This is a genomic window from Clostridium magnum DSM 2767, assembly GCF_001623875.1.
GTDB classification, from domain to species: Bacteria; Bacillota; Clostridia; order Clostridiales; family Clostridiaceae; genus Clostridium_AM; species Clostridium_AM magnum.
The window spans coordinates 57672-101226 of record NZ_LWAE01000014.1 but is presented as its reverse complement, the minus strand read 5'-3'; the positions used below and the strand labels follow the sequence as shown (position 1 = coordinate 101226).

Sequence of the window (43555 nt, the reverse complement as noted above, 5' to 3'; positions counted from 1 at the left end):
ATGTTGAGGTGTGATGGGGAGCCCTTATGGGCGAAGTATCTGATTCCACGCTGCCAAGAAAAGTCTCTATGGAGGATGTTGGCGCCCGTACCGCAAACCGACACAGGTAGGTGAGGAGAGAATCCTAAGACCAGCGGAAGAATTGTTGTCAAGGAACTCGGCAAATTGACCCCGTAACTTCGGGAGAAGGGGTGCCTACGCAAGTAGGTCGCAGAGAATAGGCCCAAGCAACTGTTTAGCAAAAACACAGGTCTCTGCTAAAGCGAAAGCTGAAGTATAGGGGCTGACGCCTGCCCGGTGCTGGAAGGTTAAGGGGAATACTTAGCGCAAGCGAAGGTATGAACTTAAGCCCAGTAAACGGCGGCCGTAACTATAACGGTCCTAAGGTAGCGAAATTCCTTGTCGGGTAAGTTCCGACCCGCACGAATGGCGTAATGATTTGGGCACTGTCTCGACAACAAATCCGGCGAAATTGTATTGCGAGTGAAGATGCTCGCTACCCGCGATTGGACGGAAAGACCCCGTAGAGCTTTACTGTAGCTTAGCATTGAATTTCGGTATTGTCTGTACAGGATAGGTGGGAGACTTGGAAGCAAGGGCGTCAGCCTTTGTGGAGTCAACCTTGGGATACCACCCTGACAGTACTGGGATTCTAACCGGCGGCCATGAAACTGGTCACGGGACATTGTTAGGTGGGCAGTTTGACTGGGGCGGTCGCCTCCAAAAAAGTAACGGAGGCGCCCAAAGGTTCCCTCAGAACGGTTGGAAATCGTTCGAAGAGTGCAAAGGCAGAAGGGAGCCTGACTGCGACACAAACAAGTGGAGCAGGGACGAAAGTCGGGCTTAGTGATCCGGTGGTTCCTCGTGGGAGGCCATCGCTCAACGGATAAAAGCTACCTCGGGATAACAGGCTGATCTCCCCCAAGAGTCCACATCGACGGGGAGGTTTGGCACCTCGATGTCGGCTCGTCGCATCCTGGGGCTGAAGTAGGTCCCAAGGGTTGGGCTGTTCGCCCATTAAAGCGGCACGCGAGCTGGGTTCAGAACGTCGTGAGACAGTTCGGTCCCTATCCGTCGCGGGCGTAGGAAATTTGAGAGGAGCTGTCCTTAGTACGAGAGGACCGGGATGGACTGACCTCTGGTGCACCAGTTGTTCCGCCAGGAGCACAGCTGGGTAGCTATGTCAGGACGGGATAAACGCTGAAAGCATCTAAGCGTGAAGCCCACCTCAAGATAAGATTTCCCATAGCATAAGCTAGTAAGACCCCTTGAAGAACACAAGGTTGATAGGTTAGAGGTGTAAGCATGGTAACATGTTCAGCTGACTAATACTAATAGGTCGAGGGCTTGACCAAAAAATAGTTAAGAGTGTAGAGTTGAGAATTAAGAGTTAATGATGATTTTCACTAGCGTGAAAATCTAAAATTTAAATTAATTAAGCTCTACATAAAAAAGCTATACTTATCACTGTGCAATTTTCAGAGAATAATATTCTCATAAGAGTTAATAATTTATTGTGTATAAAGTTATTAGTTAGTATAATTATCGTTTTTTCGACGTTAGGAGAAAAAACAACCATAACTCTTAACTATTAATTCTTAACTCTCAACTAAATAAATCTGGTGATTATGACGTAAAGGTAACACCCGTACCCATTCCGAACACGAAGGTTAAGCTTTACAGTGCTGATGGTACTGCATGGGAGACTGTGTGGAAGAGTAAGTCGTCGCCAGGTAAATATGGATCTTTAGCTCAGTTGGTTAGAGCAACCGGCTCATAACCGGTAGGTCCGGGGTTCGAGTCCCTGAAGGTCCACCATAAGTAGAAGTAGTATTATACTACTTCTATTTTTTTATCTCATAGTTATCGTATATAATATTCCTTCTTTAAAAAGACTGGGTATATTGGGCAGAAAATTGCATGATAGAGTATTGAATCAATAATAAAAAACATGGTGGATATAAAAATATCAACCATGTTTTTTATTATTGATCAGCTTGAAGTTTTTCAATACCAATCTTTATTCTTTTTAAGGTTTCATCCTTACCTAATATCTCAGCTATTTCGAAAGCACCACCTGGTGAAGTTGGTTTTCCAGAAACAGCGGTTCTTATAGGCCATAGGACAATACCGTTTTTAACCTCTAATTCTTTTACTAGATCCATACAAGTGTCTTGTATAACACTCAAATTCCAGTCAGTTATAGCGTCAAATTTAGGTAATATTTTTTCAAGAACTTCTAATGAATTTTGAAGATTAGTTTTCATTTTTTTGTGTACATATATTTCAGTAGAATAGTCAGGTAAAGTTTCGAATAAATCAATGATATCAGGAATTTGACTTAGTATTTCAAGTCTTGAGTGCATTAATTCACTGATTTTCATAAAATCAAGATCTTTAGTAATTACCTGTTTGTAGTATGGAGTAGCAAGTTCATTAAATTCTTCAAGTGGAAGCATTTTTATATACTCACTGTTCATCCATCTTAGCTTAACATCATCGAATATTGCAGGTGATTTATTTATATTTCTATAGTTGAAGATTTCAATTAATTCGTTTAAATTGAAAATCTCTTTTTCCATTCCAGAACTCCAACCTAGCAGCGCAATATAGTTAAGAACAGCATCCTTTAGATAACCTTTGTTTACTAGGTCTTCGAAAGAAGCATCACCATTTCTTTTACTTAACTTATGCTGAGCATCTTTCATTATTGGAGGGCAATGGACATATACAGGAACTTCCCATCCAAAAGCTTCATATAATCTATTATATTTTGGTGAAGAGGATAAATACTCACTTCCACGTACAACATGAGTTATTCCCATTAAGTGATCATCAACAACATTTGCAAAGTTATATGTAGGGAATCCGTCTGATTTTATTAATATCATATCATCTAGTTCTGAATTATCAACAGATATTGAACCATAAATTTCGTCATTAAAAGTTGTTGTTCCTGTAGTAGGGTTATTTTGTCTTATAACATAAGGAATACCTGCTGCTAAATTACTTTCTACCTCTTCCTTAGAAAGATAAAGACAATGCTTATCATATTTTGGTGTTTGTTTTAAATCTTCAGCATTTGATCTTATTTCTTCCATTCTTTCTTTTGTGCAGAAGCAATAATATGCTTCGCCTTTTTCAATTAAGCCTTTGGCATATTCTAAATATATGCTTGTTCTTTCACTTTGAACATATGGACCTACAGGTCCGCCTATATCAGGACCTTCATTGTGTTTTAAACCTGTAACCTTCAATGTATTATAAATAATATCCAAGGCGCCTTCTACAAATCGCTCTTGGTCAGTATCCTCTATTCTTAATATAAAGTCACCATTTTCATGTTTTGCTATTAAATAGGCATATAATGCTGTTCTTAGGTTACCAACATGCATATATCCAGTTGGACTTGGGGCAAACCTTGTTCTAATTTTAGCCATTTTTTTCACTCCTATTACTTTAAAATAAAAACCTCTCATCACCTGGACGAAAGGTTTATCAGTACAATATTACTCATATTAAATAATATACCAATGAGCATTTAGTGTCAAGTTAGATCTACCTTTTACTGCTATAATTAACTACATATATTATAATACAAATTGTTAATTTAGTGTAGAAATCAGTAGAGATTTTGTCTATATAAAAAAATGTAAAAATTAAGATTACTAAAAGTCTCTAGTATGTAAAATATTCAATTATATTTTTAATACTTTAAAATTTTATTAAAATTTAGTATAATTTTAATAAAGATAGTTTAAAATTTATCAATGGAGGTAGAAATGGAAAATAAAAATAAGTTCGTACTGATATTAGCAAGCTTTGCAGTAATACCTTTAGTAATATTGGTTAGTGGAATTTATCTACTATGTGATGGTGAAAGTATTTCAAAGAGCCAGTTAATAGGAATAGCTTCTATGACAATATGTATTATAGCAATTTTTTTAACTAGTATAGCTCTATTAATGCATAGAAAGTTATTTCAAACTGCAGTAAAGTTGTCTAACATAGAAGATAACTCGATGAGTCAAAATGAAAAATCCTTAGAAGAAGTAAATATTGCTTCTACAGAATTAAGTGATTCGGTAAATACGCTTTCTTCAATATCTCATAACATGGTTGCATCAGCTGATGAAGTTTCCCATGCTATTAATGAGATTGCTTCGGGAGCCAATTTACAGGCAACTGAAATAGCAAGTATTGTTAATTTATTAACTAATTTGGTTAGTGAAGTTAACTCAATTGAAGAAAAGTTGTATGTTGTTCGTGGAAATGCTAAAGAAGCTGGAGACAAAGCTCAGGAAGGCGAAAATAATATTTATGAGTTAATAAACTTTATAGTTAAAATAAAGCAGTCTTTCGATACTGTTATGAAAAAAATCAATGAACTATCTGTCACTGTATCTGAGATAGGAAAGATTACGGATATAATTAATAATATCTCAGAACAAACAAATCTATTAGCCCTAAATGCATCTATAGAAGCTGCAAGAGCAGGGGAAAATGGTAGAGGCTTTACAGTTGTTGCCAATGAAGTAAGAAAGCTTGCAGAGGAATCAAAGGGGTCTTCAGAAAAGATTATAAATTTAGTGAAATCTATTACATTAGAAACTAAGGAAGTTACGGAGAAGTCTAGTGAGGTTAGTTCACTTCTTGAGGAACAAGCTGTAGTAGCGAATGATACTATAATGTCTTTTGAAGATATTATAGGGTCTGTTAATAGTGTTCCTGGATTAATAGAAGAAACTGAAGGGCTATTGAAAAAAACTGTAGAGGAAAATATGATAGTTTTAGAAAAGGTTCAAAATGTATCAGAAGCAGCTCACGAAGTTTCAGCTGCTTCTGAAGAGATATTTTCTTCCTCAGAAGAACTTGTAATATCTTCAGAAGAAATTTCTAATTTATCTATTAAAATTAATAATCAATTAGAAGAGCTTAAAAAGGAATAAATATTGTTAAAAATAATATAAAGTCAAATAAAAAACCTGTCATATTAAAGCTATGGCAGGTTTTTTATTTGACTTGATAAATTTTAGTTTGAGGCTACCTTATGAAATATAAACAAATTAAACTGTATTGTTGTACTTTTGTGAACTTTTATAATATTGTAGCAGAGATACTATACTTGTTAAACAAGTAACGCATATAAAATTTAAAATATAAGTATACAGAATATAGAAAATGTGAGTTATATTGAGCAAATTAAAGATATTATAGAATAATAATATAAAAAATGAAATTGACATAAGTGCGTATTACTGTTATAAATAATATAGCACATATCACTAAAAGAGTGCATAAAATAATATCAAATAAACAATTGTGATATAGTAATGTTTTTAAATAATATATCATATATTTTCTGGGGGGTAAGTAAAATGTCTATTAAAGTTGCTATTAATGGTTTCGGAAGAATTGGAAGAGCAGTTATTAGAATAGCTCAAGAAAGATTAGATGATAATATTGAGATCGTAGCTATCAATGCTAGAGCAGATAGTAAAACTTTAGCTCATCTTTTTAAATATGATTCTCTTTATGGAAGGTTTAGAGGCACTGTAAAAACAAATGAGAATTCAATTATAATTAATGGATCAGAAATCAAAATATGCAATGAAAATGATCCAGAGAGCCTACCATGGAAAGAACTTGGTATTGATATAGTTATAGAGTCTACAGGAATATTTACAGATAAAGAAAAACTTAGTAAGCACATAAAAGCTGGTGCTAAAAAGGTTATACTGACTGCACCTGGCAAAAATGAGGATATTACTGTAGTAATGGGAGTAAATGAGAAGTCTTTAGATATTGAAAAACATAGTATAATTTCAAATGCATCATGTACTACTAATTGTCTAGCTCCTTTTGCTAAGGTTTTAGATGATAACTTTGGAATAGTAAAGGGCTTAATGACAACTGTACATTCCTACACAAATGATCAAAAAATATTAGATAAAACTCATAAAGATTTGAGAAGAGCAAGAGCTGCTGGGGAATCAATTATTCCAACTACTACTGGAGCAGCTAAAGCTGTTGAAAAAGTTCTTCCAAATCTCAAAGGAAAATTAAATGGTTTTTCAGTAAGAATACCGACTCCAACAGTTTCATTGACTGACTTAGTTTGTGAGCTATCAAGACCAGTAACAGTAGAAGAGATTAATAATGCATTTAAGACAGCTGCAGAAGGTTACATGGATGGTATTCTTGGATATTCTGATGAACCTCTTGTTTCAGCAGATTATAAGGGAGATGACAGATCTTCAATTGTAGATGGTCTTTCAACGATGGTTATGAGTGATACTATGGTTAAAGTTGTTGCTTGGTATGATAACGAATGGGGATATTCATGTAGAATAGTTGACTTAGTAAATTATGTAGCACAATTAATGCATAAACAAAGTGAATATGATATGAAAATAGCGGTTACTGTATAAAAAAATGTGGTTTTCCTAAATAGGAAAACCACATTTTTATGAAAACTTATTTAGATAGAGTTTCCTATGAATATCGGAGTATTAGAGCGGCCAGTCACCGGATAAAATGTTAAATAAATATAGTGTTCCAACTGTATTTATCTAGATATTTTTTATAGCATCTCTTATTTGCTCTAATAAGAGGTTTTTGTCCATAACATCTAGATCTTCTACTGAGTTGATGAGTGCAGTAATCTTATTTCTAACTAAGCTGAATTTTGGAGATAGGGCACCAGGCACAAAAGTATCTCCAGGTTTAGTTATGAGTGTTGAGTATCCTTTTAAATGTAACAGTTCACTAAATTCTTCTTGAGCGGAAGTATCACCATGTACTAGTAACACTTTATCAGGTTTAGCCTTAAGACTTTCAAGCCATTCTATAAGGCCGTTCTGGTCTGCATGACCTGAAAGACCATGTAAATTAAATATTTTTGCGTTAACTGCTATTTCTTCACCAAAAATTTTAACCTTTCTAGCGCCTTCTACTATTTTTCTGCCTAAAGTTCCCTCTGCTTGGTAACCTACAAATATTATGGAAGATTCTTTTCTCCATAAGTTATGTTTTAAGTGGTGCTTTATTCTTCCAGCGTCACACATACCACTGGCAGAAATTATAATGGCACCACTTTGAATTTTATTAAGTTTTGCAGATTCTTCAGGAGATCTAGTAAAAGTCAAACCCTTAAAACTTAGAGGATCATCTCCAATATCTAAAAGTTTTGTAGCTTCTTCATCATAATATTTGTGATATTTAGAAAAAATAGAAGTAGATTCTGCAGCTAACGGACTATCCACAAAAACAGAAGCACCTTTTAATATGTCGCCCTCAACATGTTTATTTAAGGCATATAATACTTCCTGAGTTCTTCCAACTGCAAAGGAAGGTATTATTACATTGCCACCTCTTTTAAAAGTATCTTTTATAATTTTTGCAAGACTTTCTAATTCTGAAGATAACTCAGTGTGAAATCGGTTTCCGTAAGTGGTTTCCATAATTATGTAATCCGCGTAATCAATAATAGCAGGGTCTTTAAGAATAGGTATATTCTTATTACCAAGATCACCTGTATAAACTAATTTAGTTTGCTTATTATCCTCAGATACAAGCATTTCAATTATAGCGGATCCAAGAAGGTGACCAGCGTCTCTGAACCTAATCTTAAGGCCATCAAAAAGCTCAATCCATTGGTCATAAGGATAGCCTTGGAAAAGATACATGGACAATTGAGCTATCTTAGAAGTATATAGAGGCTCTACTGGTTCAAGGCCCTGTCTCGTTTTCTTTCTATTTCTCCATTCAGACTCAAATTCTAAGATATGACCACTATCAGCAAGCATAACACTGCACAAATCTAATGTGCCTTCTGTACATACAACAGTTCCTTTAAAGCCTTGCTTATATAGAAGAGGAATTCTTCCACTGTGATCTATATGAGCATGAGATAAAATAATAAAATCTATATCTTTGGGGTTAAAGTTAAAGGTTTCATTACCTCTTTCTTTTTCATCTTTACCTTGATACATACCACAATCTAATAAAATATTTTTTTCTCCAATTTTTAAAAGGTGACAAGAACCAGTAACACATCCAGCCGCACCGTAAAATTCAATTTTCACTAAAATCCCCCCTTTTGTGATATATAATGATTATAACATCAATTCGTAATTTTCAAAATATTATTATCCGTAAAACATTTATTATTTTTTGTATTAATTTTATAAAATATACTTTCTTTGAGGAAATTTCGAATAAAAAAGCCTGTATTAAACATTACATTTAATACAGGGTAAATTTTAAATATATTTTCCTCTTCTTTTTCTTCTTTTTATATCTAGTATTTTTTTTATAATAAAACCGACAACTGCTAAAGTTGCTAAAACTATAGCAGCAGAAACTCCGTATATAGGCAGATTATTTTTTAATATAGATCCTTTCGAAATGTTTGTATATAGCTTATATTCTTTAGAAACATTTCTTTCCTTTATAGTAAGAGTACCAATAGGATTGTTGGCTTTTAAACTAGAAAGATCCATATTCGTTAAATTTATATCTTCCTTCAATTCACTTTTGTTAGCTTGATTATCATAATAGTTAACATCTTCTTTAAGAATAATAGGAAGATTTATGCTCTTTTCATGCCCAATAAATCCTAAAGGTTTATATTTAATAGATTTAGTAGTTAAAACAGAATCCTTTTTGTGTAATGTAACTGATTTTGCACTATAACTCCAATCAATAATCTTCTTCATATCATCAAATACAATAGTATCATTTTGATCATAAGCTGAGTTCATTACAACTCCTAATATTTTTCTATTATCTCTTTCATATATAGCTACTAGGCATCTTCCTGCAGGAATAGTATATCCAGTTTTTCCGCCAATGCAGCCATCTTTGTCTAAAAGTTTATTCCTATTATCAATAATAAAAGTAGTTCCTTTTGAAGTCTTTACAGTACTTTTTAGCTTGGCCATAGATTCTCTTATCCAAGGATTTTCAAAGGCAGCACGACTAATTACACTTAGGTCATAAGCTGTAGTATAGTGGTTAGGGTCGTGAAGGCCGTTTGGAGTAATAAAATGTGTATTTGTTAAGTTTAACTTTTTTACTTCTTCATTCATCTTATCACTAAAATCTTTTGCATCCTTAGCTACATTATCAGCAATCATATAAGCAACGTCATTACCAGAGTAAAGTAGAAGTGCGTCCATGGCATCTTCAGCAGACATCTCTTCTCCAACACCTATTGGATGTAAATTTACATTTAATGAGTATTCAGGCTGAACTTTAGCTCCTTGAGTATATTTAAGCATATCTGTTTTACTTTTGCTCTTAGCAAGAAGTAATGCTGTCATAAGTTTGGTAGTACTAGCTGGATACATTTGCTTGTCTATATCCTTTGCGTATATTATTTCTCCTGACTCCATATCTATTGTAATAGCAGCTTTACCATAAATTTGAGGTTCTGATTTTAAGTTATTTTCTGCAGCAAATACATTAAAAGTCAAAGAGAAAATAAAAATAAATGTTAATAGTAAAGATAACTTTTTTTGTTTCAAGGCTCATCTCTCCATTTACTTTAATTTTATCCGATGACTACCCGCTCTAATACTCACATCTTCTTCAAAGTGTGAGTAAAGAGCGGCTACGTCCCTGGATTCGTTCAACTAAGAACCAGATGGTGTTGAAACACTATCTGATTCAAGTTTCACTTTCATGTATATAATTGATTTAAAAAATATTATAATCAAATTATAACATTTTTCAGTATAACACTTACGATAAAATTTTACAATTGAATAAATTTTGTAAATAAAAATCAAATTTATAAAGTTACGACTTACAGAAGTGGAGGAAACCAATTATGATAAATGAAATAAAAAAAACATTTGGGAATAGAGATCCAGAAATTATAGGACAATTAAGGAAAAATGCTGTAATGATACTTCTTTGTGAAGAAGATGGAAAAACCAGCATAGTATTTGAGGTTAGAGCTTTTTGTTTAAGACAACAGCCAGGAGATATATGTTTGCCAGGAGGTAAGGTTGAAAAAGGGGAAAGTCCAGAAGTTGCATCCATAAGAGAAACTACGGAAGAGTTAAATTTAAAAATAGATGACATAGAATTTATAGGTAGCATGGATTATGTAGTTACTCCATATAACTTTATAATATATCCTTTCATAGGAAAGTTAAATAAAAGAGAAATATTTCCCAATAGAGATGAAGTAGATCATATCTTCAAAGTTCCAATAGAATTTTTTATAGAGAATACACCGGAGTTTTATGAAATATCATTAATGCCTGATCCAGGAGAAGGATTTCCTTATCATTTAATAAGGAATGGTAAAGATTATAAGTTTAGAATTGGTAAAGTACCAGAGTATTTTTATAGATATAAAGACTATGTTATTTGGGGATTTACTGCTCTTATTATAAAAAATTTCATTGAAGTGTTAAGAAAGGCTAATTAAAAAGGAAGGCTTCATATGGAAGCTTTCCTTTTTCCTCTTGAAAAAAATACTATGGATAAAACCATAAGAATTGCATAAATAACTAAGAGCATAAGTGGAACTAAAGCTATAGGATAAAAAAATTTTAAAACTACAAAGACAATTGTAGAAACTATGAACCAGAATAGGCAAACAACAGACATTCGTTTATTCCGTTCTCTCCAGCTTGTTGGATCATTCATATCGCCTATAATTTTTTCTCTATCTTCATTTTGAGGATCGGTTTTTACTACTAATAACTTAAAGTATAAATAAGCTGCAATACTAACGATAGCTATTCCTAAAAAGAAATACGAAAGAGATATACTAGTTAGATACATTTAAACAACTCCTTTTCTTATAAGACTAGTTTTAAATTTAATACTATATTAATGATAGTTTAACCAAAAAATAAAAAATAAGTAGTATAAACATATTAAGTAAATACTACTTATCCATATACAAGGTTTTTAATGTATAAATATAATATTAAATTATTTTGCTATGGATTCACTAGTCTCTAAATCTATAGAGCTTTTAGCCTTTTCATAATATTCTTTGCCCCATTTACACATGCTGCTTAATATTGGCATAAGGCTTTCTCCCTCATTGGTAATAGTATATTCAACCCTTGGTGGAACTTGTGGATATATTTTTCTACTAATCATTCCATCAGCTTCCAATTCTCTAAGTTGCTGAGTTAACATTTTTTGTGTTATACCAGGTAAGGATCTTTTTACTTCGCTAAACCGCTTTGTTCCGTCAACACCTAGATGCCATAATATTAGCGGCTTCCACTTGCCACCAATTATATCTAAAGTTAACTCTACTGTGCAAGTATATTCTTTGTTTCGTATCCTCATTACTTTACAACCTTTTCCCATACTACACCCTCTTTTAATAATAAAAATATGGAGTAACATTAATAAAACTAAGTATAATGTATAGCTATAGTAAATTTACTATCAAAATTATATCACTAATGCTTACATTCTTCAAATTAATTAAAGGCAAATAATAATTAAGTAAAATTTTAAAAAAATGGTAAATTATATTCATTTTTACAAATAATTATTGTATAATAAGGTTAACTTATAATAACTTTTGGGGAGAGGGTGTATGGATATGGAAGAATGTCCATTTTTATCTACGTATGAAAGTGATGTGGAGTGTTTTAAGGATTGTGCTTTATATAACTACAAGGGAACTGGAGGCATTTGTCCTTTTAAAAAAATTGATGATTTTAGGACAAAGAGAGTACAAGATAGACGGACTGAAATAGAGCTATTTCATGGTGAATTGGATTTTATAAGAAAATCTTATTTAGAAGTTTCAAACAAATATTTATAAAATATTTATATTATTTTAATAAAAGTAGGGTAAAAGGGGCATTTATAGTTACAATTGCAAAAAAAATTACAAAAGCGGCTCTTAGCCGCTTTTGTAATCGTTAAAAGTTACTATGATGATTATAGTAACTTTTAACGAAAAAATCTATTCTTCATAGTTATTTGAATATTTATTAAGTAACTCTTGTTTTAAATCCCATAAATCTTTAGATAAGTCAATATAATAGTTATGTGGATTTTCAAATCTTAAAACCTCAGGCCACATTTTTTCAGTTTCTTCTTCCACTATTCTTTTTATGTCCATAACATCAGGGCTTTCATAAACTAACTTTCCATTATCAAAAATCTTGACCATAAGTTCTTTTATATAGTAATCTTTTATTCTTTTTTTCTTCCAAGTATAAATAGGATCAAAGATTTCTATTGGTTCATTTTCATTAATAACTTCATCGTGTAGAGTTATTAAATCTGCTATAGCTTTATTTTCTACTTTGTCAAATATTCTATAAATCTTTTTAAAGCCAGGGTTAGTTATTTTTTCTTCGTTTTCACTTATCTTTATTTTAGGAATTATGTTTCCAAAATCATCTTCTACAGCAGCTAACTTATAAACACCTCCGAAAACCGGTTCAGATTTAGCTGTTATTAATCTTTCACCTACACCAAGAGCATCCACTTGAGCTCCTTGGCTTAGAACATCTCTTATAATAAATTCATCAAGAGAATTTGAGATAATTATATCAACATAATCAAAACCTGCTTCGTCAAGAATTTCTCTACATTTTTTTGTAAGGTAAGTTATATCGCCGCTATCTATTCTTATTCCTTTTGGTCTATATCCTTTTGGAAGTAATACTTCATTAAAAATCTTTATAGCATTAGGTAAACCAGATTTTAACACATTATATGTATCTACAAGGAGTACACAGTTGTCAGGATATACTTCTGACCAAGCTTCAAATGCCTCATACTCTGTAGGAAACAATTGTATCCAGCTGTGTGCCATAGTTCCAACTGCAGGGATGCCAAACATCTGCTCTGCTATAGTACAAGCTGTAGAATTACAACCACCGATAACAGCAGCTCTTGCACCATAAATTGCACCATCATAACCTTGAGCTCTTCTAGAACCAAATTCCATTACGGGTCTACCTTCAGCAGCTCTACAGATTCTATTTGCCTTTGTAGCTATCAAAGTTTGATGATTTATTGTAAGAAGAATCATGGTTTCAATAAACTGAGCTTGTATAGCAGGTCCCTTAACTGTAACTAAGGGCTCATTTGGAAAAACTGGGTTTCCTTCCGGCACTGCCCAAACATCACAACAAAATTCGAAATTTTTTAAGTAATCTAAAAATTCATCTGAAAAAGTATGCTTACTTCTTAAATATTCTATATCTTCCTGTGAAAATTTAAGGGTTGACAAATATTCAATTATTTGTTGTACACCTGCCATAATACAATAGCCCCCACCATCAGGAACTCTTCTAAAAAACATATCAAAATAGGCTGTTTTGTTTCCTATGCTACTCTGCAAATAGCCATTACCCATAGTAAGCTCATAAAAATCTACTAGCATAGTAAGATTTCTTCCATTTCTTATGTCGAAGTTTTTAGTATATTCCATAATAAATCTCCCCTAATTGTTTTAGTAAAGTTAATAAAGTTAACAATTATACATATACACATTGTAATACTTTACAAAAACTATTACAATAGTTGTTAAAAAAGCTACAAAAGTCTAAGCATAAGCTTTTTTAAATATACAATACATATTATACAAAAATAAGATGAATCATGTAAAGGGAGAAAATAATGATAGTGAACAAAAATTTAGATATATATCAAAGAAAGGCTGTATACACAGAAGATAGAAATGTTTTAATTATAGCTCCACCAGGATCGGGTAAAACTACTGTTACTATAAATAGGGTTGCATATTTGATAAATGATAAAGGAATAAACCCAGATAATATGATAGTAATAACTTTTACAAAAGCAGCAGCAGTAAATATGAAAGACAGATATGTGAAGCTAACTAGCAAAAGGCCTCCATTTTTTGGAACCTTTCATGCTCTATTTTATAAAATATTATCTAGGTACTCGCAGAACATAACTATAATAAATAGTTCAATCACTTATAAGTTAATAAAGGGTATGCTAGTATCATATTTAGATTCTATTAACGATGAAAAAGTGAAAGAAGTTATAAATGATATATCACTTTTTAAAAATAGTAGTCAGAATATAGAAAGTTATAATTCAAAAATAGATAAGGGCATTTTTAAGGAGTGTTTCAATGCTTATGAGTCATATAAAGAGGAAAATTGTTTAATGGATTTTGATGATCTTCAATTAAAGGCCAAAAAATTATTTATTGAAAGACCAGAGGTTTTATCTGGATATAGAAGACTTTTTAAATATATACTAGTAGATGAGTTTCAAGACTGCGATAGACTACAAATAGAACTATTGCAGATGCTTGGATATAATAATTCTGTTTTTGCAGTGGGAGATGAAGATCAGTGTATATACGGATTTAGAGGCTCAAGACCAGACTGTATGGTGGACTTCAATGAATATTTTGAGAATGGGAAAAAAATATTTTTATGTATGAATTATAGAAGTACAGAAAATATAGTTTCTTTATCTAAAAAGCTAATAGAGAATAATAGAAATAGAAATATTAAAGAGATAAAAGCAAATAAAAATGAAGAAGGAACTATTAATTTTAAAAGTGTTGAAAATGAAAAAGAACAATCTGTAAAAATAGCAGAAAGTATTAGAAGTTTAGTTAAGGAAGGTTACTATGAATATAAGGAGGTCGCAGTTTTATATAGGACGAATATGGAGAGTAGAAGTGTTATAGATTGTTTTTTGAAGGAAGATATTCCTTTCAAACTTTTAGATAAACAATATGACTTTTTTGACCATTTTGTGTGTAGGGATATGTTATCTTATTTAAAACTAAGCATCGACATCACTGATAAAGAGAGTTTTGTCAGAATAATTAACAAACCTTTTAGATATATCAGTAAGATGAATATAGAAAAAGTAAGAAGAAATACTATTAGAGATAATTGCTTTGATATGTTAAAAGATATAGAAGATATACCAATTTTTCAACTTAAAAGTATTGATAAGCTGGAAAAAGACATCTGTAGACTTAATAAAATGCATTTAAGAGACGCAATAAAGCTTATTATAAATGACCTGGGTTATAATGATTACATAAATGAGTATAGTCAAAGAATTAAAATTGATAATACAGAATTAAAGGATGTTCTAGAAGAATTTAAGGAGGCTGCAGAAGATTTTAATAGTATAACTTCATTCTTAGTGCATGTGGACGTAATCAAGGAAGAACTTAAAAAGAAATCCAGTGATGAAAAAGGTGTAATTTTAAGTACAATACATGGCGTAAAAGGTATGGAGTTTAAAAATGTATTTATAATTAATGCTAATGAAGGGGTAATCCCTCATATTAATAGCGTAGCAGAAAACTTAGAAGAAGAAAGAAGATTATTTTATGTTGGTATTACAAGAGCTATAGATAATCTATATATATATTCAACTAAAATGTTAAAGGGAAAAGGAAAAGAAATTTCAAGATTTATAAAAGAATGTGGCATAGATTATAAAGAAAAAATATATGATGAAAGTGGGTTTATAAATCCCTATGAGATAGGGGATATAGTAACTCATAGGACTTATGGCAGGGGGAAGATATCATATAAGGATAAAAATTATATTAGTATTACCTTTAATAATGGTATAGAAAGAAAATTTGATGCTTTTGTGTTGAAAAACAGCGGATTATTAATGAGAGTGTGAATAATTAGTGATACAAAAAGAAGGTATAAAAAGTTTAAATAATATCTTTTTTACTGTTTGTTTTTGGGGTATATCCATGTATAATTTTGGTCAATAATTAAGTTTCTTGTAAACAGGTGTCAGTATAATAAACAGTAACAAAATAAGGTTTTAAAAACTATGGGTGAGTCAATGTAGTATAGCATAGATAACAGTATATTTTTACTGGAAATTCAGTTATAATATTTCCATTAGGTGAATGGAGTTATTTCTCTAAAGAGAAAAATTATATTAGTATCATACTAATAATGGTATAGAAAGAAAGTTTGATGCTTATGCACTAGGGAGTAGTGTATTGATACTTAAAAATTAGAATAAAATCAAATTTTATTTAAAAAATGATTATTAGGAGTGAGGGAAAGGTGGGAATATTAAAAAAGCTTTTTTGGGCAATATTTGGATTTGATAGTGATGAACTACAGGGTAATGGTACTTTCTTTGATGATGACGGTTATAATAAACAAGGATATAATATAATGGGATATGATAGAGATGGTTATAATATAGATGGATACAATAGGTATGGTTATGATAGACAAGGTTATAATAAGCAAGGATTTAATATATTAGGCAAACATAAAAACGATATAACATGCGATGATAAGGCGATGTAAATTAGAAGTACATAAATTCAAATTTTAAGTGATGACAATACATATTTATCTAATGTGGTTAAAGATATACATAATGAAAATGTTAATTTTAATGAAGGGGTAGTCATCGGATAAATATATAAAAATTGAACTTAAGGTAGTTGGTAAATCAACTACCTTAAAATATGAGCCCTAAGTAAAAAAATATGATTTGGTAATTAGTATCATAAGTTTCTAGCTCGATAGGGCTTTTTTTACTTATAAAGAGTTTTAAGGTTTTGTATAGAATAATATAATTATCACATTTTTAAGGAGCTAATATTAACTTTTTAGGCGATTTACTTAAAGTATAGAGATCTTAGAATGGCATAAAGAGTATGGAATTTAAGAATATGTTCATAATAAATTATAATGAAGGGGTAAGTCCTCATATTAAGAGTATGAAGTAAAACTTAGAAAAAAGAAGATTATTTTATGTGGCTGTGACAAGACTATAGATATTGAATATATATTGACCTAAAATGCTAAAGGGAAAAGGAAATTTTAAGATTTGTAAAAGAATATAGCATAGATTATGAGGAAAAAACATATGATGAAAGTAGGTTTATAAACCCGTATGAGATAGGGGATATAGTAAACCATAGGGCTTATGGCAGGGGGAGGATATCAGCTAAGGACAAAAATTATATTACTATGTATATTTAATAATGGTATAGAAAGAATGTTTGATGCTTTTGTGTTGAAAAATGGTGAATTATTAATGAAAGACTGATAAAATGTGATATATTATTATGATAAATATTCAACAAAAACTTTGATTTATATGTAGTATATGTTATACTATATATATAATTTGCGAAGTTGAATTAAAGCTAAGGAGGTAATATTAGATGGTTGCTTTTAAGAAAATGTGGGATGATGTGTCAATAATTCTATCAAATGACGAATTTAAGGATATTCAAATAATAGAGAAATATAAAAGTGGATTTGTAGTAATGGATGAAAATAAGACTCATTTTGTTACAAAGGATGATTTCGTTGACTTTTGGTGTAATATGCTTTGTTTTAACAAAGTTGAAAAGGATCAGATATTAAACAATGAAAAGTCAGGCTTAAAGTATGTATATGAAATTATAAAAACTTTACCTTATATAAATGAAAATGAAGGTATTTTAAAGTTAACAGAGTAGTTTGTTGAATGTTTATTCATATTGTTATATAATTTTAGTAAGCTCATATTCTCAGAATATGAGCTTTTAAATTATGAAAATAGAGGTAAATATTATGATGGATAGTCCTAAAATTAATATACAAGATGTAATATTTGCATTAGATATAGGCACACGATCAGTAATAGGTACAGCAGGCATTGTGAGGGATAAGAAGTTTTATGTAGTTGCTGAATATTTAGTTGAGCATGAGGAAAGGTCTATGATAGATGGCCAAATTCATGATATTGGGTTGGTTGCTAATGCTGTGAATACTGTAAAAAAAGAAATAGAAGAAAAACTAGATATGAAGTTAGAAAGTGTATCAATTGCGGCCGCAGGAAGATTTTTGAGAACAGCAGTTTCTAAGGCTGAATTGAATATTGATGAAGATAGAGAAATTGATAAAGATATGGTCCGTAGTCTTGAACTTACTGCAGTTAAAGCAGCTGAAGAAAAGATTAATGAACATACTGAGGGGAAACTCTATTGTGTTGGATATAGTGTTAAAAATTATTTCTTAAATGGATACATAATAAATAACCTACTTTCACATAAAGGTGAAAATATAGCTACAGAAATTATAACTACTTTTCTGCCTAGATCTGTTGTGGATAGCCTTTATGCCGTTATGAATAAGGTAGGACTAAAGGTTGCAAGTCTTACCCTAGAACCTATAGCAGCTATGGAGGCAGCAATACCCCAAAATCTAAGGCTGTTAAACCTAGCGTTAGTAGATATAGGAGCAGGGACTTCGGATATAGCTATAAGCAGTAAGGACACTATAAGTGCATATGGTATGGTGCCGCTAGCTGGTGATGAGGTAACAGAAACTATAGCACAAAACTATCTAGTGGATTTTAATACTGCTGAAAAAATTAAAAGACAATGTAATGAAAAAGAAAAGATAGTATATATTGATGTTTTAGGTTTGGAGAATGAGATCTCATCTGAGGAAGTAATTAAATTAATAACACCTGTTGTAAGAAAAATAGCAGATGAAATTGGAAGTACAATTATAAGTTTAAATGGTGATAAGGCTCCTAATGCAGTTTTTTGTGTAGGTGGAGGAGCACACACACCAATGTTAAAGGAATTTCTTGCAGAGAAGCTTAATATACCATTACAAAGAATAGCTATAAAAGGAAGAGATGCTGTAACTGACTGTGTATGTGAAGATAATTCTCTTGGAAGCACTGGGGTAACAGTTCTTGGTATTGGATTAGTATCCATAAAGAGACTAGGTCACGATTTCATTGATGTAACCTTAAATGGAAAAGTTATAAGCTTGTTTAATTCTCATAAACACATTGTAATGGATGTCATGCTGCAGGCAGGAATTAATCCTAAAGTTTTAATGGGTAAAAACGGTAAAAATATAAGATTTATTTTGAATGGTATAAAACGAGTAGCCTTTGGATCATTAGCATCTAATGCAGAAATAAGGGTAAATGGAGTTGTTAAAAGTATAGATGAAGAGATTAAAGAAGGTGACAACATAGAAATAAACTTTGCTGTACATGGCAGTGATGCGTCACCAAAGGTTAGAGATTATATTCAAAAGCTTTATTCTGTAAGTTTTTTTATCAATGATATAATAGAGAATCTTGAGCCTATTGGTATAATCAATGGAGAAAAAGTAAGTATTGATGCAAATATCAAGGAAGGTGATGAGGTTCAAATAGTATTTCCTGAAACCTTGGGAGAGTTTGAAAAGTATTGCGTGCCTATTGATTTAGTGGATTATAAATACTACTTAAATGGAGAAGAACTTCAAGAGGATTATGTTATACAGGAAGGAAACAGAATATATAGAATAAAGAATGAAGAAGTACAAAATGAAAATGTTAATGAATATGCTTTGGGAATAAGTCTTAATGAAGATGTTTTAGAAATAGAAGAAGACAAAAATCTTAGTGATGAAGAGTCTAATCCTGATAGTGTTATTGAAGAAAAGCAGAGTATAAATGACCCACAAGAACCTATTAAAGATTTAAAAGATCAAATGGAAAATAGTAATAATATTAAAGTAACAGTTAATGACAAATCAATAATTCTAAAGGGGAAAGAAGAGTATGTATTTGTAGATATATTTAACCATATAGAATTTGATTTAACAATTCCTAAAGGCAGCTTATACCTTCGTTTAAATGGTAAGAATGCAGGGTATTATGATAAGCTTTCAGATGGAGACGTAATTGAATTAGGCTGGGAATAACTCAAATAAAACAAAGATTGGAGAATAGACAATGGAATTAGATTTTCTTAAAATGGCAAAAGATATTAGCGATGAACTTATTAGCTTGAGAAGAGATTTTCATATGCATCCAGAATTGGGATATGAAGAGCATAGAACCTCTGATAAAATAAAAGAATTTTTAAAAAAAGAAGGCATAGAATATATAGAAACTGCATGTACTGGAGTTTGTGGAATAATAAGAGGAAATGGAGATAGGACTATAGGAATTAGAGGAGATATAGATGCACTTCCATTAGAAGATAAAAAAGACTGTGATTATTGTTCTACTGTAAAAGGTAAAATGCATGCATGTGGACATGATGCGCATACTACAATACTTTTAGGTGTAGCTAAAATTTTAAATAGTGTGAAAAATAGCTTGAATGGTAACATAAAATTATTCTTTGAACCTGCAGAGGAAACTACAGGTGGAGCTCAGGTAATGATAAAAGAAGGAGTTCTTGAAAATCCTTATGTAGATAAGGTAATAGGTCTTCATGTGGAAGAAAACCTAGAGGTAGGAAAGATAGGAGTAAAGATGGGAGTTGTTAATGCAGCCTCTAATCCTTTTACAATAAAAATCAAAGGAAAGGGAGCACATGGTGCACGTCCTCATACAGGAATTGATCCAGTAGTAATAAGCAGTTCTGTAGTATTGGCATTACAGAACATAATAAGTAGAGAGCTACCACCAACAGATCCAGCTGTTCTGACAATAGGATCTATCCATGGAGGAACAGCTCAAAATATAATACCTGAAGAAGTAACTATATCTGGAATTATTAGAACTATGAGAACAGAGCACAGAGCCTTTGTAAAGAAAAGACTTGTGGAAGTAGTAGAGGGCTTAGTTCACTCTATGAGAGGCGAATGTGAGATAGACATAGAAGAAAGCTATCCATGTCTTTACAACAACGATGAAACTGCAAAAATACTTGTAAGTTCTGCTGAACAGGTAATAGGTGAGGAAAATGTAAAGATGCTTGAAAGTCCAAGTATGGGAGTTGAAAGTTTTGCTTACTTTTCCATGGAGAGGCCTTCAGTATTTTATTACTTAGGCTGTGGAAATAAAGAAAAAGGCATAGTTAATCCAGCACATGGGAGCCTTTTTGATATTGATGAAGATTGTCTGTCTATTGGAGTAGCTATTCAGTGTAAAACTGCTTTTGAATTATTGAAATAATATAATTAATAATGGTAAGTGATATACTTTAACTTTCACTTACCATTTTTTATTGTTTTAATGTATTGATTTTGGTAATGATAGTAGTATATAATTAAATATTGTTTAATAAGTAAATTGTCAATAGAAACGTAAACTTGAAGATTAATGTAGAAATAAGCATGGAGTTTTAATTTTTGATTTGATGTGAGAGATTTAATTTACTGATATCAAGAACAGAATATTAATTACAAAAATATTAGGAGTGATCGAATGAAAATTGAAATAGGACCAAATGAATCAGGGCAAAGACTAGATAAGTTTTTAAGAAAATGGCTTAAGGATGTGCCGCTTAGCGCTATATATAAGAGTATTAGAAAAGGTGACGTTAAAGTTAATGGAAAAAAAGCTAAGGAAAAATATTCGCTTATAGAAGGAGATATATTAGAAACTAGAGAGATAACTTCTACAGAAAAGAAAGAGAAATTTAATAGAATTAATAATGACTTTTTAAAGATAACTTATGAAGATGAAAATATACTTTTAGTAGAAAAGTGGCCAGGAGTTTTGGTACACTCTGATAGTAAAAAGGGAGAACCTACGTTAACTGATTATGTCCTTTCTTATTTATATGATAAGGGTGATTATTCACCAGAAAAAGAAATAACCTTTACACCAGCTCCTTGTAATAGATTAGATAGAAATACTTCAGGTATAGTTATATACGGAAAAAATTATGAGTCTTTAAAGTTACTAAATGAAATGATTAGAGAAAGAAAAATAAAAAAATACTATCAAGCTATGATACAAGGAAGAATTCAAGATGGCCTATACCAGGCATATATATCTAAAGACGAAAGTGAAAATATATCTAAAATTTATGATGAGCCAAGAAAAGGAACTAAGAAAATTTCTACTAATGTAAAGATGATTCAGTCTTGTGGAACATTTTCCTTAGTTGAACTAGAATTAATTACTGGAAGAAGTCATCAGCTAAGAGCACATTTAAGCCATTTGGGAAATGCAATAGTCGGAGATGGCAAATATGGCACAAATAAATTAAATAGTTTTTTTATTAATAAGTATGGATTAAACTATCAATTTTTGTATGCTTATAAGCTAGTTTTTAAAGATTGTCCGGAAAAATTATCTTATATGGAAAATAAAACTATTGCAGAAAGTTTGCCACCTATATTCAAGAAAATTAGAAAAGATGTATTTGATAAGTTTTAATTAAGCTATAGGATTTCAAAACCGAAGTTTAACTTATAGTACAAGATATGTTAAATTTCGGCTCTGAAATCTAATATGTAAATACCCTATAAGTTATTTATAGTTGTAAAGTATCATATAGTATTCATATGGGGTATTATTATGTATTAATAAGGCTGTCATAGGGAGTTTTTAATATGAAAGAACAATCAACCACTAGGGGATTCGCCATACTTTCAGCTGCAAGTATGATGGTAAAAATATTATCTTTGCTTTACATACCATTTCTACAAAAAGTAATTGGTGATGAAGGGTATGGAATATATGGTGCTTCATATCAGGTATATGCATTTTTATTTGTTTTAACAAATTCAGGAATACCAGTCGCTATTTCAAAGCTTATATCTGAATTAATAGCAGTTAAAAATTATAAGGATGCAATCAAAGCCTTTAAGATTGCAAGATTCATATTGCTTATAATTGGAATAGTAATGTCAATTGTCATGCTTGTATTTGCAGGTTCATTAGCGAATGCAGTACACTATAAAAAAGCATATTTATCACTGTTAACATTATCACCAGCCATTTTATTTACATCTATAGCTTCAGCCTATAGAGGATATTTTCAAGGAAGAGGAAATATGACACCAACCGCGGTATCACAAGTTCTAGAGCAAGTTGTAAATACAATCTTTGGGTTGATATTTGCTGCTTATCTTATAAAATATGGAGTGGAAGCCGGTTGTGCTGGAGGACCTATAGGAACATCTATAGGGGCACTTGTATCTGCTACTTTTTTAATCTTTTACTATGAAAAGAATAAAAAGTTTAGAGTTCCAAAGGGTTACAGCGATGAAGAGATTAGAAGGATTACTACAAAACAACTCATAAGGAAAATTATAAAATATGGTGTGCCTATAACAGTCTGTGTAGGTATGACTTATGCTGGAAATATAGTAGATGTATACAATACAAAAGTTAGACTTATGGCCGGTGGTGTACCAGAAATACAAGCTACTATATTATATGGATTTCTCACAAAATATCAACAACTTCTAAATGTACCTATAGCAATTATATCATCTCTTTCAATGGCAATTTTACCGGCTATTTCAGCAGCTGCAGCGGTGAAAGATAAAAAAGAGGTGACTGAAAAGATTAGTTATGCTTTTAGACTTTGCTACTTAATTGCAGTACCCTGTGCTGTAGGACTTGCTGTCTTAAGTGATCCGGTTTTTAGTATGCTTAAGTTTGGAGGAGGATCCTATATTATGGCTTATGGTTCTGTAGTATTGGTATTAATGTCTTGTATGCAGATACAAACAACTATACTACAAAGCATAGGAAAGCTATACATTGCAACTTTATACTCTGTTTTAGGCATAGCATGTAAAATAGTTGCGAACTACTTTTTAATTTCAATTCCTAGCATAAATATATTAGGAGCAGTAGGAGGAAGTATAATTGGTTTTCTTATTCCTATTATCTTAAATCATAGAATTATAAAGAAATCCTTAGGTGTAAAATTAAGTTTAATAGCTCATGCTATCAAGCCTTTTATAGCATCTATGATTATGGCTGCTTCCGTATTAGCAGTACGATATATCTTTATAACATTATTAGGTTTTGCTAAAATGGGTTATTTGGTAAATTCGTTGGCAACTATTATAGCTATCCTTATAGGAATGTTTATGTACTTAATTGGATTAACGGTTACTGGTGGAATAAGAGGAAAAGATTTAGAAACCTTACCAAGAAAGGTTGTTAGACTTATTCCTAGCTTTGTTTTAAAAAGAATAAGGTATAGATGACTACAACAGAAAGTTGACTTATTCGGAGGTATATGTTACCAAAGCTGAAAGCACATTTAAAAACTTTTTAATCAGTCTTAGTGAAGTATTTTAGAAAATCTTAGAGCCTTTGATGTGTTTGAGGTACGAGTTTATCAAAGGTTCTTAGATTTTCAAAATACTGAGCTTTAGACTGATTAAAAGTTTTTATAGTGCCGAAGCTTGGGAACATATACCGGAGGATAAGTCAACTTTCGTCCGTGTTTATCTATACTTTAATTAAAACTATTTTTGATTGCTAAAATAATAAAGATGAATGATAAAAAGAACCCAAATCCTATTATGGCAAAACTTTTAAATACAAGCAATGATGAAGGTATAAAATTGTTAAGCATTGATAAGATAAAAAATACGAAAATTCCTAGAAGTACATAAATAAAGAATTCATAGAATGTAAATTCTAAATTACATTCTTTTTTTATTTCATGCATATTTAATAGCAATAGTGTAAGAGAAGTTATTATTAAAGTTATACCATATCCATATATGTTAATCCATGAAATTCCAGTCAGTATATATAACAAAATTAACTCTTCTATTGAAGTAATGAGCGAGTTACGTAAAATAATGTTTTGCTTTCCTAGTCCATTTAGAACTCCGAAAGTTGTAGCAGCTGTGAAAGTAATTGGAGCTGAAAATGCTAAAAATTTAATATATGGTCCTAGGTCTGTTCTTTTGAAAAATAATTGTCCTAGTGAATCAGGAATACACAAGCATATTGCTGAGGTTCCAACGCCAAGTAAAAAGGCTATTTTAATAACTTGTAAAATTCTATTTTCAGCTTCCCAAAAGTTTTTTTTACTCAATTTTTCAGAAAGATCTGGAATTAACACCGTGGATATAGAATTAACTATTACAATTGGAAAGAAAATAATACTTAAGGACATACCTTTAAACTTACCTATCATAGATAGGGCAACACTGTATTCTATACCAGAGCTTACAAGTCTTCTAGGTACAATCAAAGCTGATACAGTTGCCAAAGCAGTGGATAAAAAACCGTTTATGCATAGAGGAAAAGATATTATCAGTATATTAAATAAAAGCTGAAGCTTGTCTTCATGTGGAGAAAGAGAAAAAGAATAGTTCTTCTTTTTTAATTTATAAAAAATATAGAGTAATAAAAAACTTAAAAACTCGCCTATTGCTAATGTTACATATGCAGCTGTTACAGTATTCCTAACTCCTTTTAGTGAAAATATGGTTACTACAGATACCATAAAAATTATCCTAAATAGTTTTTCGAAAATATCGATGAAAGCTGGTATTTTAATATTTGATATACCGTAGAAATAACCTTTTAGCACCGAAGAAAGTGCTATGAAAATCATAGCAGGACACATAACCTGTATGGCATGAATGGTTCTATTATCCTCTATTATATAAGACCCTATGTATGAAGAGTTTACAAATACAAAACACACTATAATAAGTGCCCAGACAGAGTCAAATAGTAAGGAAATATCGATGGATCTATTTAAATTTCTAAAATCATCTTTAGCAAAGTATACTGCAGCAACTTTTGAAATAGCGGTAATCATTCCACCAGAAATAAGGCATATAAATAAATCATATATTGGCATTACTAATCCGTATAGGCCCATTCCTTCAGCACCTAATTGTCTAGATAAAATTATAGAAAATATAAACCCAAAAATTCCTGTAATCAAGTTGGAACAGATTAATGTTAGTGAATTTTTTAAAAACCTATCTCTTTTCATAAATAAACTCCTATTTTAAAATTTAGTATATGATTTTTCATTTAAAGTTTTATTAATATCAATTCAACTAGCAGTTTACTAATTAATGATATTTGATTATCATATAAAAGTTTTTTCTAATATTAATAACTATGTTGTTATTTCACATTATATTCTTACTGAAAATCTATTGAATTCTGAGAAAAGGTTACATTAAAATACAACTCAAAAATTTACATATATGATATACTAAAATTAGAAAATTTTATAAGTTGAAACTTGAATAAAATAATTTTTATATTCAGAGTTAATAGCTATTGGATAAAAAAGGAGGAATTTTAGTATGAGTAATTTAGTTTGTGTAGTATGTGGGATGGCAGTGAATGATAAAAACTATGAACTTAATAAGGAATCATTTATGGATTCAAACAGTATAGATGATATAAAGTACTGTCCTTTTTGTGGTGCACCGATAGAATATCTAATACAAGGAGGTAAAGAATTAATATTTGATAGAAGTAGCCTAAATGATAATGCGTTAAGAATAATAGATCATGCAGTTAAATTGGAGATATTTAATGGAGATTTTTACAAAAAGGCAGCAGTAATTGCTAAGGACTCAAAAGTAAAGAAAATGTTTCAAGCTCTTTCAAAGATAGAATTTATGCATGCTAGAATACATAAAAAAATAGGGGGATTTAAAGAAGATCCAGTTATTGCAGACATGGATTACTCAAAGTATGATAGTGATGAAATATTATTAGAAATGGCCTGTAAAAGAGAAAAACATGCTGTGGAGTATTATGAAAAGTATAGTAAAGAAATAGAAGACGAAAACATTAAAAAAATATTTGCGGCACTATCTAAGGTAGAAGAAGAACATATAGAACTTACAAGTAAAGAAGAAACAGCTTAATTCCAAAGGTTATTTATGAAAGTTTTTAAAAATAAGATATACAAATTGTATGTCTTATTTTAATGTGGAAAATTATGATAAAGATTTAAAAATTAACATATACAACTGCGGTTAGAAATATATATATTTTAAAGAAATATAATGAGGAGATATATTTTATGAAGAACTTATTTAAGAAGAATTTGCTTAAAAATCTGATGGTGTTTATCTTCATAGTATTATCAGTATTCTGGCTTTTAAAATATTATTCTGCAGATTATGTTACGGAGAATATTGATATTAAAGATGAAAGTTTAAATTGTAGTGTGAAATACAAGGGATTAGAAAATTCGGTAGATTTTACAGTGGATAAAGAGGGAACTTATTACATAGCTTATAAAGATAGAATTCAAGTTATAGAGAGAGAGGGTAAAAGCTATGATATACTAAAGGATAAAAATCTAAATATATGTAGTATTGACCATGTAGATAATAAGCTTTACTACTTTTCAGGAACAAAGATTTTTTGCCATAATTTGGACAACCAGGAGAGTTCCGAAGTTATTAACAATATTCCTAGTTATGGAGACTATAAGAATAGCATAATAAAAATAAGGGGAGATTATTTATATATTGCAGTAGGGTCAGCCACTAACTCAGGTGTAGTAGGAGAAGACAATACTTGGGTAAAGGATAATTTTTATATTCATGATGTAACCCCTAAGGATATTACTTTAAAAGGATTAAATTTTGGTCAAGAAAAAACAGGAGCTTTTCAAAGCTATAAAACTAAGAGTATAAAAGGTCAAATAATCCCTGAGCATTTTCCGGGAAATGCATCTGTTGTAATATATAATTTAAAAACTGGAAATAGTGAAACTTTAGCTTGGGGAATTAGAAATATCACTGGAATGGATTTTAGTAGCGATGGCAAGCTTATATCTTCAGTAGGTGGAATGGAAGATAGAGGTTCTAGGCCTATTAAAGGTGATACGGATTATATATATGAAATAAAAAAAGGAGTATGGTATGGATGGCCGGATTACAGTGGAGGGGACCCAGTAACTTCACCTAAATTTAAAACTAATAAAGGGGTGATTCCTCAATTTGTATTAGAAAATCACCCAACGACTAATCCTCCAGCTCCACTGTATCAGCATAATAGTGTAGGAACCATAAAATCTTTAGCTGTAGACAGCAATAGTGCTCTAGGACAAAAAAATTGCATATATTTTTACGACAAATTAAATAATGGAATATACGGATATATAGGTACAGGAGCTATAAAGGAAGAGATTAAATTTAATAAAAATACTTCAGTTTCAAGTATAAAATTTGAGGGGAAAACATTATCAGTACTAGATAGCAAAGGAGGATGCTTATATACGATAGATAAAGGAGAAGTTAATAGTGGTTTAAAAATAGGAAAGAGTTTATACATCTATTTACTTGCGACTATTGTTTTTGGCATATTTGTGCTCTTAAAATTTCAAAAAGAATAGTATAATATTAAATTAGCAGAGGTGACATTGGGAAAGATGAGGAATAAAATAGAAAAAACTTATGGTAAAGCGCTAAAGGGAATATTTTTTGCGGTTAATCCGTTAAAAAAGAAAATGTTAAAAACCCATTGCACTGTTCATAAATTCATAATGATACAGGCTGTTAGAATTTTATATAATGATGCTTACAAAGAAGAAGCTAGTTTTTTTGAAAAGCATATAAAGTCTTTGAATGCAGGAGTAACCTGGGCTGATCAAGATTTTAAAAGCTCTAATCATTTTTATCATATTACCAAAGAACGAGGCCTTTATGGTTTTTCAGATGCTCTAACTGAGTGTGAAAAATATTATAATAAGTCACTTAGTTATTTAAATTCAGGAGAAATAGGAAGAGCATTATTCTTTTTTGGATCAGCCTGTCATTTAGTCCACGATGTAACCGTACCACAGCATGTAAATAATAGGCTTTTAAAAAACCATAGAGAATTTGAATTATGGATTATAAGTAGGCTTATGACAGACTATTCCTTTGAAGCAAAAAGAGGGGCTGTAATATATGAAACTCTAGAAGATTATATTAAAAATAATGCCATTATGGCCAATAGTACTTATGCCAAATATTTAAAGATAGAATCTAGAGATGAAAGGTATGGTAAAGTAGCAAGTGACATACTGCAAGAAGCCCAACGTACTACAGCTGGACTTATGATTCAGTATTATAGTAAAATAAAAAATTGCACAATTCTTCCATAAAATGGAGGAATTTTTTTTTATATGCAGAAATTATATTAGATAAGATAAAGATTAAATTTAACTAAAAAACGGTAGGTGATAAAGTGAGAAAAGAAATATTTATAAATTTGGAGAAGGAAGTATTTAGAGGTAATATATTAGATATAGGATTAGATAACTATGGAATAGTCTATAATATTTACAAACAGTATCATGATAATATTAATGTGGAATATATCAGTGGCAAAGAAGAGAAAGAATCATTAAAGGAAGGATTTTACGATAGTTGCATATTATTTTTTTCATTTAGCAGCATATGGCTTAGAATAAATAAAAGAAAATTTATAAGAGACATATATAGATATTTAAGTAAAGATGGTCTATTATATATATGGGATATTGATAAAGGATATACAAAGATTTTTAATGCCACAGTTAAAATTGTAATTCCTGAAGGGAAGTTAAGACAAATAAAATTAAGAGATCTAAATATTTTAAAAGATACCTCTAAAGTAAATACAATAAGAATGTTAGAGGAACACTTTAGCATTATAGATACAAAATCCTCTGACGGTATTTATTATATTAAAGCGAAGAAAAAAGCACTAGAAAAGAAGAATACAGGTGATAAGATTAGAGAAAAAGAAATTGAAGAAAAGAATGAAAATAGTGTTAACAGTGCTTAATTTTATATAGAATGTAATTAATAAATCTAGCGAAGTTTAAGAGGATAATCTAAATATGAATATAGTCAGGTCTTATGAAGAAGGGAAGTAATGAGGATGAAATTAGCTTTAGTAGCAGTAAATTCACAATTTATACATAGTAATTTGGCTGTAAAATATTTAAAAGCCTATACGAAAGATTTAGATTATAATTGCAATATTATGGAGTTTTCCGTAAATGATAACATTCAGAGGGTAGTTGAAGAAATTATAAGTGAAAAACCTAATATTGTGGCTTTTTCCTGTTATATATGGAATATGTATTATGTTAAGCAGTTGTCTGACTTAATAAAACTTATAGACCCTAATATAAGCATATTATATGGTGGTCCAGAAGTATCTTATGATAGTGAAGCAATTTTAAAAGATACTGCAAATAATGTAGACTATATCATAGAAGGTGAAGGAGAAGAATCCTATAGAGAATTTATAGAGAGTATCATTTCTAATAGGAGCCTAGAAGGGGTTAAAGGAATATATTATAAAGAAAATGGTATAGTAAAGTACGGTGGAAAAAGAAAGCTTATGGATTTAAATAAGTTGATTTTTCCATATAATGAAGAAGATGATTTAAATAATAAGATAATATATTTTGAGGCTTCTCGTGGATGTCCATTTAATTGTAAGTATTGTCTCTCATCTAGCACTCTTGGAGTTAGGTTTTTAGATATTGAAAGAGTTAAAATAGATTTAAAGTTTTTAGTAGATAAGAAGGTAAGGCTTGTAAAATTTGTAGATAGAACATTTAACTGTAATAATAAATTTGCAATAGAAATTTGGAATTATTTAATAAGTTTAGACACCGAAACTACGTTTCACTTTGAAATTTCAGCAGATATTCTGAATGAAGAACAGCTTAGAGTACTAGAAAAAGCGCCTAAGGGAAGATTTCAATTTGAGGTAGGAGTGCAAACAACTAACGATGAGGTGTTAAAAAATATTAATAGATTTGTTCAGTTTGAGGATATCAAAGAACAGGTTGTTAAATTAAATAAATTTGGGAATATAAAGCAGCACCTGGATTTAATTGCAGGGCTTCCTGGAGAAGATTTTATATCCTTTAAGAAATCTTTTAACGATTTATATAGTATACAACCAGATGAAATACAACTTGGTTTTCTAAAAGTGCTAAAAGGAACACTTATGAAAGAGGAAGCTGCAAAGTGGGGCATTATCCATTCTCCGTATACTCCTAATGAAGTGCTTAAAACTAATGCAATAAGTTATGAAGAACTTATTTTACTAAAAAGAGTTGAGAAGATGGTAGATAAATACTATAATTCACAAAAATTCAATACTCTACTAAAATATTTCATTCCAAAGTTTAAAACTGCATTTGATTTTTATTTAGCTTTAGGTACATTCTTCTATGATAAGGGATATTTCAGTAGGAATGTGTCTGGAGCAGACTACTATAAAGTTTTTATTGAATTTAATGAAGAAGTACTAAAAGAAAAAGATGATAAGCTTAAGGAGCTAATTAAATACGAGTATCTCAAATTTAATAGAAAGAAATGGGTTCCGGAATTCTTAAGTAGAGAGAAAGATAAGGAAGAAGAGAGAGAAATTAAGGAAAAGATAAAAAAAGGAGAAATTATCGTTTCTCATAATTCACATATTGAAAAATTTTATGTAGATATAGAAATGTTTATAACTAAAGGACTTCTTGAAAAGAAGAGTTGCTACATTATATTTGATGATGAAAATAAAAAGGAAATTTTTTATACTAACATATAGAATTGATTCTTTTAATAAATATAGGTATAATTTTAGGTATCTGAAAGAAAATAACAAGTCAAAGATGCGACGGATATTTTGTGTCAGACAAGGAGGTAGGTTCCGCAGATAGCCAACCCTATCTAAGGATTCTGCCGACGCAGTATGACGCAAAATAGACTAGCAGATTGACTGGTTATTTTTTGAAGATGCCTTAATAAGTAATTATAAGTAGTAAGGGAGGTATAATTTAAAACCTTATAGTTTTAAAACTAATGTTAGTTAAAGACTACAAAGGTTTTAAATGAAAAAAATGGCAGTTAAAGAAATATTACAATTTGGAGATAAAACTTTAAAAAGAGTAAGCAGAAGAGTTGAAACAATAGATAAAGAGATATTAAGTTTGGTACAAGATCTAAAGGATACTCTTTATAATACAAATGGTATTGGGCTTGCAGCCCCACAAATAGGAGTTTTAAAAAGAGTAATTTTAATAGATCTTAGAGACGATTCAAATCCTATCATACTGATAAATCCTAAAATTATTAAAAAGATTGGAAAAGAAGAGGATATAGAAGGTTGTTTAAGTTATCCAGGGTATGAAGGGGATGTAGTAAGACCAAGAAAAGTTGTAGTAACAGGTAAAGAGTTGAATGGACAAGACGTAGAATACACTGCTACTGGATTGCTAGCAAAGGCTTTCTGCCATGAAATAGATCATTTAGATGGAATTTTGTATACAGATAGAGCTGGTAAAATTTATAAGATAGAAGAATAATAGTAAAACCTCCAGAGTTTTTTCTGGAGGTTTTTCAAGTACAAGGTATGTAGCACTTGTAGAGGAAGATAGGTACATACTCAAATTAACTAGAATTATTAAAGAATAAGTAAGAAATACATGATATATATTTGCATTATATGTTTACAATAGATTTATATATGTTTTTAATTATAATTACTAAGATTGGATATAGGCATATACAATATAATGTAAAATAGGAGTGCAAAAGTATGAATAAAATTAACAAAAGCAACAAACCTACATCAATGCATATTGGTTTATTAACACTATCTATTATAGCTTTAGTTTTATCATTTATTAAACCTAAGAGTTACCGTATATGGTTCTTAGAAGCTTTTCCAGTTGTTTTAGGAGTTTTGATATTAGTATATACTTATAAAAAATTTCGATTTACAAATCTTGTTTACGTGCTTATTTTAATTCAAATAATTATAATTTTAATTGGAGCACATTATACATATAATGATGTACCGATATTTAATCTGATAAAAGAGGTTTTTGGACTGAGTAGAAATCATTATGATAGACTAGCGCATGTAACGCAAGGTATTATACCTGCTTTTATTATAAGGGAGTTATTAATACGAAAACTTAAGCTTAATAGAGGCGTAATAGTATCTGTACTAGTTGTTTCTATTTGCCTATCAATGAGTGCATTTTATGAATTAGTAGAATGGGGAGGAGCATTAGTAGCAAGGAATTTATCAGATGACTTTTTAGGTTTTCAAGGTGATAAATAGGATACACAATGGGATATGTTATGTGGGTTAATAGGCGCTATAATTACAGTATCTATATTTTCAAAAATTCATGATAAACATATAAATGAAGTGAAAACTTGAATCAGATGGAGTTTCAAACTACACCTGATTCTTAGTTGAACGAATCCAGGGACGTACCCGCTCTTTACGCCCACTTTGAAGAAGATGGGAGTATTAGAGCGGGTAGTCATCGGATAAAACTTTGCATAAATAACGAGGGGTTCATTAGATAATGAGAAAGAACAAATAGATAGGTTACTACAAAATAAATAAGCTTTGCAGCTTTGCTGCAAAGCTTATTTATTTAATAATTATAACTTAAGAATGAGTAATAGCTAGATATATTTAACTGAAATTCCTTTGGTTCCAAAAATATTACCGATTAAAGGTAATTTTAGCTTTTGGTAAATCAATACATCTGAATCAAGTTGTAATCCATTTTCAATAAAAACTTTTACTCCTTTGTATTCATAGCATGAATAATTGTTATTTGTTTTGAAAGCTTTTATAAATTCAATACTAATATCTTTAACTGGAATATCACAACATCCACCAGATGCAGAAATAATTTTAACTAGAAAATCACCTCGTTTTTGTTGTGCAAAGTTAAGTGCTTTTTCTTCAATAGTTAACACTAAATCACCCCACTACTAATTTTAATATATATTCTACGTTGTACATATTAGTATTAGTATATTAAATTAGAAGCAATTAGTCTAGAATTCATACACATTTTTAGGAATTGTTAATAGAGATGCCCTTTGAGGCAAATATTCGTCCAACCATAGGTAAATTTAATTTTTCATAAATTAAAACATCTTCTTCTAAAGTCAACTTATTCTCTATAAAAACTTTTACCCCATCATATTCATAGGTTTTATAGTCTTCGGGCTTATCAAAATCTTTTAAAACCTCAATCCAGAGGTTTCTCGTTCCTACGCCGCATCAGCCACCAGTTGTAACACCTACTTTTATAACAAAACAACCTTTTATTTTTTTTGCATATTTAAGAGCAATATCATCTATAACTAGCATAAAATCACCTCCATATCTAAGGATGTATTTTAATATATATGTCGTATTTTGTCAATTAGAAAAATCAACAAAATACTATTTACAAGATTGACTATATGTTATATACTAGTGTATATACATCAGTATATTTGGAGGTGTAAAATGAAAAATATAAAAAAAATGACTTATTGCGGATTATTAATAGCATTATCAATTGTAATACCATTAACTTTCGTATTTTTAAGAGTACAAGCAGGTCCATTTAGTGCTACCCTAGCATCACATGTACCATTATTTATAGCTATGTTTTTAGGACCAGTTGCAGCAGCTATGGTTGGATTAGGTTCTGCTTTAGGGTTTCTAATGTCAGCTCCAGCAGTAATAGCAGCAAGAGCATTTATGCATACATTTGTTGGACTAGTTGGTGCAATTCTAATAAAGAAAGGTGTTTCCTTCAGTAAAGTTATTGCAATAACAGCTCCGATTCATGCAATTTTAGAGGCTTTATCAGTAATACCATTTGGCTTTACAATGTATAAAGTACTAGTAGTAGTAGGAGTAGGTACTTTCCTACACCACATGGTGGACGGAGTTATAGCATTTGTATTAATAAGGGCTTTAGCAAAGAGTTTGAAGATGGATATAACAAAAGCAGCAGCATAGTACCATTAAATATTTTCTATGGAACTAAAACTTGAATTAGATGGGATATTAGAGTGGGTATTCATCGTATAAAGTTGCTAATTTCTGTTTCATAAGATTATAATAGAGATATGATTATTCTAGATTTGAGTAATCATATCTTTTTGTTTTAAATTTTTATCCTATGACTACCCACTCTAATACTTCCTCTTTTCAAAGAGGGAGTAAAGAGTGGCTACGTCCCTGGATTCGTTCAACTAAGAATCAGGTGGGGGTTGAAATCTCATCTGATTCAAGTTTCCACTTCATACTATAGTATTTACGAGAGTTGACAAATTTTTATCTTATATATAAAATAAAAAATTGTATATAAGATTGGGGGTGAATTAGATGGCATTAACTTATGACCAGATGAAATTAGAGCGAGAGAATTTAAAGGATACTAATACTTGGATTAATGATGAAATACTTGAAATCGAAAAAAGCGATAAAAACCTAAAGGATAAAATAGATAGTCTTAGAAAACAATCTAAAGGTAAGTATAATGAAGAACTTGAAACTAAGGAAAAGCTTTATGAGATAACTCATAAAAATTTAGAGAAATATCAGGAAGCAAAGGAACAACCCTATTTTGGGAGAGTAGACTTTAGGGAATATAGACGAGAAAAGGAAGCTTTTTATATAGGGAAATTTGGCCTAGGTGACATGACCACTGGTGATGAGAAAGTCATTGATTGGAGATCACCACTAGCGGATTTATATTATAGTGGAACCTTTGGAGATGCCTTTTATAGAGCGCCTATGGGAGTGGTTAGTGGCGAATTAAGCCTTAAAAGAAAGTTTTTAATAAGAGATAGTGAATTAAAGGATGCTTTTGATGAGGGTATAAATGAAATAATATTAAAGTCATCTAATGAAGAAGGAAACTCATTAATAGATGATTTTCTAAGAATAAATCTTGAAGAAAGTGTAAGTAGCAAACTAAAGGATGTGGTGGCAACAATACAAAAGGAACAAAATGAAATTATAAGAGCGGAAAAAAATACTGCGCTTATAGTACAGGGATCAGCAGGTTCTGGGAAAACTACAGTAGCTCTTCATAGACTTGCATACTTACTATATAAATATAAGGAAAAATTAGATGGAAATGATATATTAGTTATAGCTCCCAACAAGCTGTTTTTAGATTACATATCAGATGTACTTCCAGACCTTGGAGTAAGTAATGTAAAACAGAGGACCTTTGAAGAAATAGCTTTTGAAATATTGTCTATTAAAGCAAAAGCGTTAACAAAAGATAAGAAACTCTCAGATATCTTAGAAGAGAAGGATACTAAGAAATTGAAATTTATTACAAACAGTAGTAAGTTAAGAGGAACTATCCTATATAAAACTTTAATGGACAGATATGTGAAGTATATGGAGATAAAGGATTTAGACATTGAGGATATTAAAGTTGAGAATTATACTCTTTTTGTAAAAAAAGAAATTCAAAGGCTTTATGCAGAGGATATGGCACATTTAGCTCTTAATAAAAGAAAAGACGAAATCAAAAGATATTTTAATTTAAAGATTGATGAAAAAATAAATTCCATACTTGAAAAGATAGATTTTTCTTATGAATATCAAATTGCCAGAGTAAAAAAAACAATGGAGGATGGTATTGAAAGAAGAAAAAAACTTATAGAATTATATGATGAAAGAGATAGTAGAAAATCGGAACTAAAGGCTAAGTCTAGAGAAAGCTTTGAATATTATTTCAGTGAATGGAAGCAGATTGATACAGGAAAGTTATATATGGATTTTTTGAATAATGAAGAACTATTCGCTGAAGAAACCAGTGTTAAGATTCCTAAAGAGATTATCAAATATATTAGAAAAGAATTAAGCAGTAATTTTGAAAAAGGAATAATTGATAGCGATGATTTGGCTTCTATGTTATACCTAAAGTTTAAAATAGAAGGGGTTCCTGATAAATACAAATATAAGCATATTGTAATTGATGAAGCTCAGGATTATAGCATTTTCCAAATTGCTGTTTTAAAAGAAATGGTATTAAGTAATTCACTTACCATAGTTGGAGATATAGGACAGGGAATTTATTACTATAGGGGTATTGAACAGTGGGAAAAACTTATAGATGAAGTATTTAAAGAAGAAGCTACATATGTTCAGTTAACTCAAAGTTATCGTTCTACTGTTGAGATAATAGAATTCGCAAATATGGTGTTAATGAAGCAGAAAAATAAACTAAAACCTGCAATGCCAGTGTTAAGACATGGTAAGACACCAGAGGTTCTAGAATTTAAAACAAACAGGGAGTTTGGAGAAAAGCTAGATGAAATAGTTGCAGAGGTAGAAAAAATTAATAAAAAAAGTGTAGCTGTTATAGGTAGAAACTATGATGAATGCAAAAAAATAAAGGATCACTTAAAAAAATATAGTAATTATAATTGGGATCTCATCAAAGATACGGATAAAAACCTAAAATTGGAGAAAATAATAATACCCTCTTATATGACTAAAGGTCTAGAGTTTGATTGTAGTGTAATATATAACTGTAATAAAGAAAATTATTCTGACAATGAGTTAGATAAAAAGATATTGTATGTTGCTCTTACAAGAGCCCTTCATTTAGAGTATATTTTTTATAATGGGGAAAAGTCAAAACTTATCTAGTTTAATGGACGTGAATTAAATGTAAATATAATATGAATGAATCTCAAATATATAATAATAATTTTTAAACAATAATTATTATTATTGTTTAAAAATTATTATTTTTGTGATAAAATACTTTCATAAAAGAAGATATAGGAAATAAAAAGAATTTATATATTATTAGGAGGTTTAATTATGAGTAATGTGAAGTTAAAGGATAATATTTATTGGATTGGTGTAGAAGATCCAGATTTAAGGGTTTTTGATATTATAATGAATACAAAGGAAGGAACAACTTATAATTCTTATTTAATTGATGATGAAAAAGTAGCTATTGTTGATTCAGTAAAGGACGGTTTTTTTGATAAATTTATTTCTAATATAAAGGGTGTAATAGGAGAAAGAAAAGTTGATTATATAATTGTACAGCACACAGAGCTAGACCATAGTGGTTCGGTAAAGAGATTAATGGAACTTTATCCAGAAGCAACAGTAGTAGCCTCCAGAGCTGCTATAATATATCTCAAAGATATTATTAATAAAGAATTTAAGAGTATGGAAGCACCGCAGGAATTAAGTTTAGGTAAAACTAATTTGAAATTCATAATGGCTCCAAACCTTCACTGGCCAGATACAATGTTCACTTATGTAGAGAATAAGGAACTAATATTCACTTGTGATTTTTTAGGAGCTCACTACTGTCCTAAGAATGGCAGTATTACAGACAACAGTGTAGATTATTATGATGAAGTAAAATACTATTTTGATGTAATCATGGGACCATTTAAAAAGTTTGTATTAGCTGGTCTTGATAAAATTAAAGACTTAAAATTTGATATTGTAGCCCCAAGCCATGGACCAGTTCATGTAGAGGATATGACAAAATATATAGAACTTTATAAAAAATGGGCTACAGAAGAACTTCCTAAGGAAAAGAATGTACAAATATTCTATATTTCAGCTTATGGAAATACAGAAAGTGTTGCTAAATATATAGCTGAAAAAATAAATGCTAAAGGAATAAAAGCAGAAGCACATGAGATAACTTCAATGGATCTTAATGATATAATACCTTTAGTTGAAGGCTCTACAGGTGTATTGTTTGGATCACCTACTATAAATCAGGATGCTGTTAAACCTGTATGGGATGTACTGTCACTTGTATGTGCTATTACAAATAGAGGCAAAGCTGCAGGAGCATTTGGTTCCTATGGCTGGAGTGGTGAAGGAGTTCCAATGATTACAAATAGATTAAAGTCGCTAAAATTTAAAGTTGTAGAAGAAGGATTTAAGTTTAAATTTGTGCCAAGTGAAGAAGAGTTAAAGAAAGCTGATGAATTTATAGATAAATTCTTAGGGTTGATGTAAACTGTTAATGAAAAAACCATATATGCAGAAGATTAATCTGTATATATGGTTTTATATTTTGGTTATTGTAAATATCCAAAAGTCCAAGCAAGTAAGTCAATACATAAATCGGCAGTTTTATCATCTTGGTCCAATTTAGGATTTAGTTCAACGAAATCCATAGATTTTACAAGTTCAGTTTCCATTAAGTATTTCAAAATATATTTAGCTTCAATTACATTCATTCCATGTCTTACAGGAGTGCCTGTTCCAGGAACAAATTCCGGATCAATACAATCTATGTCAAAACTTAGGTGTACAGCGTCAATTTCGTTATCTTTCAGCTTAGAATGAATTACTTCCATCATTTTCTTTACACCCATTCTTTGAACATCTTCAGTAGAGTATACTGTCATATTGTGTTCCTTTATTAGTTCTTTTTCCCCATCATCTAAATCTCTAGCACCTATTATAAATACATTTTCAGGCTTTACCTTTATACCTTTGTAATATAGGTCTGTTAAATCGCTATATCCTAGACCCATTGCAGCAGCTAGAGGCATACCATGAACATTACCTGTCGGGCTAGTTTCGTGGGTATTTATATCACCATGAGCATCTATCCAGATAACTGCTATATTTTTATAGTATTTACTAACACCTGAAATACTTCCAAGTCCTAAGGAGTGGTCGCCACCTATAATAAGAGGAAAGCTTTTAGAACAAAGGGCACTATATACTTGATGAGATAAGTTTCTATTTACTTCAACTATAGGTTTTAAATATTTCATGGTAGAATGATAATCATATTTTTGTTGATCTTTTATATTTTCAACATATATATCTCCACAATCATAAACTGTATGATTATTCCTATTCAAAACTTCTACTATATTCTTTTCTCTAAGTTTCTTTGGACCAAAATCCGCACCTTTTTTGTCAGAACCAAAAAACATTGGTACACCAATTAAGCTAATATTCATTATAATTACCTCCATTTATAGAATTTCATTGTCTGAAGTTTTTACGTTGGTTATTGCGAATAAAATTTAATCCAGCCTGTACCATTTTAGGAGTAGTTTTTTTTAATAAGTCTTTTAGTTGTTAGTAAACTGGACGGATTTTATTGTATGCTACTTGATTATATAATAATTGAAAAAAATAAAAAGTAGTTTTAAAAAAAACAATATATTAAAAAAATTTTTAAATTTTATAAGTATTCATTTTTATAAAATATATACATACATATACTTAAATGGAATATAAGGAAATTAAAATAAATAAATTTTCTTTAGTTATCTGTATAGCTATTACAATTTAAATTTCCCGTTTTGCAGTAAATTTATATAAAAATATTTATATTTTTCAACGGCAATCTATGAATATGTTGGTATCAATTGAGGAAATATAAATTAAAGTCTTAAATTTGGTTTTATTACATCATTTGTAAAAATTATTAATTATGCAATAAAATTTTTTTATATAATATCGCACATAATACAAAAGTATTAGTAAAATTAATTCATCTGTGGTAAAATAAAATGAAATTTTAATAGCAAATTTTTACTTTAAGATAAGGAGAGTTTTTTATGGAGAAAGAAAAAATAATTAATTTTTTGTTAAATAATGACTTAGAAGAGGTTCAGGAAATAAACAATGATGGTGAAGTGCTTGTACTTAGATTCTATTATGATTTTGATGAAGATGAACTAAGTGCTGCTAGGGCTTATGCTAGTGATGAAAGTGAAGATGAAGAGGAAGGGGATTCGTGGTATGATGAATTTTTACTACCTTACCTAAATGAATTAGCTGTAGATAGTACCGGTGAAATAATTGAAGAGCTAATGGAAGAATTGAGTGTAGAGGCACAGTATATGTCTTATGAAATAGACAGAGAGAATTATGATTATAATGAATTTATAGCTGTGTTCTATGAAAAAGGTAAAAGCATAGATTTAGATGAAGTTTTAAAGAAAATAGATGAGTAATTAAATGAAAATTAATATATAACTCACAAGTAGAAATGCTTGTGAGTTTTTATAAAGTCTGAAACTTTAGGAAAAGTTTTTCTGATTTTGATATTCAACTATAAGCTTGTCTAATTTTTGGCTACATTCAACTACAGTATCATCAGTTAGATTACTATATGTCATCAAAGTATAGAGAGTTTCTTTTAAGCTATTGATTTCTTTATCTAAAGTTCCTTTATTCATGCTCTATTACCCTCCTAATTTGATTTTATGTCATAATTATTCATTTCATTTTAGCACTCTTTTATTCTATCAGATTATAAAAAATTAAGCAGATGTTTTGTTAGTCATTAAAACACACATTATTACATAAACATACATAAATTCTGTAGATAAGATGTGAATTGTTTTGTGGAGAATATGTGGAAAAACGGAAAAAAATGTATTAAAGTGCTGGTATTAAAGTGTGTGGGAATAAATGTAAAAACAGAATATTGTCTAAAAGTTTTAAAGTTTTATAGTATTTTTTATAATATGAATTAAATTAATGTAAGTTTATTGATGTGTGGGATATATTAGCGATTGTTATTTGCTTTATTTAATCACTATTATGATGTAATATTTCAATATAATTTAGACTTTATTTCATAAAATATATAAGTAAAGGTTTAATGTTGTACATTAAATCTTGTTTTGTGAAATAAATGTGATATAATATTTAAATGTAAAATAAATTAATGTGTCGAATTGTTGAAAAAAGTACATAATAGTATTTTATGCTTTTTTAAATTGATGAAAAGTGATATATAATATATATTTTGGAGGTAAAATCTTATGCTAAATACAGATATAGCTATGGGACTTGCTAGGGTAACAGAAGCAGCTGCACTTTGTTCTGCTAAATTTATGGGAAGAGGCGATAAAATTGCTGCAGATCAGGCAGCAGTTGATGGTATGGAAAAAGCTTTCACTATGATGCCAGTTAGAGGAACGGTTGTAATTGGAGAGGGAGAATTAGATAATGCTCCAATGCTTTATATAGGACAAAAAGTAGGTATAGGTGAAGAAAATATGCCCGAAATGGATATTGCTGTAGATCCTTTAGATGGAACTGTCTTAATTGCTAAAGGCTTACCTAACGCTATAGCAGTAGTTGCAATGGGACCAAGAGGAAGTTTATTTCATGCACCAGATATGTATATGAAAAAAATAGCTGTAGGTCCAGGTGCAAAGGGTGCCATTGATATAAACAAATCCCCTAAGGAAAATATACTAAATGTTGCAAAGGCTCTAAATAAAGATGTTACAGAACTTACAGTAATTGTTCAAGAAAGAGAAAGACATGACTATATAGTTAGTGCTGCTAGAGAGGTTGGAGCTAGAGTAAAACTATTTGGTGAAGGTGACGTTGCAGCAGCAATTGCATGTGGCTTTGAGAATACAGGTGTTGATATATTGATGGGAACAGGAGGAGCTCCGGAAGGAGTTATCGCTGCAGCAGCTATTAAATGTATGGGAGGGGAAATGCAAGCAAAGCTAGAACCTCATACAGAAGAAGAGAAGCAAAGATGTATAAAAATGGGTATAGAAGATGTGACCAAAACATTATTTATAGATGATTTAGTAAAAAGTGATGATGTTTATTTTGCAGCAACTGGTATAACAGACTGTGATCTTTTAAAGGGTGTTCTATTTTCTAAAAATGATTGGGCAGTAACTCATACTGTTGTAATGAGGGCAAAGACAGGAACAGTAAGATTCGTAGAAGCTCATCATGATTTAAATAAAAGTAGCTTAGTAGTAAAATAAATGTTTAAACACAATAAAAACTTCGTTAATTTTTATAATTAATGAAGTTTTTATTGTGTTTAGGAAACTTATATTTTATGATTTTTCATTGGATTATTTAATAAATTCAAGTATAATATAAAATAAAATACAATATAATTACAAATACATTAGGAGTGATAGTAATGAGAATAGAAGAAGTTATAGAAAGAATTAATTTTTTATATAAGAAAAGTCAAAATGAAGGTCTTACTGAAGATGAAAAACTGGAGCAACAGAAATTAAGACAAAGATATATAGATAATGTGAAAAGAAATTTTAGATCACAATTAGAAGGCATAAAAAGAGTTCCACCTAAAGACAAATTAAATTAAGGAGAGTAAAATAAATGTCAGTTACAGTTATTGATTTAATAAAAGATTTAAATCTTGAAGTAGTAAATAAAGGAGAACAAATTAGAGAAATTACAGTTAGTGATATAAATAGACCAGGACTTCAATTTTCAGGTTTTTATAATTACTATGCAAATGAAAGGGTTCAGATAGTTGGAAAGGCTGAATGGAGCTTTTTAGATGCTATGCAGCCTTCTTTAAGAAACAAAAGACTTGAGAAATATTTTAAATTTGAGAACCCTTGTACTATAATAACTAGAGAGTTACAGCCCCATGAAGAATTCATGGAGAATGCTATAAAAAATAAGAGATGGATTTTAAGAACCGATACTACATCAACAAGGTTTGTAAATAAACTTATGAATTATCTTGATAGCGAGTTGGCTCCAGAAACTAGGCTTCATGGAGTACTAGTGGACGTTTATGGTATAGGGATATTAATAACTGGAGAAAGCGGTATAGGAAAAAGTGAAACAGCTTTGGAACTTATAAAAAGAGGACACAGATTAGTAGCAGATGATGCAGTAGATATTAAGCAAATTGATGGAAAGCTATATGGTACATCACCTTATATAACATCAGGGATGGTTGAGGTTAGAGGTATGGGGATAATTGACATACCAGCCCTTTATGGATTAAGTTCAATATTAAGAAGGAAAGAAATACATCTTGTTACATACATCGAACAGTGGAAACAGGAACAAAATTATGATAGGTTGGGAATAGATAAAGAGTATATGGATATACTTAATGTTCCTGTGAGAAAAATGATTGTTCCTATAAGACCTGGAAGAAACATAGCTGTCATAATTGAGGCTGCTGCTGCTAACTACAGGTATAGTCTTACCACTGATGAGACTCCTGTAGATATAATAGATAGAAGAATGCAAGAGGAAGCTGAAAGGAGAAATTATAGTGGAAAATAAGAGGGAAATTAGAAAATTTATGAGAGAGAAAAGG

The 43555-nt window shown here is 30.4% G+C and carries 37 protein-coding genes, 1 tRNA gene and 2 rRNA genes (1 of these 40 running past the window's edge); 30 read left to right on the top strand and 10 right to left on the bottom strand.

What is annotated here, in order from left to right; genetic code table 11:
- The 3 genes from CLMAG_RS28300 to CLMAG_RS28290 all read left to right on the top strand — a co-directional run.
- Positions 1-1355, top strand: a 23S ribosomal RNA gene (locus CLMAG_RS28300); the annotation flags it as partial.
- 263 nt (positions 1356-1618) lie between these two features.
- Positions 1619-1735 (top strand): 5S ribosomal RNA (gene rrf, locus CLMAG_RS28295).
- A 6-nt stretch (positions 1736-1741) separates the two neighbouring features.
- Positions 1742-1818, top strand: a tRNA-Ile gene (locus CLMAG_RS28290).
- Positions 1819-1985: 167 nt separating this feature from the next.
- Here the strand turns inward: CLMAG_RS28290 and gltX are convergent.
- Entirely contained in the window at positions 1986-3440 is a 1455-nt protein-coding gene (gene gltX, locus CLMAG_RS28285; RefSeq protein WP_066630636.1) for a glutamate--tRNA ligase, read from the bottom strand.
- A gap of 342 nt (positions 3441-3782) precedes the next feature.
- Here gltX and CLMAG_RS28280 point away from each other — a divergent pair, with 342 nt between their 5' ends.
- Together CLMAG_RS28280 and CLMAG_RS28275 are read left to right on the top strand one after the other, a co-directional pair.
- On the top strand, positions 3783-4949 hold the full coding sequence (locus CLMAG_RS28280) for a methyl-accepting chemotaxis protein (RefSeq protein WP_161487050.1): 1167 nt from the start codon (positions 3783-3785) through the stop codon (positions 4947-4949).
- Positions 4950-5378: 429 nt separating this feature from the next.
- A complete protein-coding gene (locus tag CLMAG_RS28275; RefSeq protein ID WP_066630634.1) occupies positions 5379-6431 on the top strand; it encodes a glyceraldehyde-3-phosphate dehydrogenase in 1053 nt (350 codons plus the stop codon).
- 141 nt (positions 6432-6572) lie between these two features.
- Here CLMAG_RS28275 and CLMAG_RS28270 read toward each other — a convergent pair whose 3' ends face one another.
- A complete protein-coding gene (locus CLMAG_RS28270) occupies positions 6573-8087 on the bottom strand; it encodes an MBL fold metallo-hydrolase RNA specificity domain-containing protein (RefSeq protein WP_066630632.1) in 1515 nt (504 codons plus the stop codon).
- Positions 8088-8264: 177 nt separating this feature from the next.
- A complete protein-coding gene (locus tag CLMAG_RS28265; protein ID WP_066630630.1) occupies positions 8265-9530 on the bottom strand; it encodes a D-alanyl-D-alanine carboxypeptidase family protein in 1266 nt (421 codons plus the stop codon).
- A 305-nt stretch (positions 9531-9835) separates the two neighbouring features.
- On the opposite strand from CLMAG_RS28265, the gene CLMAG_RS28260 reads away from it, so the two are divergent.
- Complete coding sequence (locus CLMAG_RS28260) at positions 9836-10444, top strand: NUDIX hydrolase (protein WP_066630628.1); 609 nt, start codon at positions 9836-9838, stop codon at positions 10442-10444.
- Between the two features lie 11 nt (positions 10445-10455).
- Here the strand turns inward: CLMAG_RS28260 and CLMAG_RS28255 are convergent, their stop codons facing one another.
- Positions 10456-10803: a hypothetical protein gene (locus CLMAG_RS28255; RefSeq protein WP_066630626.1), complete on the bottom strand. Its 348-nt coding sequence runs from the start codon at positions 10801-10803 to the stop codon at positions 10456-10458.
- 153 nt (positions 10804-10956) lie between these two features.
- The gene (locus CLMAG_RS28250; RefSeq protein WP_066630624.1) at positions 10957-11346 is read right to left on the bottom strand and encodes a winged helix-turn-helix transcriptional regulator; all 390 of its coding nucleotides are present in this window, start codon (positions 11344-11346) and stop codon (positions 10957-10959) included.
- A gap of 235 nt (positions 11347-11581) precedes the next feature.
- On the opposite strand from CLMAG_RS28250, the gene CLMAG_RS28245 reads away from it, so the two are divergent.
- Positions 11582-11812, top strand: a complete 231-nt coding sequence (locus tag CLMAG_RS28245) for a hypothetical protein (protein ID WP_242873161.1) — start codon at positions 11582-11584, stop codon at positions 11810-11812.
- A gap of 144 nt (positions 11813-11956) precedes the next feature.
- On the opposite strand, the gene CLMAG_RS28240 is transcribed toward CLMAG_RS28245, so the two are convergent.
- Positions 11957-13438 (bottom strand): nicotinate phosphoribosyltransferase, encoded by a 1482-nt coding sequence (locus tag CLMAG_RS28240; RefSeq protein ID WP_066630622.1) that lies wholly within the window; start codon positions 13436-13438, stop codon positions 11957-11959.
- A 188-nt stretch (positions 13439-13626) separates the two neighbouring features.
- Here CLMAG_RS28240 and CLMAG_RS28235 point away from each other — a divergent pair, with 188 nt between their 5' ends.
- From CLMAG_RS28235 to CLMAG_RS28205, 8 genes are all read left to right on the top strand, one after another.
- Positions 13627-15645: an ATP-dependent helicase gene (locus CLMAG_RS28235; RefSeq protein ID WP_066630620.1), complete on the top strand. Its 2019-nt coding sequence runs from the start codon at positions 13627-13629 to the stop codon at positions 15643-15645.
- Between the two features lie 401 nt (positions 15646-16046).
- Complete coding sequence (locus tag CLMAG_RS28230; protein ID WP_242873160.1) at positions 16047-16298, top strand: hypothetical protein; 252 nt, start codon at positions 16047-16049, stop codon at positions 16296-16298.
- A 628-nt stretch (positions 16299-16926) separates the two neighbouring features.
- Entirely contained in the window at positions 16927-17049 is a 123-nt protein-coding gene (locus tag CLMAG_RS34535) for a hypothetical protein (protein ID WP_278331872.1), read from the top strand.
- 118 nt (positions 17050-17167) lie between these two features.
- Positions 17168-17467 carry a hypothetical protein gene (locus CLMAG_RS28225; RefSeq protein WP_066630618.1) on the top strand — a complete coding sequence of 100 codons (300 nt, stop codon included), beginning with the start codon at positions 17168-17170 and terminating at the stop codon, positions 17465-17467.
- Positions 17468-17564: 97 nt separating this feature from the next.
- Positions 17565-19703 (top strand): cell division protein FtsA, encoded by a 2139-nt coding sequence (locus tag CLMAG_RS28220; protein ID WP_066630644.1) that lies wholly within the window; start codon positions 17565-17567, stop codon positions 19701-19703.
- A 31-nt stretch (positions 19704-19734) separates the two neighbouring features.
- Complete coding sequence (locus tag CLMAG_RS28215) at positions 19735-20907, top strand: M20 metallopeptidase family protein (RefSeq protein WP_066630615.1); 1173 nt, start codon at positions 19735-19737, stop codon at positions 20905-20907.
- A gap of 252 nt (positions 20908-21159) precedes the next feature.
- A complete protein-coding gene (locus tag CLMAG_RS28210; protein WP_066630612.1) occupies positions 21160-22119 on the top strand; it encodes an RluA family pseudouridine synthase in 960 nt (319 codons plus the stop codon).
- 176 nt (positions 22120-22295) lie between these two features.
- On the top strand, positions 22296-23909 hold the full coding sequence (locus CLMAG_RS28205; RefSeq protein ID WP_066630611.1) for a putative polysaccharide biosynthesis protein: 1614 nt from the start codon (positions 22296-22298) through the stop codon (positions 23907-23909).
- A gap of 254 nt (positions 23910-24163) precedes the next feature.
- Here the strand turns inward: CLMAG_RS28205 and spoVB are convergent, their stop codons facing one another.
- Positions 24164-25669 (bottom strand): stage V sporulation protein B, encoded by a 1506-nt coding sequence (spoVB, locus tag CLMAG_RS28200; protein ID WP_066630610.1) that lies wholly within the window; start codon positions 25667-25669, stop codon positions 24164-24166.
- 322 nt (positions 25670-25991) lie between these two features.
- Here spoVB and CLMAG_RS28195 point away from each other — a divergent pair, with 322 nt between their 5' ends.
- From CLMAG_RS28195 to CLMAG_RS28165, 7 genes are all read left to right on the top strand, one after another.
- Positions 25992-26564 (top strand): ferritin-like domain-containing protein, encoded by a 573-nt coding sequence (locus CLMAG_RS28195; protein ID WP_066630609.1) that lies wholly within the window; start codon positions 25992-25994, stop codon positions 26562-26564.
- A 158-nt stretch (positions 26565-26722) separates the two neighbouring features.
- Positions 26723-28045, top strand: a complete 1323-nt coding sequence (locus tag CLMAG_RS28190) for a PQQ-dependent sugar dehydrogenase family protein (protein ID WP_066630603.1) — start codon at positions 26723-26725, stop codon at positions 28043-28045.
- 36 nt (positions 28046-28081) lie between these two features.
- The gene (locus CLMAG_RS28185; protein ID WP_066630601.1) at positions 28082-28798 is read left to right on the top strand and encodes a zinc dependent phospholipase C family protein; all 717 of its coding nucleotides are present in this window, start codon (positions 28082-28084) and stop codon (positions 28796-28798) included.
- A gap of 83 nt (positions 28799-28881) precedes the next feature.
- Positions 28882-29463 (top strand): hypothetical protein, encoded by a 582-nt coding sequence (locus CLMAG_RS28180; protein ID WP_066630600.1) that lies wholly within the window; start codon positions 28882-28884, stop codon positions 29461-29463.
- Positions 29464-29559: 96 nt separating this feature from the next.
- Positions 29560-31239: a B12-binding domain-containing radical SAM protein gene (locus tag CLMAG_RS28175; RefSeq protein ID WP_066630599.1), complete on the top strand. Its 1680-nt coding sequence runs from the start codon at positions 29560-29562 to the stop codon at positions 31237-31239.
- Positions 31240-31531: 292 nt separating this feature from the next.
- Positions 31532-31996, top strand: a complete 465-nt coding sequence (gene def, locus CLMAG_RS28170; RefSeq protein WP_066630642.1) for a peptide deformylase — start codon at positions 31532-31534, stop codon at positions 31994-31996.
- A gap of 233 nt (positions 31997-32229) precedes the next feature.
- Entirely contained in the window at positions 32230-32760 is a 531-nt protein-coding gene (locus CLMAG_RS28165) for a DUF2238 domain-containing protein (protein WP_242873159.1), read from the top strand.
- 356 nt (positions 32761-33116) lie between these two features.
- Here the strand turns inward: CLMAG_RS28165 and CLMAG_RS28160 are convergent, their stop codons facing one another.
- On the bottom strand, positions 33117-33416 hold the full coding sequence (locus CLMAG_RS28160; protein ID WP_066630598.1) for a hypothetical protein: 300 nt from the start codon (positions 33414-33416) through the stop codon (positions 33117-33119).
- 541 nt (positions 33417-33957) lie between these two features.
- On the opposite strand from CLMAG_RS28160, the gene CLMAG_RS28155 reads away from it, so the two are divergent.
- From CLMAG_RS28155 to CLMAG_RS28145, 3 genes are all read left to right on the top strand, one after another.
- Complete coding sequence (locus CLMAG_RS28155) at positions 33958-34458, top strand: ECF transporter S component (RefSeq protein WP_066630596.1); 501 nt, start codon at positions 33958-33960, stop codon at positions 34456-34458.
- 369 nt (positions 34459-34827) lie between these two features.
- Positions 34828-37116, top strand: coding sequence for an RNA polymerase recycling motor HelD (gene helD, locus CLMAG_RS28150; RefSeq protein ID WP_066630594.1), 2289 nt, complete (start codon positions 34828-34830; stop codon positions 37114-37116).
- Between the two features lie 177 nt (positions 37117-37293).
- Positions 37294-38466 carry an FprA family A-type flavoprotein gene (locus tag CLMAG_RS28145; protein ID WP_066630592.1) on the top strand — a complete coding sequence of 391 codons (1173 nt, stop codon included), beginning with the start codon at positions 37294-37296 and terminating at the stop codon, positions 38464-38466.
- Between the two features lie 62 nt (positions 38467-38528).
- Here CLMAG_RS28145 and rocF read toward each other — a convergent pair whose 3' ends face one another.
- A complete protein-coding gene (gene rocF, locus CLMAG_RS28140) occupies positions 38529-39428 on the bottom strand; it encodes an arginase (RefSeq protein ID WP_066630590.1) in 900 nt (299 codons plus the stop codon).
- Positions 39429-40034: 606 nt separating this feature from the next.
- Between rocF and CLMAG_RS28135 the strand changes: the two genes are divergently transcribed.
- Entirely contained in the window at positions 40035-40433 is a 399-nt protein-coding gene (locus CLMAG_RS28135) for a hypothetical protein (protein ID WP_066630588.1), read from the top strand.
- 66 nt (positions 40434-40499) lie between these two features.
- Here CLMAG_RS28135 and CLMAG_RS31230 read toward each other — a convergent pair whose 3' ends face one another.
- Positions 40500-40658 (bottom strand): aspartyl-phosphate phosphatase Spo0E family protein, encoded by a 159-nt coding sequence (locus CLMAG_RS31230; RefSeq protein WP_073393354.1) that lies wholly within the window; start codon positions 40656-40658, stop codon positions 40500-40502.
- A 591-nt stretch (positions 40659-41249) separates the two neighbouring features.
- On the opposite strand from CLMAG_RS31230, the gene glpX reads away from it, so the two are divergent.
- From glpX to CLMAG_RS28115, 4 genes are all read left to right on the top strand, one after another.
- Complete coding sequence (gene glpX, locus CLMAG_RS28130) at positions 41250-42224, top strand: class II fructose-bisphosphatase (protein ID WP_066630586.1); 975 nt, start codon at positions 41250-41252, stop codon at positions 42222-42224.
- A gap of 164 nt (positions 42225-42388) precedes the next feature.
- A complete protein-coding gene (locus CLMAG_RS28125; protein ID WP_066630584.1) occupies positions 42389-42577 on the top strand; it encodes a DUF896 domain-containing protein in 189 nt (62 codons plus the stop codon).
- Between the two features lie 14 nt (positions 42578-42591).
- Complete coding sequence (hprK, locus tag CLMAG_RS28120) at positions 42592-43521, top strand: HPr(Ser) kinase/phosphatase (RefSeq protein ID WP_066630578.1); 930 nt, start codon at positions 42592-42594, stop codon at positions 43519-43521.
- Positions 43511-43555: the 5' portion of a 5-formyltetrahydrofolate cyclo-ligase gene (locus CLMAG_RS28115; protein ID WP_066630576.1), read on the top strand. The gene runs 504 nt beyond the window's last position; 45 of the gene's 549 nt are visible here — the first part of the coding sequence; it begins with the start codon at positions 43511-43513; its stop codon lies beyond the right edge, outside the window. Before hprK ends, CLMAG_RS28115 begins: the two co-directional genes overlap by 11 nt.

Bases quoted from the DNA above. Each gene is read 5' to 3' on its own strand.
- CLMAG_RS28205 (WP_066630611.1), top strand. From the start codon at position 22,296: ATGAAAGAACAATCAACCACTAGGGGATTCGCCATACTTTCAGCTGCA.
- CLMAG_RS28275 (WP_066630634.1), top strand. From the start codon at position 5,379: ATGTCTATTAAAGTTGCTATTAATGGTTTCGGAAGAATTGGAAGAGCA.
- rocF (WP_066630590.1), bottom strand. From the start codon at position 39,428: ATGAATATTAGCTTAATTGGTGTACCAATGTTTTTTGGTTCTGACAAA.
- glpX (WP_066630586.1), top strand. From the start codon at position 41,250: ATGCTAAATACAGATATAGCTATGGGACTTGCTAGGGTAACAGAAGCA.
- CLMAG_RS28185 (WP_066630601.1), top strand. From the start codon at position 28,082: ATGAGGAATAAAATAGAAAAAACTTATGGTAAAGCGCTAAAGGGAATA.
- CLMAG_RS28175 (WP_066630599.1), top strand. From the start codon at position 29,560: ATGAAATTAGCTTTAGTAGCAGTAAATTCACAATTTATACATAGTAAT.
- CLMAG_RS28195 (WP_066630609.1), top strand. From the start codon at position 25,992: ATGAGTAATTTAGTTTGTGTAGTATGTGGGATGGCAGTGAATGATAAA.
- CLMAG_RS28165 (WP_242873159.1), top strand. From the start codon at position 32,230: ATGAATAAAATTAACAAAAGCAACAAACCTACATCAATGCATATTGGT.
- helD (WP_066630594.1), top strand. From the start codon at position 34,828: ATGGCATTAACTTATGACCAGATGAAATTAGAGCGAGAGAATTTAAAG.
- CLMAG_RS28240 (WP_066630622.1), bottom strand. From the start codon at position 13,438: ATGGAATATACTAAAAACTTCGACATAAGAAATGGAAGAAATCTTACT.
- CLMAG_RS28215 (WP_066630615.1), top strand. From the start codon at position 19,735: ATGGAATTAGATTTTCTTAAAATGGCAAAAGATATTAGCGATGAACTT.
- CLMAG_RS28225 (WP_066630618.1), top strand. From the start codon at position 17,168: ATGGTTGCTTTTAAGAAAATGTGGGATGATGTGTCAATAATTCTATCA.
- CLMAG_RS28260 (WP_066630628.1), top strand. From the start codon at position 9,836: ATGATAAATGAAATAAAAAAAACATTTGGGAATAGAGATCCAGAAATT.
- CLMAG_RS28155 (WP_066630596.1), top strand. From the start codon at position 33,958: ATGAAAAATATAAAAAAAATGACTTATTGCGGATTATTAATAGCATTA.
- CLMAG_RS28280 (WP_161487050.1), top strand. From the start codon at position 3,783: ATGGAAAATAAAAATAAGTTCGTACTGATATTAGCAAGCTTTGCAGTA.
- CLMAG_RS28245 (WP_242873161.1), top strand. From the start codon at position 11,582: ATGGATATGGAAGAATGTCCATTTTTATCTACGTATGAAAGTGATGTG.
- CLMAG_RS28255 (WP_066630626.1), bottom strand. From the start codon at position 10,803: ATGTATCTAACTAGTATATCTCTTTCGTATTTCTTTTTAGGAATAGCT.
- spoVB (WP_066630610.1), bottom strand. From the start codon at position 25,669: ATGAAAAGAGATAGGTTTTTAAAAAATTCACTAACATTAATCTGTTCC.
- CLMAG_RS28190 (WP_066630603.1), top strand. From the start codon at position 26,723: ATGAAGAACTTATTTAAGAAGAATTTGCTTAAAAATCTGATGGTGTTT.
- CLMAG_RS31230 (WP_073393354.1), bottom strand. From the start codon at position 40,658: ATGAATAAAGGAACTTTAGATAAAGAAATCAATAGCTTAAAAGAAACT.
- CLMAG_RS34535 (WP_278331872.1), top strand. From the start codon at position 16,927: ATGGCAGGGGGAGGATATCAGCTAAGGACAAAAATTATATTACTATGT.
- hprK (WP_066630578.1), top strand. From the start codon at position 42,592: ATGTCAGTTACAGTTATTGATTTAATAAAAGATTTAAATCTTGAAGTA.
- CLMAG_RS28125 (WP_066630584.1), top strand. From the start codon at position 42,389: ATGAGAATAGAAGAAGTTATAGAAAGAATTAATTTTTTATATAAGAAA.
- CLMAG_RS28250 (WP_066630624.1), bottom strand. From the start codon at position 11,346: ATGGGAAAAGGTTGTAAAGTAATGAGGATACGAAACAAAGAATATACT.
- CLMAG_RS28145 (WP_066630592.1), top strand. From the start codon at position 37,294: ATGAGTAATGTGAAGTTAAAGGATAATATTTATTGGATTGGTGTAGAA.
- def (WP_066630642.1), top strand. From the start codon at position 31,532: ATGGCAGTTAAAGAAATATTACAATTTGGAGATAAAACTTTAAAAAGA.
- CLMAG_RS28135 (WP_066630588.1), top strand. From the start codon at position 40,035: ATGGAGAAAGAAAAAATAATTAATTTTTTGTTAAATAATGACTTAGAA.
- gltX (WP_066630636.1), bottom strand. From the start codon at position 3,440: ATGGCTAAAATTAGAACAAGGTTTGCCCCAAGTCCAACTGGATATATG.
- CLMAG_RS28220 (WP_066630644.1), top strand. From the start codon at position 17,565: ATGGATAGTCCTAAAATTAATATACAAGATGTAATATTTGCATTAGAT.
- CLMAG_RS28210 (WP_066630612.1), top strand. From the start codon at position 21,160: ATGAAAATTGAAATAGGACCAAATGAATCAGGGCAAAGACTAGATAAG.
- CLMAG_RS28235 (WP_066630620.1), top strand. From the start codon at position 13,627: ATGATAGTGAACAAAAATTTAGATATATATCAAAGAAAGGCTGTATAC.